Source organism: Pseudomonas sp. S1_G07, assembly GCF_054668565.1.
In genome coordinates this window covers 5,032,052-5,089,138 of sequence record NZ_CP162778.1, presented here as the reverse complement: position 1 = coordinate 5,089,138, position 57,087 = coordinate 5,032,052, and the positions used below count along the sequence as shown (strand labels likewise).

Below are 57,087 nucleotides of genomic sequence, written 5' to 3'. Positions count from 1 at the left end.
TCGACTCTGCCGCCAGCGAATGTGGCGCGGGCATTTTTATCTGGTCGACCGTGCTGGCCTACGATTCGAAAAAACTCGCGAAGGCACCTGCCGGGTGGGCGGACTTCTGGGATGTGAAGACCTATCCGGGCAAACGTGCACTGCGTAAAAGTGCGAAGTTCACCCTGGAAATCGCCTTGCTCGCTGACGGCGTTTCACAAGGTCAGCTCTACACCGTGTTGGCCACGCCCGAAGGCGTCGACCGTGCCTTCAAGAAGCTCGATGAGCTCAAGTCGAATATTCAGTGGTGGGAGGCCGGCGCTCAGCCCATGCAATGGCTGGTGTCCGGTGATGTGGTCATGACATCGGCCTATAACGGACGGGTTACGGCGGCTCAGAAAGAAGGTCACCCGTTCTCGATCGTGTGGAACGGCAGTCTCTACGACATGGACAGCTGGGCAATCGTCAAAGGTTCGAAGAACAAGGCGTTGGCCGAGAAATACATCGCTTTCGCCAACCGCCCCGAGAACCAGAAAGTGTTCGCCGAAACCATCCCCTACGGTCCGACCAACACCTTGGCGATCGCGCAGATCGACCCCAAGGTGCGCGGTGACCTGCCCACCGCGCCTGCCAACTTGAAAGGCGCGCGCGGCGTGGATACCGATTTCTGGATCGAACACGGTGAAGAACTGGAGCAACGCTTCAACGCTTGGGCAGCGCAGTAACCTGTCATCACCGGCTTCACGTAGGTGAAGCCGGTTCCGTCTTATATCTGGAGACCAGCATGTCAGAAGTCAGCCTGACGGCTATCGATCATTCCACCGATAAGAGTGCTTCGCTCAAGCAGCGATTGTTTCGTGCCGAGCGCTCTTACCGCAGGCGATCCATGCTGTTGATCGCGCCGCTGTTGATATTTCTATTGATCAGCTTCGTGTTCCCGATCGGCAACATACTGTGGAAGAGCCTCGACAACCCTGAAGTTGTCAGGGCATTACCCACCACGCTACTGGCGTTGAGAGACTGGGACGGCGAGAGTCGGCCGAATGAGAAGGTCTACGTGGCGCTGGTCAAGGACCTGAAAACCGCCAAGGACGAGGGGCAGATCCCATCGCTGCTCAAACGCCTGGGGTATGAAGATGGGCGCTATCGAACGCTGCTCACAATGGCGTTGCGCAAGTTGCCGGATGACGGCGTCGAGTCCACCAGTCGAGCGCTGATCGCTCAGTCGACACTGTGGGCGGAGCCGAGCACCTGGCGCAGCATTCAACGCGCTGGGCGCACCCTGACAGCCTATTACGTGCTGGCCGCCTTCGATCATCAGGTCGATGCCCAGAGCGGCGATATCGTCGAGCTGCCCAAGGGGCAGGCGCTGTATCTGTCGGTGCTGATGCGCACGTTGTGGATGGCCTTTGTGGTCACACTGCTGTGCGTGCTGTTCGGCTACCCGGTGGCCTACTGGCTGGCCAAGCAACCGAGCAGCCGCGCGAACCTGTTGCTGATCATGGTGTTGTTGCCGTTCTGGACCTCGTTGCTGGTACGCACCGCGGGCTGGATCGTGCTGCTGCAGAACGGCGGGTTGATCAACCATTCGCTGATCGCACTGGGGCTGATCGATCAGCCACTGCAACTGGTGTTTAACAGGGTAGGGGTGTACATCTCCATGACCCACATATTGCTGCCCTTTGTCATTCTGCCGCTGTATGCGGTGATGAAAGGTATTTCTCCCAACTATGTGCGTGCGGCGGTTTCGCTCGGTGCGCATCCTTTCCGGGCGTTCTGGTCGGCGTACGTGCCGCAGACATTTGCCGGCGTCACCGCCGGCGCGCTGTTGGTGTTCATCATGGCGATCGGGTACTACATCACTCCCGCGTTGCTGGGCGGGCCGGGTGATCAGATGCTCAGTTATTTCGTCGCGTTCTACACCAACACCACCATCAACTGGGGGATGGCCGCTGCGCTGGGCAGCCAGTTGCTGATCATCGTCCTGCTGCTGTATTGGGTGTATTCGCGCGTCACCCGTCCAGCCAATCCCGCCCAGCGTGCATGAGGTGTCTGATGAATCATCACTCCACAATGGTCGAGCGTCTCTGGGCGCCGATCTTCAGCGTGTTCAGCGTCGGCATGCTGATCTTCCTGGTGGTGCCGATCCTGGTGATCGTGCCGCTGTCGTTCAATGACGGGTCGTTTCTCAGCTACCCGTTAAGCGGTTTTTCATTGCGCTGGTATCAAGAGTTTCTCGGTTCCCAGGAATGGATGCGGGCACTGCGCAACAGCTTGATCATCGCCCCCGCCGCCACGTTGCTGGCGACTGCGCTGGGGACCCTGGCAGCGGTGGGGCTGGCCCGCGGTGAATTTCGCGGTAAGGGGCTGGTGATGGCGGTACTGATTTCACCCATGATTGCGCCTCTGGTGATCATTGCCGTGTCGATGTATTTCTTTTTCGCCCAGTTGAACCTGCTCAACAGCTACCTGGGCCTGGTGCTGGCGCATGCGGCGTTGGGGGTGCCCTTTGTGGTGATCACCGTGGCGGCGACCTTGCAGGGCTATGACCGCAATTTTTCCCGAGCAGCGGCCAGTCTGGGGGCGACTCCATGGTTCGCGTTTCGCAAGGTGATGCTGCCTTTGATTGCGCCCGGCGTGATCAGCGGTGCCTTGTTTGCGTTTGCCACGTCCTTCGATGAGGTGGTGGTGACCCTGTTTCTGGCCAGCCCCGCGCAGCGCACCTTGCCGATGCAGATGTTTGGCGGCATTCGCGAGAACCTGAATCCGACTATCGCTGCCGCGGCAACCCTGATGATCGGCGCTTCCGCCGTGCTTTTACTGTTGATGGAGTGGTTGCGCCGACGCAATGAAACGCTGCGTGGCGCGAGTCCTGTCTGATCCGTTATTCCGACCCCCTGTGTTGTGATCACTGAGGTAATTGATGAAGGTCCTAGTCTCTATAAAGCGAGTGATCGACTATAACGTCAAGGTTCGCGTCAAGGCGGACAATTCCGGCGTCGACCTTGCTAACGTCAAGATGTCGATGAACCCATTCTGTGAAATCGCCGTGGAAGAGGCTGTGCGCCTGAAAGAACTCTCTATAAAAGAAGGGCGCGTAGCGACTGAAATCGTGGTGGTGTCCATCGGCCCGACCACGGCTCAAGAGCAGTTGCGTACCGCCCTGGCACTGGGCGCCGACCGCGCGATCCTGGTCGAGTCCGCTGAAGAGCTGACCTCCCTGGCCGTGGCCAAGCTGCTCAAGGCTGTTGTCGACAAGGAACAGCCTCAGTTGGTGATCCTCGGCAAACAAGCCATCGACAGCGACAACAACCAGACTGGCCAGATGCTGGCTGCGCTGACCGGTTACGGCCAGGGTACCTTCGCTTCCAAAGTGGAAGTGAGCGGCGACACGGTTGCCGTGACCCGCGAAATCGACGGCGGCGCGCAGACGGTTTCGCTGAAACTGCCGGCCATCGTCACCACTGACCTGCGTTTGAACGAGCCGCGCTATGCGTCGCTGCCAAACATCATGAAAGCCAAGAAGAAGCCTCTCGAAGTGCTGACTCCGGATGCTTTGGGCGTTTCCACCGCCTCCACCAACAAGACCGTCAAAGTCGAAGCGCCGGCTGCACGCAGCGCAGGCATCAAGGTCAAGTCGGTGGCTGAACTGGTCGAGAAACTGAAAAACGAAGCGAAGGTGCTTTGAATTGGAGAGCCTGATCATGACTATCCTCGTAATCGCCGAACACGACAACAAAGTGCTGGCTCCGGCCACGCTGAACACCGTGGCTGCTGCCGCCAAAATCGGTGGTGACATCCACGTACTGGTCGCCGGTCAGGGCGCTGGCGCCGTGGCTGAAGCCGCCGCGAAAATCGCGGGCGTGAGCAAAGTCCTCAACGCTGACAATGCGGCTTACGCGCATCAGCTGCCGGAAAACGTGGCCCCTCTGGTTGCAGAGCTGGGCGCCGGCTACAGCCACATCCTGGCTGCCGCCACCTCCAACGGCAAAAACATCCTGCCACGCGTTGCCGCGCAACTGGACGTTGACCAGATATCCGAGATCATCTCGGTTGAAAGCGCCGACACCTTCAAGCGCCCGATCTATGCCGGTAACGCCATCGCGACCGTACAGTCCAATGCTTCGGTAAAAGTCATCACCGTGCGCGCCACCGGTTTCGACCCGGTTGCCGCCGACGGTGGTTCGGCTGCCGTTGAAGCCGTTTCCGCTGCCCACGACGCCGGCACTTCCAGCTTCGTTAGCGAAGAGCTGGCCAAGTCGGATCGTCCTGAGCTGACCGCTGCCAAGATCGTCGTTTCCGGCGGTCGTGGCATGCAGAACGGCGACAACTTCAAGCATCTGTACGCCCTGGCCGACAAGCTCGGCGCTGCCGTCGGCGCTTCCCGCGCGGCGGTCGACGCAGGTTTCGTACCCAACGACATGCAGGTCGGCCAGACCGGCAAGATCGTCGCGCCACAGCTGTACATCGCCGTCGGTATCTCCGGCGCAATCCAGCACCTGGCCGGTATGAAAGACTCCAAAGTGATCGTTGCGATCAACAAGGACGAAGAAGCACCGATCTTCCAGGTGGCCGATTACGGCCTGGTGGCGGACTTGTTCGAGGCGGTGCCGGCGTTGCTGACCGAGTTAAACTGATCTCATTGAGCTAAAACAAAAAGGCCTGGTTCACACCAGGCCTTTTTTATGACGCTCACTTAGCCATTGACCCACTTGCTGGTGTCGTCCAGTGCCATGCCGAACCGGTCGACAATTGCCCGGACTTGCGCTTCATTGATGATCAGCGGCGGGCAGAAAGCGATGGCATCGCCCATGTTACGGGTGATCATGCCGTGCGCCTGGGCACGACCCGCGAGATAGCGGCCCAGGTTGCCTGGAGCGTCCAGAGGGGCTTTGGTGGCGCGATCCGCGACCAGTTCGACCGCCGCGATCAGGCCGGCTCCACGCACTTCACCGACCAGAGGGTGGTCACTGAAGGTCTGCAACTCGCGACGCAGCAGTTCGCCCATGCTGGCAGCGTGCTCCACCAGGTTTTCTTCGTCGATGATTTTCAGGTTTTCCAAGGCCACCGCTGCCGCCACCGGGTGGCCGCCGCCGGTAAAGCCATGGCCCAGCGCGCCGAAAGACTTGGTCTGGTCAGCAATGCCCTGGTACACCCGCTCATTGAGCAAGATGGCGGAAATAGGCTGGTAGGACGACGACAGTTGCTTGGACAGAATCATGATGTCCGGTTCGATGCCGAAGGTCTGGCTGCCGAACATCTTACCGGTACGCCCGAAGCCACAGATTACCTCGTCCGCGACGATCAGGATGTCGTGCTTGCGGCATACGCGCTGGATTTTTTCCCAGTAGGTACGTGGCGGCACGATCACGCCACCGGCACCCATCAAGGGTTCGCCGACGAAGGCTGCGATGGTGTCCGCGCCTTCTTTCACGATCAGTGCGTCGAGCTCCGCCGCCAGGCGATCGGCAAACTGCTCCTCGCTCTCGTGGGGCAGCGCATGACGGTAGTGGTGCGGGCAGCCGGTGTGCAGAAAGCCCGGCAGCGGTGCGTCGAAACCACGCTGGTTGGCCGGCAGGCCGGTGAGGCTGGCGGCGGCCAATGTAATGCCATGATAACCGCCAATGCGGCTGATGAATTTTTTGCGCGCAGGTTTGCCCTGGGCGTTGTTGAGGTACCAGACCAGCTTGATCACAGTGTCGTTGGCTTCGGAGCCCGAGTTGGTGAAGAACACCTTGCTCATGGGCACCGGCGCCATGTTGATCAGCTTCTCCGCCAGTTCGATGCTGGGGGCGTGCGCCTTGTGACCAAACAGGTGATAGAAGGGCAAGGTCGACATTTGCTTTTCAGCTGCGGCCACCAGCCGCTTATTGCTGAAACCCAGTGCCGCGCTCCACAGGCCGGCCATGGCTTCGATGTAACGCTTGCCGTTTTCGTCGATCACATACACCCCGTCCCCTCGCTCGATCACCAAAGGCCCCTGTTCCTCGTGAGCCCGGGCGTTGGTGTAAGGGTGCAGTTGGTGACGCATGTCTTTATCGGCTAGGGAGGAACGTGTTGTGCTCATGATGATCTCGCTATTGGGTTGGGACTGCCAACTGAAGCATAATGCATGATGCATCATGTTGTGTAGCTGGTTTTTTCTTTATAAAACCGCGATGATGCAATTCGTTGCTGACGGGGAGGTCTTTCCCGCCAACTAGAGCCTCCTTCTATTCGGATCTGAAATGAGCTATCCAATCGGCGAAATAAAACACGCGTATCTCGGCACCAGCGTTTATTCATCGCTACGGGAAGCGTTGGTCACGGGAAAGCTCAAGCCCGATGACAAACTCCGTATCCGTGACCTGGCCATGCAACTGGGCACCAGCGTCACCCCGGTGCGCGATGCGATTCTTCAGTTGGCCAAAGAGCAGGCCCTGGTCATGAAGACGCCCAAGGACATCCGTGTTCCTATCTTGACGAGCCAACAATATTTGGAGATTCGCGCGGTACGCCTGGCGCTTGAGGGGTTGGCCGCAGAGACGGCGGCGACGATGGCCACTGACGAGGATTTGGAGCGTATCGAGGCCAACATCAAGGCGAACGTTGATGCGATTCATCGTGAAGACATGACCGAAGCGCTGAAGCTTAACCAGACATTTCACTTCTTTTTTGCTGACATCGCTCAGATGCCGCTATTGCGCGGCTTTCTGGACAGCTTATGGATGCGTACAGGCCCACTTCTTGCGTTGGCTTACGACCATTTTTCAGAACAAATGGCAATCGAGCATCACTGGGAAGTCCTGGGGGCATTGAGAGATCGTGACGGTGCTGCAGCCAGGCGAGCGATTTGTACCGATATTCTCGATGGCAATAACATGATGCTGGAATTTATCAAGACTCAATAGCGCCGCAGAGGCCGATCGGAGCTTGCAGGGCACCAGGGGAACTGCACGACATTAGCGGCCTGTCTCGCTGGCTGTTCAACGATTGACCACACCGCTTACGAAGCCGCGCGTAAGAATGGATGCCTACGAACGCGTAAATAAAGACCACTGGCGGTTACGCCAGGGCATCGAGCTTTTTACTTTGAAGCCAGTTATCAATGGCAACAACGAGTTCTGACTTGCACTCCACTGGCAGCCAATGCGCGCCTGGCAGGCTCGTTATGGTGAGGTCTGCACAAGCCGCCCGCATCGGGTCGCCCAACCGATTGCCCTTGATGCTGTTCATCTGGTCGTAGTCGCCGTTCACAAACAGTATTGGCAATGACAACCTGCCGCCATTCGGCGCGCGACGAGCATAGGCGATGTTGGCGTCATCGTTCAGATACCAGGCGCAGGGACTGCGAAAGCCTCGCGCCTCGAATGCCTGCACCAGTACGGAGAAGTCCGCCACTGGCCAGAGCGCCGGATCAGGCTGGGTAGGCGGGGCACGATGACGGGCGCCGAACCGTCCCCCTTTGCGTGTCACTTCGGCATTCGACGCGACCTTGCCAATACTCTCCGGGTCTGCTCGTCGATAAATCGAAGCGAGCGATGCCGCTTTGTCCGCGTCCAGATCCGCGACGGCTGATGCGAAGTGCGTATTGTAGTAGCGGTAATAGTCCCATTGACCATCAGGAAACCGGCTGGCCGGATAGATCGTACGGTCGACCAGTGGGACCAGCGTCGATAAAGCGTTCGTGTTGGGGAAATACGGCACGGAGATCAGCACCACGCCGCGACTGCGCTGTGGTTCGTGCGCCGCCAATTCACCGGCCACAACACTGCCCCAGTCGTGGCCAACCCAGATGGCGGGCTTGCCGCCGAGATGGTCATGAAGTTCGGTCATGTCCATCACGATTTTTTCCATCGTGTATTCACGGGTCGATTCTGGAGCGGCAGAACTGCCATAGCCGCGCATATCCGGCGCAACGCAATGCCAGCCTTTGGCGGCGAACGCTTGCATCTGCGCGCGCCAGACCAAGCTAAGCTCCGGCCAGCCGTGCAGGAACATCATCAGTGGCCCGTCGGCTGGCCCGGACTCCACATAATGCGTCGTATGGCGAGGGGTGCTGAAAATGCGCGAGGTCAGCGTGGATGTGGACAAGAGCGCTCCCCATGTTTTGCCGCCGGACATCAGCACAGCGGCTGCGCCCATATGGATAAGTAGAGACCGCCGACTGAGCGATAGCGCTGTCGACGTGGCCTCCAGCGAGCTGGCGATAAGGTCATTGCCCATTTTTAATGCCTTAGTTCGGTGTGATAAGGCATCTTATAGTGAGCGAGTCATCGCCATTAGCCCCATAATCGAGCATGAGGCTTGAAGTAAAACTTAAAGGTCTGACATGCGACAGAAGGACAGTACCGATGGTGTGGCCATGTTCGTGGCCGTTGCAGAGGCCGGCAGCTTTTCCGAGGCTGCGAGGCAGCTGGGCATTTCGCCATCCGCCGTTAGCCAAGCGATCAGCGCACTTGAAGAGCGGATAGGTACGTCGCTTTTCCGCCGCTCTACCCGAAGCCTGAGCCTGACAGACGTTGGGAACGACTATCTGCTTGCGGCGGGCCCCGCTCTGTCGCAGTTGCGGCAAGCCGCGGAGGAGGTCTCGGGGCGGGCAGGGCGACCAACCGGCCCTTTGCGGCTCACGATGCCACGCGCGCCGTTTGAATTGTTCATCGCGCCAGCGTTGAAGGCGTTTCAGAATAGCTACCCCGATATTGAACTCGAAATTGCCGTTGAGGCGCGGCTCATCGACATCGTTAAACAAGGCTATGACGCGGGTTTACGCTACGGCAGTTGCATTGATAAGGATATGGTGGCGGTGCCCATTGCGCCTAGGTCGCAAGCCGTGCTCGTCTCATCCTCTGCTTATCTTCGCGACCAAGTGATACCGAAGCATCCCGACGATCTGCTCGATCACCGCGCGATCATGTGTCGCAGTCAGATCGATGGCTTGATCATCCCCTGGACGTTGGAATCTGCGGGCGAAGTGGTACAAATCGTCCCGCCGACATGCATGGTTGTTCACGATCTGGCATCGCAAATCGAGCTGACGCTGCGGGGACTGGGGATTGTTAGCGCACCTGCCGCGTATGTGTCTGGCCTTCTCGAATCAGGAAGGTTGTCACGGGTGCTTCCCTCATGGTCTTGTCCCCTGGAGGCTGTGTACCTCTACTTCCCAAGTCGTCGCCACCAATCGGCAGCATTGCGGGCGTTCGTAGCTTTTTTAAAGACTGCGGATTTTGGCGATGCTTCCAGATAAAGACGGCCTTTATGTGGAATGGGCAAAAGATTGCTGCGCCGGCACCCTTTCAATCGCATTCATATTGACGTGAGTAGGGCAATTCCTACGGGTTTCGCAAATCCTTAACGCAATATCAGGATTTCCTGATGGCTCTTTGCCATATTGCGAACTAGAGTGATTAAAAGACTTAAAGAAATACTAGCTTCTCCGCTTCGAATGAAGCCGCGGAACACATTCATAAATGTGGAGTTCATCATGAAAGTTTTAATCGCCGATGACTCATCCATGTCCCGTAAGATGGTCTTGCGTGCCCTGCCAGAATCATTGACCGAGGAGGTTCGCCAGGCCTGTAACGGTGCCGAGGTGATGGAGGCCTATCACGCCGGTTTGGTGGACCTGCTTTTTCTCGACCTGACCATGCCGGTCATGGATGGCTTCCAGACGCTCGAGGCGCTCAAGCAGGAAGATGCCAATGTGGTAGTGGTGGTCATCAGCGCAGACATCCAACCTCTGGCCAGGCAACGAGTATTCGATCTGGGCGCTGCAGCATTCGTAGCCAAGCCGATTACGGCTGAAGCTTTGCTCAATGCTTTGCACCTCATAGGAGTGCTCTGATGGAAACCTTGGCCGCGCTCACCGAAGACCAACGTGATGCCCTGCAGGAGCTGATGAATATCGCCATGGGACAAGCGGCCGAGAGACTGGCCCTGCTGACCAACACCATGGTGACGCTTTCGGTTCCCTTTATTCACCCGCTGATCCGGGAACAGAATAACCTGTCGATTCCGGCCCATCTTCGCCAAAGCTTCATGATCGTCACCCGCCAGTCTTTTCTGGGGGAATTACGCGGAGAAGTGTTCGTTGGCTTTGGCTCAATGGGGGCCGATAAGCTCGCCGAACTGCTGGGCTATAACGACGGCGACCCCGCGCAGCAGGAAGAACTGATGCTGGATGTCACCAACATCCTTTCCGGCGCCTGCATCAGCGGTCTGGCCAAGCAGGTGGCGATACAAGTGAGCTATGACGCGCCGTCGATTCTGGTCCACAGAGAAGAGTCCGCGAACGCACTGGATGAGTTGAACCTGAACGAACACCTTGCGATGGTGTTGGAAATCCGTTTCGAGGTTCAGGCTCATCAGTTCTCCTGCGACTTGTTGATCTGCATCACTGAACGTACAGCAGGCGTTGTCGTTCGGGCCATCGATCGTTTGCTGGACGAGCTTTGAAGGGACCTCTCATGACAGACAGCAAGGCCATCTCCCGGGAAACTCTTGAGTCTATGCTCAAGGCTATCAACATGGGTGTGCTGCTGGTCGACCAGGACTGCAAAGTGCTGTTCTCTAATCACTTTATGTCCATCAACAGTGGCCGCAGCGCTGAAGAAATTGTCGGCCATACGCTGTTCGAAGCATTTCCTGAGCTGCCAGAGGTCTGGACCAGGCAGAAGATTAACAGCGTCGCCACCCTGCAAAACTTTGCTTTCACTTCATGGCAGCAACGGCCGCATCTGTTCAATTTCGAAAGCACCCGGCCGATCAGTGGTCTGGTCCGGCACATGTATCAAAACTGCACCTTCTTCCCTGTGCAAGATGCCGATGGCAGCAATCTGGGCGTGGGTCTGGCCATCAGTGATACGACCGACACTGCCGCCCGTCAACTCGAACTGACGCACCTTAACCAGTTGCTGGAAGAAGAAAAGGGCGCTCAGGCGCTGCTTATCGCGAGGCTCGAGGATGCACAGGCGCAGTTGCTGCAGTCCGAGAAGATGGCGGCGATAGGGCAACTTGCTGCGGGCGTGGCCCACGAGATCAATAACCCGATCGGCTTTGTTTGCTCCAACGTCAACAGCTTGCGTCGTTACCTCGTGGACATCTTCGCGCTGCTCGAAGCTCATGAACAGGCGAGCGATGAAAAGCATGCCAATGCACATCCCGAGCTTGCGGTCATGCGCGACAAGATGGATTACACATTCATGCGTCAGGACATCGACGACCTGCTTGCCGAGTCGGCCGACGGTCTTGACCGGGTCACTCGCATTGTCAAAGACCTGCGCGAGTTCTCCCATGTCGACAGTTACGAATGGCAGTTGAGCGATCTGCACAAGGGACTCGACAGTACCCTTAACGTTATCTGGAACGAGATCAAGTTCAAGGCTCAGGTGATCAAGCGCTACGGCGATATTGAGCCCATCGAATGCATGGGCTCACAGATCAATCAGGTTTTTATGAACTTGCTTATCAACGCAAGTCATGCCGTGGGCGTCGACGGAGAAATCATCATCAGCAGTGGGCGGGAAGACGGCGGGGTGTTCGTCGAGATCGCCGACAACGGTCATGGAATACCCCTTGAAATCCAAAGCCGAATATTCGAACCGTTCTTTACAACCAAGCCGGTGGGCATGGGGTCGGGCCTTGGCCTGTCGTTATCCTATAGCATCATCGTCAAGCACCATGGAAGGCTCACCGTCGAAAGCGAGCCGGGTAGGGGCAGTCGCTTCCGTGCGTGGTTACCATTGCGCCAGCCGGTGATACGGGCCCTCTCTACCTCTGCCAGTGAAGGATGCTGATCATGGAAACTATCTCTGATTGCGTAAAACGCCACACTGTCATGCTGGTGGATGATGAAGAAAGCATCCTCAACAGCCTCCGGCGATTGCTGCGCGCAAAACCTTACGACTTGCTTCTGGCCACAAGTGGCGCTCAGGCCCTTAGTCTTTTCGAACAGCACCCTATCGACCTGATCATCTGCGATGCACGCATGCCGTTCATGGACGGACCGACGCTGCTTCGCGAGGTGCACAAGCGCGACCCAGAATGCATGAATATCTTGCTGACCGGTTATGCCGATATGAGCATGATCACTCAAGCGCTCAACGACGGGTACATTTTCCGCTACATCAGCAAACCCTGGAACGATGACGAGCTTCAGCTCAGCCTTGATCAGGCTTTGGACGTGCAGAGAGTACTCCGTGCTCGTGACAAGCCGCAGAGATTGAAATCTTGAATGTCCGCAGAACCTTCAGGTTGAGACCTCACATACAAACGTGCTGAAGAGGCAAATGGGGAAGCTGCCTGCGTGTGGCATTTTTTCATTATTATTTCTGGCACTTTTCAAACCGAATATCACCTTCCGATAAGCGCTCTACGAACTGCCAGCCGAGGGTTCGATAGAAGCCACTCGCACGGCTGGCCTCAGCTGTTTCCAGCCAGATCGTCTGGTGGTGTTGAAACAGGAAAGCCTCTGCTTTATCCATCAGGCTGCGCCCCAATCCGTGCCCCTCGAATTCGGGTAGAACGAAAGCGGCAAACACACAACCGTCCTCGATATCGGCCATCGAAAAACCTACAGGGACACCATCAACCTCAGCGACCCAGGCACAGGGAGCCTCTAGCATTGCCTGTCGTATAGTTTTGGGAGTAATCCCCATTTCCGCCAGTTGGTCACGAGACAAGTGATTTTCGTGAACGCTGGTTCGGATAGCAAAAATGGCTTCGATGTCGGCCAGGTTGGCGAGTCTGATTGTTTTTTCCATGACGTACTCTTTTTATATTCCATTCATCTGATGGACATTATCCTGAGCACGAGATCGCTGGGCCAGCATCCAGTCATGCAGCGTTTTGATGATCGAGCTGTGTGTTCCTGGCGTATTCGCCAACGCTCTTCATCGCTCATGTCCCGCGCTTGGCGTTCCGAAAACGGCCCTCTACCTCACGCATCATTGCGGCTTCTTTCCCAGTCACTATTCGAGTTCCACGAAGCATCGTCATTTTTATACTCTCCAACTTACAGGCAATAAAAAAGGCGCCATTGGCGCCTTGGTTTGGTTCACTGATTGGTCAGAATATCGAACTCTGATTAATCGGTGAGCATAAGCAACCGCGACACCTTGAGTGAGGTCCGTGATAATGATGGCGATTGCTTGGAATAAATTGAGTCTTCAAGGCTTGAAACTCCGCTTCAATGGCTGCGATATAGGCTGGCTTCGTGGGTCAATCCGCGATTGCATTCAACTCTGCCAGAGCCTCATCTGACAGATGCAGGTTGGCCACAGCGATGTTTTCCCGCAAGTGGGCCAATGAGGCGGTCCCCGGGATCAAAAGAATATTGGATGAACGACGGAATAGCCACGCCAGCGCTAACTGCATCGGCGTAACCCCGAGCCGCTGTGCAACGCTCGACAGTGCCGAGGACTGAACCGGGGTGAATCCGCCCAGGGGGAAGAACGGGACATAGGCAATACCCTCTAGAGCCAGCTCGTCGATCATGGCGTTATCCTGTTGATGTGAGATGTTGTACAAGTTCTGTACGCACACTACATCAATGATCTTTCGCGCCTCGGCGACTTGTGTGGGGGTGACGTTGCTAATCCCGATATGGCGTACCAAGCCTTGCTGTTGTAATTGCGCCATGGCAGTCAGTGCGGCTTCGTTTGAGCCTTCGCCCGGCCCCATCGTGTTGTGCATTGCCCGGAAATTGACGACGTCAAGAACGTCCAATCCCAGATTGCGCAGATTGTCATGCACTGCCCGCGTCAGCTCTTCTTTCGAGGCAGCCGCAAGCCAGCCGCCATCGTCGCTGCGGCGGGCGCCAATCTTGGTTACGATTGTCAGATCGTCCTGATAGGGATGCAGGGCCTCGCGGATAATTTGATTGGTGATGTGCGGCCCGTAGAAGTCGCTCGTGTCTATGTGGTTCACACCAGATTCGATTGCCTCACGCAGCACTGCCACTGCGGCGCTCCGATCCTTCGGGGGGCCGAACACGCCAGGGCCTGCCAATTGCATCGCGCCATAGCCCAAGCGCTTGATTTTGCGGTCGCCAAGAATGAACGTACCGCTTTTATCCAAGCCAGCCATATTGGTTATTCTCGCTTTGCCTAAGGAGAACTATGATATGAAGAATCCTTCAGACTTTTGAATTCGCATTTCATGAGCCGTCTCAAGGCGTCATTAAAGCCAAGAAAATCAGCGGTCCAGGCCCGCTCCGCGGCAACCGTTGACGCTCTTCACACGGCAACCCTTCAGGTTTTGACGCAGTACGGTCTTATCCGCTGCACGACGACCCGCGTTGCCGAACGAGCGGGAATGTCCGTGGGCAGCCTCTATCAGTACTATCCAAACCGTGACGCGCTTCTCGCTGCGGTGCTTGAAAACCACCTGCTGAAAGTCGCCGAAACGGTTGAGCACGCTTGCGAGCAATGCCAGGGCAAGCCCGTCTCCGACATGGCATCAGAGCTGGTTTCGGCGTTTCTTGCTGTCAAACTGTGCGATCCAGCCATGTCTAAGGCACTTTATGCGATTGCTGCGGAGCGAGGCGGAACGGAACTGGTCGCTCGTATAAATGCCCGAATGGTGGCAGCCGCTGCTGCCATGTTGGCGACCGCATCGGACGCACATTTCGAAGCCCCTGGATTGATCGCCGCAGTCTCGTTAAATGCACTCTCCGGGCCGGTACGAGCCCTACTCGAAGGCTACGCGCCACCGCTCTTTGAAACCTGTCTGAAGCAACAGGCGACGCGACTTCTCAGGGCTTATCTGGAGACGTATCGGACGCCTGCGTGAGTGCACTCGAATTTGCTGCGCGAAAGGCGCTGCCAGCTTTTAATCGCTAATAGCGGGTGTGGCTGGCTGCCGTTGGCCAAAGGCACTAATCGGGGGAGGCTCCAGTGGCAGCAGGGAAGCGAGTCGGCTGAACAAAGCAATGCTGTGCCTGCCAGGGTGTAGTAGTCACGCGTTATGCCGCTCGCTGACCGGTGCATGCCGGGCCATCAATTCAGCGACCCAATCGATGAACACACGCAGCTTGATGCTGATATGCCGGTTCGGTGGGTAGGCCACGTAGAGCGGCATCGGCTCGAGGCTCCAACTGTCGAACAGCGGCACCAACTCGCCGCGCTCTTCGAAGGCCATGGACATGTATGTCGGCAGCCAGAGCACACCCAGCCCGGCCAGGCCGGCCGCGAGGTAGGCATTGCCATCATCGACTGCCAGCGCGTAGCGACCTTTGATCTGCACATGCTCAAGGCCGTTGCGCATGGAAAAGGGCAGGGCTTTGCCGGTGCGCGCCCACAAAAAACCGACGATACGATGCTGCGAATCTTCCAGCTCCCGTGGATGGGCGGGCATGCCGACGCGTGCCAGGTAGCTCGGTGCTGCAAACGCGCCAAGCGGAAGGTCGCCAACCCGGCGCCCCATCAACGACTGGTCCGCCAGCTCGCCGCCGCGCACCACGCAATCGACGTTCTCATCGATCATATCCACGAGACGGTCGCTGACGCCCATATCGATCTGGATGTCCGGGTATCGCGCGTAAAACTCGGGCAATGCAGGGACCAGAATCATGCTGGCCAGCGGGCTTGGCACATCCACCCGTAACCGGCCCCTGGGCAATGTTGCGGCGCCGGACAGACTGGTCTCGACGTCATCCATGTCGGCCAGCAGCCGCAGCACGCGCTCGTAATACACCGCGCCATCGGCCGTAACGTTGACTTTGCGCGTGGTACGGTTAAGCAACTTAACCTGCAGCCGTGCCTCCAACTGCTGTACCAGCTGCGTCACGGTAGTCTTGCTCATATGCAGGGTCTGGGCCGCTTTGGTGAAGCTGCCGGCTTCCACCACACGCACAAATGCCTGCATTGCATCAAAACGGTCCATGGCTGCTCCAGGTTTCGACCAGATTGTTTGGGTTTTACAAACAGTGATCGCCAAGGTTGCTCGTTTATCGCTCGGGCACAAGCCCCTACAGTCGCTCCATCGTTAGTTCCGGGTCAGCGTCGACCTTTTGATGGAGGCACCTATGACACAGCGTGATGTGGTTTTTCCACCTGGACGCCAGGCGCTTTACGAGCGCAACCGCTATTCGCCGGCAATCAAGTCCAACGGTTTTTTGTTTGTATCAGGGCAGGTTGGCAGCAACGAAGACGGCTCACCCGAGCCCGACCTGGAAGATCAGGTGCGTCTCGCGTTCACCAACCTGAATGCCATCCTCGTCGCTGCCGGCTGCACCTTCGACGATGTGATTGACGTCACCGTGTTTATCGTCGATCCCGAGTCAAGGTTCGAGACGATCTGGAAGGTTGTGCCAGAGTTCTGGGGTGAGGCGCCACACCCGACGCTGACCGGCGTGGGCGTTACGTGGCTGTATGGGTATCAGTTTGAGATCAAGGTGATTGCCAGGGTGCCGGAGGCCAGTGGGAAGTGATCCGATCGGGAAATAAAGAAGCGTCCGCTAGTTGTCCCCTTTGCTATTTGGTGCCAAGGGGGCACTGTCTAATATCATTCCCCTGTAATGGAACGGCAGAATCCGGCCGATTGTGTTGAAAAAGTCAGTTTTCCCAAGACGCTCAAATATTGATGGATGAAAACACCTCTGTTGCACGCTGCTACGTGAAATCCGAGTCCGAACCTTCTGCCAGAAATTCAGATTTCAATCTCAGGCGCGTACTTTTCGGGCGTGGACTTCGCAGCCGACTTTTTCAACAGCATTGGCCGAACACGGTCAGTCATGAGCGGCTGCGTCCGGCCAATACCGGGCAGTCGATTACCGGCAGAGTCGGCAGAAGGACGTTGACTACGCTCGATCTATTCGCCCGGAGTAGCAACCCTGCTTGGCATTATGAACGTGAATGTAACTAATCTCTGGATTGGCAAACATCCGAGTGACGACAGGTTCTATTGCTATTCCATCAGCGACGTCGGCGTCGAGCATCATCCCATCATCAGTGAAAGCGCGAAGTGATAGCAGGCGGATTCGCATAGACTCAGGTACCTGATCGACTGCGTCATAAGCTTGCGTGGCCCACTCTCGTATGAAGATCGCGTGTGAGGCATGGTATGGCGTCTTGGCTGGCTGACAGACATGGTTGAGTAAAAGCACGCTCTGACCTAGCTCCGCATCTTTCATTTCGATACGGTCAGGAAATCCTGGGTTGCTGTCGACGATGTAACGCTTCATCCCAAGAGATGCCAGCTCTTGGTCGGGCAATCCAAACAGGGACTGGAATGGCTCGGGGGAAAGGCCAGTTATACGAAACGCCATGGTCGAACTCCTATTGGTTTGGAGCCCTATCAGACTGGAACTCGTACAGCACTTACTATCCGATTCTTGCTGCTTTTTTCAAGCTGCCGCGACATTCCTGTCAACGGAAGGCCAGCTTTTGGGCCAAGGTTGAGCGAAAAACGCCAACCGCCAAACAACTCCACATAAGCGACTAATCGATTGTGTAAGCGATGAACACCGGTTCACCAATATATCTGCCTTTAGAACGCCAAACTTTCCTACATCCAACTGATTGCATCGTTCGTCGGCCTTCTGCTGAGGCTTTCTCAGTTTTGAGACTGATGTCTCAATCACCCTTGGCAGCGTCTACTATGTCCCGGTGCACCGCTATTATCATTCAAAGTCGCTCTTTGGCATCTGACAGTCAGGACACAGCCAAGTAATATCTACCTCTTCCCAAGGAGTGCCGGGTGGGATGCCGTTGGCAGGATCTCCCTTCAGAGGATCATATTCATATCCGCAAACGGTGCAGGTTTTAAGACGATTTTCCACTATCATGCATGAGCTCCAGTTTAATTTACAAGGTTACTGTTGCAATTAGTCCGATGGCGCCGAGTACAAAACCTATAAGGGCACCTCGTTGTGGTACCTCTTTGAGCATGGCATAAATGACGATTGGCTCCAGTATTAATAATAATGTCAAGGAGGCGACTGTAACTACCCAAATGTTGCCCGTGCCTTGATAACCAAGCCAATAGGCGAAGACCAGACTTATTCCCGCGATGCAAATCCAAACCATAGGTTTGATAAACATGCCTGGGCTTTCTAGGAACTTGCCCGGAAGTTTTGCGGCATATACTTCACTGTAAATGGTTAGGATTTCCCCGAACACCATAAGCGCCAGTGCCAAAGCCATGTAATATTCTTTCTTCACTTTCACCTCTTGTGCAGAATTTGTAGTATTTCTTGAATGATTACGTCCCCAACTTCATCATTGTCTAGTAGGAAGTGAGGGCCGTCGTGATCAAACAAAAAAGTATTTTTATAATCGCCGCCCTCGAAACTTGAAATGGTTTGGAGAACGTTTTCAGCGTCATGTAGTTTCTCGGCATGGTAAGTTTTTAGTATTTTTATAGCGTTTCCAAAGTGTATGGCTTCGTCAGCGATAAGGTTTTTGATCCAGTCCTTAAAGCCGGCGTGACCGAAATCATCATAGAATGTATCTTTTTTATATGTCTTTACAGATACATACTCATCATAAGCAAACATCAGCAATAAATTGAATTCACTCGATAGAATGCTCTCAAGCCCTGTAAAGTCAGCTGTGCGCCCTTGTATTTCGTTAAGCAGCGAAACCTCTGATATTCCAAAGATAAGGCGGTTTAATTCAAAAAAACCGTCGGCATGGTTACGTTCATCGGCATACCAGAAGTCCAGGTATTGTACAAAATAGGGCGAAAAATTTTTGCGGCGCGGGTAAAGAAAGTTGTAAAGGTTGATCGAGTCATACTCTGAAACTAGGTCCGCCATGAAAAAATCTTTAAAAGAGGAGTCGATCCCAGGATTTATCCAACCACTCTTTGCGATATTCTCAAAAATCAGCCGGGCGCTCCAATTCCTTTTTTTAGAAAAGTATGCATCATGCATGGAACCTCAATGTGTTGGCTGTTTAATCACAGAATTTTTTAATAATTGCGGGAATTATCATGGTCTGTATTTCTTCTTTTTTTATAGGGAAGTCAGGCGCGTTATGATCAAGAACGAATGTTCCAGTATAGCTTTCTTTCTCAAAATCTATCTTGAAGATATCATCTAGTATTCCAGGTATTTCGTGCAGTCTCTCAGGAAACATATCCTTCGCCTTTTGCACGAAAGAAAAGAAATGTGTCACTTCATCTTTTTTTGTTTTGCGTATCCAGTTCGACAGTTGCTGAGAGTCAAAGGCGTCGTAAAGTTCTATGCTGCGGTGATAGACGTGAGTAGTGATGATTTCATCATAGGCTAAGGTAGCTAGAAGAATTAATGGGTCGGCCGCTATCGAGTTAATAATACTAAAGTCTGGTTTTCTTAGCTCGGCGCTTAAAAGAACCTCATCAAAAGATATCTTTGTGTAGGAAGAATATATAATTGCGAACCCGTGGGCGTGATCGATTTCGTCTCTGAGCCATGGATTCAAAACGTCGACTAGGCTGTAAAATGCTTCTGGATATTGTCCTTCCAAATACCAGTAAAGTCGTCTGGCGTCATATTCCGTAATTATTGAATCAAAGAATACATCTTTCCACTCCTCTCTTAACGTAGGTGAAAGATCGACGTCGGGGAAGATAAAGCCGGACAATACAGTGGATGCGTCTGGCGTGGAGCGTCTCGAAAAGTCGTTGCTTGGAATCATTTTTTCATCCTTGAATTGAATTATGCGAGAACTTTGAATTTCTCGAAACTCAACGAGTTGTCGGCGTCAGCAGGTCTCCATTCTATTTCTTGTGAAATGATGGGTTGCCAATATTTTTCTGCGATATCATAAATAAACTGCCAGTCTAGTTTTTCTGACTCTAATAACCCCTCTCTTGGGTTAGCCTCGGCCCAGGCCATTCCTGCAATAATGCTCGAAACTACTTGCAGACTAGTAGCGCTGTTATATTTTGCCATTTTTCGCGCTTTGCCTATCGAGAGGTTTGAACCTAGCCAGAATGACTTGAAAGTATCGCTAATTAGGAATATCCCGAGTTCATCTATGCCTGACACTATATTGTCTTTAAGTACTTCTTTAGATCGTACGTTATCCTCATTTCCAGTTTTTAGCAGCTTCATAGAGGCAACTGCTTGATCGCAGGGGTGATACGCGTAGTACACAGTAGGTCTATATTCCGGGCTTATACACTCCCCAACGGTGAGATACTCTGCAATCGATAACGATTCATTGTGGGTGAGTAAGTAACCGTGAAAGTCCAAGTAGTTGGGTGACCAGCTTTTCACAAGTACTTCATGTCCTTGCTCTTTCAGCGATAATGAGTATGCGTTCAGGATGCTGCCATCAGGGAGTTTGCTCTCATGGCTTCCCCAGCCCATTTCTGCTGGCTGTAAACATTCAGTTATTAAACCGTCAACCGACCAAGTACACATAAAATGCCCCTCTGAACGGTCTGTATTAGCTACTTGCGTATCCCGTTCAGAAATTTGAATTACACGTATTCCCAGCGTCTTTGCCAGTAACGCCCAATCTTGTTGGTTTTGAGGGTTGAACTCAATATTGTTTATTGCTGCCATGTTTACCAGGGCTTTTTTCAAGAGCACTGAAATAAAACCAGGGTTCGCACCGTGAGCGATAATGGCGGTAGAGGAGCCGCTTTTTATTTCGGTCCCAAGTTTTTTAATGCTTTCGCGTAAATGAAAGTTGCTTGTCAGAGTGGCGTCATTGTTTTCCACATACTCCCATGGTTCTATACAGGTATCCAGATAAAGCGAATCATGTTGCTGCGCAAGTCTGATGAGCGCTTCACTGGATACTGAAACAGCTAAGTTCAGGAGGAATGTTTTTTCATTTAAATGCGGCGCTAAGGTCGCCTCAAAATTATTTGGCGTTATGGTTTTTCTAGTTATCGACGCATTAAATTTTTCGGCGATTTTTCTTTTATTTAAATCAACGTCTTTTTCAAATATTGTAATCGTGCACTCGTATCGATTCACTAGGAGCGGCATTAATGCTTGAGCAATACTTCCAAACCCTACAATTACTACATGTTCAATAACCTTCATGTGTAACTCCTTTTACTTTTTGTCGGAAATCAAATTACAGGCGAGCGTACCCAGTCGACGAAGTGGGCCCAATACTAGTAGTTGTCATGATTGTACATTGCTTGTTGCAGGCGTAAGGATTGTGCTGGCAAGTCAATGATAATTGGCAGGGGATGTGCATCTTTTTCATTACCAGACTTCCTGTCTAAGAAATTGTAACGTGATCCTTCACGCCTAAAGCGTAATCCAGTCCAAACAGCTTTGACAAGCACAAAACACACTTTTGTCGACGCCGATTTTGCCTGAGTGTTCATGTTCCTCCGGCGCACTGTCAGCGGCTTCACCACTTCCATAGTGCGAGAAATATTTCTAACTATTTGTTTTTTATATGATTAACTAACGACCGGCAGGCTGTTTTGAAGCTGAGTCACCCAGATATAAGCAAGTTATCGTCGGTTGATTTTCCGCTTTGAATCATCATGTTTTTACGACTGGAGCCTGATGTAATTGACACGGTGTCAATATGGCTGACGGATCAAAAAACGCCTGCATCTTTTAGAAGGGCTAAAGTAGTCATCTATTTCCGGTTTAATTCAGTCCCGCCGATTTTTATAGGACTAATTGATCAAAGACTATCAGGTCGTCTGTTCATTTCTATATTCTTTGGCTACCGCGAGTCTCTCGCGGCAATCATTTTCCATCCACAGGTTCGACCGCGCGAACGGTGTTACCAGGTGTGCGGTGTTGTTGATCAGGACACAGAAAACGCACCTGATCTCTGGCTATTACCGTTACGTGATGACCGATGATTATGCAGGGTTACAACGCCTTGGACACACAGGGTGGCCTCAGGCGTTCAGGTTGCTGGTTGCTGGGTGCATGCTCGATACAAATTCGTCGACGTATAAAAACTGTAGCCTAAAGGCAAGGTGGGGCGTGCCGGCATCACGCTGGAACTAATCAACAAGCTCATTTGGCAGTTGCGCATCCATTTTCAAGAGTGCATCTATTGTGAAATGTCACAACTCCGTTCAGTAGTGCTCGCCGTCATCTCCTTATAGTTAGAAAATGTCGTGCGTATTTCACAACAGTATCGACCTAGCGCTTGCTCAAGCCAAAGCTCGTCAGGGCAAGGACGCATTTCCGAAAACTTCACCTGACCAGCACTCTGCAAGGCATTGCTGATGCCGTCTAACGACAAGGGATTATCAAAGTCGAGGAATAAGGGTTTGGGCTCGGTGTCGATCTTGATAAAGGCATAACGTGGCAATCCCTGGGCCACTGCCCAGGCGCGCCATTGCAACGTATGGTCGAGATCGTCAATGGAGGTTTTTACCGGCGGCAGTTGATCGCTTGAGAACAACCAGGAAGCCCGTTTGTAGAGCGCACGCCCCAGCCAGATACGGCGCTGATCGTGTTTGGCTACAGCGCTGCCGGCCAAGGCAAAACCGAGACGATGCAACGGGGTTGGGTAAACGCAGAGCAGATCTTCGCTGAATTGGCCCAGTGCATCGACGACCTGCAAACGCCCCTCGGCGTACGTCACTTTTGCCCGACCGGCGGCAAACTGCTGATGCGCAGCGACGCAGCCTCCGCCGGAAGGCAGTACCAGTTGCCGATATGATGACTGCAGGGGCCAGTCGATATGGGAGCGTTGGTAGCTTTGCGGCGAGTCAGCCAGAATCAAGCGCGGACGCTGAAAAATCGCCTCTACCTCTGCGTTAACCTGCGCATTGAACGGACCGAATGGCGCCGCAACGGGCTGGCTGAGGGTATGCACCGCCGGGTGTACCTCACCCACGATGATGGCGTAATCGCCTCTGTTGATGGCATCCACCGAAGTACTGGAAAGCAGAAAATCCGGCGAGTGATAGTCGCTGCCGAATACCTCGAAGGCATCGACGCTCAGCTCGGTATCAAGCTGGCTTATCAGGTTTTCGATGTCTGCGGCCGAGAGATGCACATCCAGGTTGTACGGACGCCCCTCCAGTGCTTGTACCCAGGCATTTTCCAGGCGCTGATCCAGATCAATGGCAATTTGCGCTTCAATCGCCGGCAAGAGCGGGGCCAGTGAGTTAAGCAGGTCGAGAAAATCCACGGGCGTGTCCACCAGGGCGCTTTGACGCTGCTTCCAGACGTCAATGAAAGCCTGGTTGAGTTGATGCGCAATGGCTTTGATGAGCCATTGGTGGATTCGCATCAGTGGCGCCAAGTCTTCATTTATCTGCCTGAACAAGCCCTGGCCGAGGCTTATATTCATGTTTCTCGAACAGTCTTCGTACACGGGGTAACGACCGACATACATGGCGCCGGTTTCTCGACTGAGGTCCACACCGGCTTCAACGAGCAGTTGGTTCAGCATATCCAGGCAGTCTGTACGGCGCTCAAGGTCGCCGGTGGCATAGTCACGGCGGGCGTTTTCCAGCTTCTCCAGGCGCAATTGCCAGGTTTGGCGAAAGGCTTCAGGTGCTGCGGCATCGTCCAGCCAGCGTTGCATCCGCTCTATTGGCTGGCGTTCGCGCGGCGACATTCGCCAGCCACGCCGCACGATGCGTTTGCTAATCAAGTGTTCCAGCAGGTCGCGCAGGGTGTCGGCCGGGGTGTCGACACAGGCGTTCAACAAGCCCCGGAGCGTCGGCATGCCATCTCCCGGATCGTTGATGTAGGCCAATACCTGCGCGGTTGCCGGGCTCAGGTGCTGCTTTTTGCCAATAGGCATGAATAAGGTGTGTGCTTGCAGGTAGCAACCCGCGTTGAGTTGCAATGGTATGCAGTCAGGATCCGGGCATTGCTGGTTGATTTGTTCGACCAGTCGCTGCACTGCCCAGTTTTCGAAAAACGTACTGCGGTCCTTGATCCATGCATCGCCGTAGGTGACGTGCATGTTCTCCGTCTGTTGCGCATCGAATCGACCCCAGGCCAGCGGGCCAAAAAAGCTTGAGGTGTCGTTTTTGGCGCAGAAACGTTGGGCATAGCTCCAGCCCAATCGCAGTTTCTGTTTCTTGCGCGTATCGTTTTTAGCGTACCGGTCGCGGATCAGTTCTCGGGTGCGCGTCAATGCGGCCGGGTTGGAAATGAACAGAGCCTCGGCGACTGCGTCATCATCCAGAAAGTCGATCAACCCTTGGCGGGTGCGTTCCAGATAAGCCTGGTATTGCTGGTCTGCCTCTGTGCGTGTTGCGGTCTGCTCAAGCAAGCGATTCCAGTCGTGTATGGCAGCGGTCAAGGGGGCGCGCAAGGCTAGCGGCAGGTCGGCGATCTGTAGCGTGAGGCCTTCGTTCAGTTTGCGAATCAGCTTGCGGCAGGCTTGGGGTGAGTGGGTATTGGCCGCTTCAAGCAGTGTGGCCTTGACTTCTTGCAGGGCGCGAAAGCGCTGTTCAAACGCACCGCACGCAGGCAATTCGGAAAACCCACCCAGCGTGGTCAAGTGATGGATAGGGAAGCCGGTTGAGCGCAGCCAGAAGTAGTGTGAACTTTCCATGATTCAGGCCGGCATCCTTATTGCGTTGAGTTGGTACAGCTTGCCAAGCACCGCGAGATCATCGCCGTTTTGTGGCGCTTGCAGTGCCAGATCCGCGAGCAACCGTGGTTGTTCCAGGTCGGCGTAAAGGCTGGCCGCGCGTGGGCTGATGAGCGTGAATTTGTGGCGGGCCTCGAGGTTGGGCAAATACACCAGGATATGCTCACAGGTCTGCTCCAGAGACCCGCGTCCCAGCTGGCTCTTGTCGCGCAGCCAGTGTGAGAGCGCAAAACAACTATGGTGGAGGCGGGCGTGGGCGGTGCGTTGATAACGGCCGGGTACCGGGGCCGCAGCGTCCATCAACCCGGTGTACAGATGAACGCATTCGCGTTCAAGCCCGATCAGGTCACGGATCTCGGGGTAATCGGCCAGCTCCTGGCGTTCCAGTAAAAATCCCAGTACCGCATCGCAGTAGCCATAAACCCTTGGCCCAAAGTCGAACCAGTCCTGTTCACGCAAAAACGTTCGGGACAGTGAGGGTAAATCCAACCCGATGTTGATCAGCGCGCGCAAGGTCAACGGCGCGCCGGTCTCCAGCGCATTGGTAAAGGAATTGACCAGGCGGAACTGGTAGTTTTCGACGAACCACTTCACGCGGTCGAACTGGCCGGCATAGGCTTGCAGAATCGTGCGTTCATCCTCAGGGAAGTGTTGCAGCCATTGCGTTGCTCCTTGCGCCTGGAACAACTGCTGCTGCAAGGTTTCATCACGCAGCAGACGTCGCCAAAGCTTCCAGACCTGCTCAGCATCCATGCGCCAGCTCCCGTGCCGGTTGGGTGTAATGATTCCAGATTTTCTGTGCGCGTCGCACATCGGTGACGATCATGTGTTCGTCATCGGCATCCATTACCCGGGTGAGCGCATGGTGGGCCTGCCCTTGATACTCAAGGATGATCGCCGAAGGTTGAGCCCGTGACATCAGTTCTTCGTAGAGGTCCCAGACAGGCTCGGGCACGCTGGCGTCATGCCAGTCGTGATAAAGCCCCTCATGCCAACTGCCCCCGGCCAGGTGCACCGAGATCACCTTGTCCAGCGGTAAGGTATCCAGGTAGTCGCGCAGGTCGAAATCCTTGAGGTTCAGGTGGTTGGTGTAGATGTTGTGCAGGTCCAGATGCAGAAACGTGCCGGACTGCTGCACCAGCCGCGCGAGGAACTCGGCTTCGCGCATTTCCGCGCCAGGGCATTGCAGGTAATAGGCGGCGTTTTCATGGGCCAGCGGCATCCCGTAGTGCATTTGCAGCGCCTTGGCCCGCTCTGCACAGCGCAGCACTTCGGCATTGGAAAACTGCAGGGGGCTGCTCCAGATATCCAGCCATGAATTGTCGCCATAAAAACAATGATTGGCGACCCAGGGGCTGTTCAACATCTTCGCCAGTGGCACATGGCGCTGCACCGCAGCAGTTTGCTCCAAGGGGCTGAAACCAAAATCGCAACCGTAATTGGAGTGCGCCAGCAACGTGAACTTCTCGGCCAGCCGCTCCATCATCGCTCTGGCCGTCGGCTTGATGATCTGCGGACCATCCATGGGCGCCATGATGTTGTCGAGCAGGATTTCCAGGACATCGACTTCAATGTCCTCGAAAGGAAACCAATCAAGGATCTCAGGGTTGTACTGAATGCCCACGCCAATCGGGTCGGGCTTAGCGAGTTGAGTCATGGGTTGCCCAGTCAGGCGAAAGAGGAGGGCTTCCCCGGCAGCATGCCGAGGAAGGTCTGGAACCGTCAGGCAAAAACCTTGCTCTCGATGACTTCGATGTCATCCAGGTCGAACTCCTCGAACAGCGCCTCTTCTTGAGCTTGGGGCGCGGGAACGGTCGCATTCTCGACGGGGAGTTCGTTATTGACGATCGGGGTGGTTGGAGATTGAGTCATGGCACTTTCCTCAGGGGTGGTTGAACAGGCGGATTACAGTGAAGGCGGTGAAGGACCAGGCGATGACCCATCCCAGGCAGGTCAACACACATGTGCTCCAGTAGAGTCTGCGCAATTGCGGGGAGACCGGCTCCTGCGCGGCGCGGCGCGAGCGCCTCACATAATTGAATGCTCTCTGGCGCAGGCGTGGCTGCTCCAAGCATTCGATAATTGCCAGGTAGGTATCGCCATTGAAAATGGGAAGAAGGGTCGGTATCAGGGAAATGAACGACGCTACGACCATCACCACGAACAGCGAAGAGAAAACGTCTTGGGCATCCCGGTACAACGCCCACAGGGCAATCCCGGCACCGGCGTACATCAGGCTGACCATGGGGCCTGCCAGAATGGTGACGACCCGTTGATTCAGGGGAAGCTGCGACCACTGTTTCTGCACCGGCCGTACCCAGCCGGTGGCCAGTAACAAGTAGATGCCAATCCCGAAATCGTTGACTTTGACGCCGTAGTGTCGACATGCCATGGCATGACCAAGCTCATGCAGGGCAATGGAGGTGACGATGACCGGGAAGTGCCAGATCAACCAACGGTAACTGTGCACATAGGTGGCGGCAGCGTCAGCCATGAACGCGTCAAAGTGCATGCCCAGGTAAAAGAAACTTGCCAGCGCCAACACCAGCAGCGGCACATTGAAGGTCGCACCACAACACCAGGGTGCCCATCGGTAAAGGTGATCAAGCAACGGCTGCGGGTTGGTCTTCACAAGGTTGATCAGCAAGTGTTCTTTCAGCGGGCCATAGGTAATACCCGTGGCCGGGTCGCGCAGGTTGTTTTTATGCCTGGTTTGTTCGCTGCTCAGTAGTTTCAGGTTGAGCAGCTTGCGCTCGAATTGCACCAGTTTCTCCGGACTGACCTTCATTCGATGGCGCGCAAGAGCCGCGGCCATGATGTCCGGGTGGCTGCTATGTCCATCGAATAACAACGCGAGGGAGTACTCGGCCTTGCCCAGTTCAAAACCGAGGTCTGAAGACGGGTCATAGAGATGGTAGCGTTGCGCGACACTATCGGCGGTCGGCGGCGTCACGATCAGATCATTTCTCAAACAGGCATGGGCCGGCGCTGCAAGCTTTCTGGTCGCATAGGCTGAACTGCTCATGGCTGAGCCCACCACGCGTGCAGCCGCGGCCGATAGATGTCCTCCAGCGCTTTGCGGCCTTGGGCCTTGACGTCTGCCAGGCGTTCGTCGGTGCGTTGATCACTGGCGCGCCCCAGCACAAAGACAGCCCCAGGGCGGGTTGGGCCGCAGACGGGCTCATGGGTTGTGCGGATCGGTTCCCAGCCATGCTTGCACATCAGGTATTCGATGCTGCTGGCGCTGAGGTAACGTCGATGGTTATGGGTCAGGAAGCCCTGCTCGAGGCCATAGCCCAGGGCACGGCCCTCAACCAACAACAACCCATCGTCTGCACTGGCCTGTCGGCACAGTTGCAGGACCTGATTGACGTCGTGGACATGTTCCAGTGAGCCATTGATGATGATCAGGTTGTAATCGCCACTGGGGCTCATGTGCTCAGCGCCCACCAGATCGATGGCGAGACCGATCCTCTTGCCGTATTCCACATAAGCACGGTCTGGATCATTGCCTCGGACCGACCAACCCTGTTTGGCAAACGGGATCATCAGCCCGCCTGCGGAACAACCGACGTCGAGCATTTTGCCGGTGACGGGAAGTGACTCTTTGAGGTACCGATACAGGTGCTCTCCGCGGCGTACTTGGTCAAGAAAAAACGCACGCTCCGGTTCTGAATTGCCGAACAGGCTCAGGCGGTAAAACTTGTCGTAGTAAGCGTTATAGAAAGCTTCCTCAAAGCGGTATTGCTGAAAAATATGCCCGCATTCCTGGCAACCCAGTACAGGCAGGTCGACCGCCTGCTCGCCCGGTCCCCGAACGTTGTGTAATAGCACCCAATGTTGTTTGGAGTCGCACAGTTCGCAGTCCATCTTGTGTGCGCGAAAAGTGTCGGGCATTTGCAGGCGTTGTAAGTATTGTTGTTCTATAGGTGTGCTCACGATGACATCCTTGTCACTTGATGCAGAAAAAACCTTCAAAGCAGATGTGCTTGAATATCGTGGTTATATCCTTGAAGCCTGCACGGCTTAACAAGTCGATATTGCCGGCAGTGGAGAAGGGTTCAAGTACACCTTTGAGGCTTCTGGTTTTCGCCAGTATTTCATCGGCGCTATAGCCCTGGTCGCGTTTATAGTCCACGTACAGGCTGCTGAGAATGTCCTGAAAGCGCGCATCCGGACCGCGTACTTTTTCGAACATGATGAACGCGCCGCCCCAATTCAATGATTCGTAGATTCGATCAAACAGAGCCTGGCGAATACGCGGGTGTACGAACTGCACGGTGTAATAAGCAACCATCAAATCGCTTTTTTGATAATCGAAGGTCAGTATGTCATCAGTTACAAAGCTGACATTGGGCTGCGGTGCCGCGCTCAACAGTGTGTTCGCCTGGCAGGTCATCGCATCTTCCACATCGATGCCTACCCACTTCGTTGAAACACCGTGACGAAGTGCCAGTTGACGCGTCAGGGTGCCGGTAGAACTGCCCAGTTCGTAACAGGTACTGTCGCTCTTCACAAAGAAGTCGCTGAGTGACAGCACGATTTCATGCCCATCCTTATATCGAGGCACAGACTTCGATACATGTGAATCAAAGTGCTGCGGCGTGGTGCCGCCAAAACTCCAGGCGGCATTGCGCGACTCGACACCGTCACCGACGGTTTCATAGGGAAGACCAGCCGAATTCATCAAGGTAGACATGTTCATTCACATCCATGCTGGAGAACGTTGAGGTGCGTCACTGTGCCGAGCGCGATGTGTGCCGCGCTCGACAAGTAAGCGTTTGTTTTTATTTTCCCTGCTGACCGCGACAGTTCTTATTGCCAGGACGCAAGGTTGTTTACCGGCTCCGTTTTTGAGGTGCGGAGGTATTTAGTCAGCGTTGAGTCTAACGACGGCAGTTACGCCGTCGCGGCGAGCATTGTTCGTCGCCATACAAGACGCGCCAACGTGATTGACCAGTTGCACAAAGCGACAACCAGGATGATATAGAGCAACGTCGACATGCCATGGTTGACGATTACCTTACCCGCCAACAATGGGAACCCGAACACGCCGACAAAGTATGAAAGACTGAATAAAACCAATGATTGCGCAGTCTGGCCGGCTGGGGCTTCATTGGCGGCCAATCCGTTTATGACGGAGTAAGTCAGCCCATAGCCTACCCCGAGTACAATGGCGGCCAGCAAATACGCCGCCGACGAGTGTACGAAGAAGGTGAACATCAATACCGAAACCACCATCAGCGCGCTCAACAGGCTGGACATCAGGTAGGGATCGCGCTTGACGATATAGCCCGCGACCAGCAAGCGGCAGGAGATCGCCGCGCTCATGAAGCCCAGGAAGAACAACGAGTAATCGAGGTGATTGAGCGCGGCATAGGAAGTCTGAAAACTTGAGAGCCCGCCGAAGATCGCGCCGCCGAGGCCGACCATGATGATGGCAAATACCGCCTTGGAACTCAGCACTGCCTGCGCTGCCCGAGCGCTGATCTTGCAAACCGTCACCGGCCCAAGTCGCGTTTGTTGCTGCTTGATTTTCGGCCCGAGCAGGAAAAACACCAACCCCCCCGCCAGGCTGGCGATGGCGGCCACGACAAACGCCGACTCCACGGAATGGCCCAGCGCTTCGGCGGCACGCCCGACCAGCGGCCCCGTGCCTATGCCGCTCATCATGCTGCCCGACAGCAAGGCAAAATACTTCACGCGCCGGGCAGGTTCTATGATCATCGCGACAATGATCGGTCCAAGGGTGTAGAACACGCCCCATCCAAAACCCAAGATCAAGCCGCTGGCCAACAGCGCCACTCCGAAAGCAGGCACGGTTGCGAAGCCCAGGCAAGCCGCAGCCAATAACACTGCACCCGCTGCGATGGCTCTGGGTGCGCCGATCAGGTCGGTCAAGTGGCCTGAAAATATGACTGCCAGGAACGTGCTGAGCATTGCAACCGAGATAACCGTACCGGCGTCGGACTCGCTGCCGCCACTCTCTCTTAGCTTCATTGCCAATAGGAACGTAGTGCCGTACGACAGGGATAGTAAATAGCTGCCCAGGCAAAACAGGCCGAACAGCCCGTTGCCAGTAGCGTGGCTCGCGGACGTTTGTGAAGACATGAGCTTCTTTCCTTGTGGAATCGAATGTGTGATGAGTCAGTAGGGGAACTAATCGGCGGCGCGTTTTAAGGCGGCGGTCACCCGTTCGATGTCTTCCTCTTGGGTCATCCAATTACTGATGGATAAACGCAACGCATATTCGCCGTTGTATGTCGTAGGGGTGATATACAGTTCGCCGCTGCTGTTGAGATTGCTCAGCACCTGTCGATTGAGTTCAGCCAGCGTGTTGGGAGAGCAACCGTCTTTGAAATAACGAAAGACCAGGAGATTCAATCTGACTTCACATAAAAGTTGAAAGCAGGGGCTTTCATCAACCCATGACGCGATACGCTGGGCATAACCGCAATGGCGTTCGATCAATTCCCTGTATCCGGCCTTGCCATAGGCCATCAATGTCATCCACAACGGCAGCGCCCTGTAGCGTCGAGACTGTTCAACACCACGGTTCATGAAAGCCGGTAATTGCCCTTCCATGGGAACGTAAGGAGCATCAGCTGAAAAGGCTCGCTCATGAAGCGCCACATGGCGGGTAAAAGCGATGCCGCAGTCATATGGAACGTTAAGCCATTTATGCGCATCGGCAGTTATAGAGTCTGCAAGCTCCAAGCCATCTACCAGATGCGCATACTGGCTTGAGCACCTCGCGAAGGCACCGAACGCGGCATCGACATGCAACCATGCCCTGTATTTTTTGCATAACGTTGCCAGTGAAACCAGATCATCAAAATCGCCACTGTTAACGGTGCCTGCACTGGCAACCACGATGCGACATGACGATGGGCAAGTGCCAAGCGACCGCTCCAGCGCCTGTAGATCAAATACTTCGCGATCAGGCAGGCAATCGACATTGATAAAGTTACGCTGACCTATACCGAGAAGCCCCAGATCCTTGACAATGCTTGAGTGGGGCGAGGCGCAGAAAACCATTACGGGAGGGGCGGCCTGAAGGCCATCCTGGGCGATGCTGACGTTGTTCTGTTCGCCACACCATTCGCGGGCGGTGGCCAGGCCAACAAGATTCGCTGCGGTGGCGCCTGTTGTCAGTACGCCGTGGAAAGCGCCTGATGGGAGCCTGAGCAAGTCGGCCAGGAAGCTCAGCGTCTGGGCTTCGATGAACGCCGCTACGGAATGGCGTTCAGTCGCAACGTTCTGGTCCAGCACGGAAACCAGCCAATCACCTGCCAACGCTGCGGGCGTGGTGCCGCCAGTGACAAAACCAAAATATCGCGGGCCTGTACTACGTGTGTGGGATGCGCCGTAGTTTTCCCAATACGTTGCCAGGGCGGCCAAACCGCCAATCCCCTGCTCAGGCATCGCGGATTGAATCGCGCGTTTGTGGGGCTGAGTATTCACCACATCTGCGTTGCGAGCGTCTGCTAGAAACTCCTGGGAAATACGACAGACCTCAGCCATCAGCTCAGGCACAGCAGACTCATCACGCGATAAACCCTGCATCCCAGCACTCCTTTGCTAAAATAAGCGATCCCTTCGGATCGTCAACATGTCCATACGTCGTTATGTAACGCTGACATCTATAGCAGATTTATTAACGAACGCAAATTAGCCGTCACGGTATCGGGAGGCGGAAAAAAATCGACCTCTGGAAGGGGGCATCCAAAAAAGATAAACCTAACCCTATGAATTATATTAATAATAAAAAGCTGTATGGATGTCCGTTTGCTGATTAACGAACGAAGTCCGAGGCAGCGCCATGGGGGCGAAAGTTTGTGAGATTTTTAGGCCGGCCATTGAGATGTCGAACGGATCACACTCTCCGCTTGGATTGTATAGGCTGCACGCACTGCTCATGGAGCAATCAAGTGGGCCAGGCGCTTGATACCCAGTCGAAAGCCTGCTGTTTATGCCTTACATCATGTTCACTTATCCGCATCAGGCCATGCTCATGGTCACTATATGCGTTGTCGATGTTCGTAAAAATCTTTCCAATTCATTGAAATCGGAAGGCTGTCGGGCGGTGAGCGGTGAAGATTTTCTCGCCTCTGAATTTCTCGATTTTCGCTGCCTGCGTGTTGCTGGATATCCGCATGCAGGGGATGTCGGGCAATGCGGTCCAGCAGGTCCTGAAAAGCTCGGGGCGAGGGATCCCCGTCATTTTGATTTCGAACCGTCCCACGTCTTTTTCGTTGTTACTGTCAAAAATGTAAATGAGGGTGCCCCCCAGGGACATTATTGATTGTCCTGCTTGACCAGCTCGACTCTGCGGTTTTTCGCTTTGCCCGCTTCGGTGGCATTGTCGGCAACCGGGTCGGCATCGCCAAAGCCGGCCGCAGATAACCTGGCCCCATCAATGCCCTTGGCGATGATGGCGTCGGCGACGGCCTTGGCGCGGCCGTTTGACAGGGCCTTATTGTGCGTGGGGTCACCGGTGTGATCGGTGTAGCCATTGATGGCCAATTTCAACGATGTATTTTGCTTGAGTAACAGCAACACTTGTTCGATTTGTGGTTGTGAGTCAGGAAGTAGGCGGGTCTGGTCGGTAGCAAAGTTGACATGCAATGCCACCTTACCGGTTTTATCTATCTGTGCTTTCAGTTCACTGGCTGGTAACAATCTGGCAGTTATTTGGAGCGGTTTGGTTTCGGCAATGAGCAGGCCGGCGCCAAAAGGATAGCTGCACAAATGAATCCAGATTTCGCGGTCAGCGCGATGGATAACAAACACCTGCGCGGCGTTGTTCCAAATGTCGCCCAGGCCACTGTTATATTTGAGTGCGAAGTCCCGAGGCCAATCTTTGATTTTCTGACCAGCGTCTTGCGCAATCTTGCCGTCGAAGATCTTTTTGCCACCCAAGGAGGACACTACTGATTCGATGTTGCGCTGCAACTCCAGGTCGGAGAATGCCTTACCCTGCGCGGCGTCGATATGTGCCGACCAGACCTTGCCCTCTACCACTTCCAGGCGATCGCCGGTCCAGAAAGGGACCTGGTCGAAGTCGGAAACATCGGGGGTGGTTGCGATGACATAACCATTGGGAAGCACGATGTAGGGAAAATCTCCCAGTTGCGCATCCGACACAGGCAGGCTGGCGGCATCGAATACTGGGTTGTCTGCTGCTTGCACGGGGGGCGAGGCTTGAATACTCAACCCCAGAGTAATAGCTAAAGTCAGGGTAGCCGCTGCTGTCTTTTTCAATGAAGTCATCGTTTTTCCGCAATTTCCCAGGCACCCCATATGTCGGGTTGACCCGATAAATGACATTGCCGTCATTGGCGCCTTATAACACCGGCGCTCTCACGATAACGCAATAGCACAGCTGTCCTATTGCCTCGCGCTTTACCATTGGATCACAGTTGCTTCGCTGTTTAATCCACCCTGATCGAACTTGAACAAGGATCTGTTTTTTGAAAAGTCTCGTCACCAGAAGAATGATCTTGACCTCTTTAATTCTTGCAGGCTCTACCTGGACCGCAACGGTGGTTGGCGCTACGGCTTCCTCGGGGGCGTGCATCAATGAAGCAGATTTTCAGGCCGGCACCGTGGTGGATTATGAGAGTCGCGACAACCTGTCGTCGCTCACCAGTCGCAGTAAAACCGAAACGCTGGGCCGTAAAGACTTTGCCGGTGCCAATCCGGTGGCGTCATTACACACCACGTTCATGAACAATTCACCGGTGTATCTCACGACTACCTTTGCGCAAATCAAGGACGGTCAGTTGATTCGCTACGGTGACCAGCACGGCGCCGGCGCTTCATTGACCACCACCCTTTATAATCCGCCTCCCTCGACACCCCTGGATTTGCAACCGGGACAGACAGTCACCGTCAGTTACAAGAACCAGGTCGCCAGTGCCGGCGCTTCGCTTGATTTCGAGGTGACAGAAAAACTGACATACAACGGCCGAGAGACGATCAAGACGCCACTCGGGACCTTCGAGACCTGTCGGTTCACCAATGAAATTTCCACGGGGTCAACGTCTGGCAAACAGCCGAAAAAGCCGGTCAAGGTTCAGAACTGGTTTGCTGCCGAGGGGCCATACCGTGGGCAGTCAATCAAGTCAGTCAGCCCCTCCGGCACGGAGGGGCAGGAGCGGGTCGTTGAAGTGATCAAGATGCGCTATGAGACTGGAGCCAACTAGGCATCTTTGTCCTGAGTGGACGCGTCAGGATAACGGCCGGACTAACGCGGCGGGGCTACAGTTCTATTGATGAGAAATGGGAGATTTTCTATCAATTTTTAGTGCGTAGTACAGGTGTACTAGTTCAGGTGTTCTATATCATAAGTGGTATGACTCGGACATGATCGGTGCTTGTTTTCTTTGATCTGAACGGGTTGTGCTTCCTGATATGAGTTGCCGAATTGTCGTGGCAGACGAGCACCCGCTTTACCGAGAGGGGATGATAGGGATACTGGAATGTTTAATACCTCAGGCTAAGATAAAACAGGCAGGGAATTTGGAGGAGGTCGGATTTTTTTAGACCGCTGGCAGCCTGTCGATATGCTCTTTATCGAAATGCGTTTACCGGGGCTATGTTCCGTGAAAGAGCTCGTAAAACTGTGTAAGGACAGCGGCTCTACTGCAGTAATCGTTGTTTCTGCAATCGATGATGGCGTGGTAGTTTCGCGGGTTATGGAGGCCGGCGCTGATGGTTTTATTGGTAAAAATATTTCAGCCGAAGAGGTACGCAACGCTATCATCGATATTCGTAATGGCCAAGTAGTTGTCAAATACGAGCCTAGCGAATCACCATCATTCGAAGGTGGTGACACTGCGAGTAAACTTACTTTGAGGCAGCGGGAAGTCTGGCGCTTAATAGCGCAAGGCAAAACCAACAAGGAAATTGCCGCTGAACTGGAAATCTCTCCCTATACGGTGCGTGTTCATGTGTCTTCGCTGATACGTGTGTTGAACGTGCCTAATAGAGCGGTCGCCGCTGCACGCTTCGCTGGGCGTTACACCTGCTAGTCCAGTGATTGATCTATGGGTAACGCTCACTGAGTTCAGTTGACTTGAGCTGCTCCAAAACACGCCCGTAGCGCCGGCGGGCGCGCGGGTTCGGCTGGGCCTTTCCTGATAGTCAATAATTGGGCTTTGACATGCAGCCAATGCCAACAAAGGGGGGCATCGCTGGATGCCGCACCCCTTGAGATTGATAAGCGAACCGCTCGGCATGCGTTGTCGTGTTCCTGCATTAAACGACACCGCCGTCTTATCAGAAGGGGCGTGTTAGTAAAGCCTGTAGTACTCCACCACTTCATTCACGAAGTAAATAATCAGCCTTGACCCTTTATTCTGATTTTTGATTGTTTTGGTGTTGGTCGCACTGCTGACGTCATCCGCTACGCCTTGGGCTTTGGAGACTTGTGCTGAGGCGTCGTACATTTTCAGGCTGGTCTCGGTCGAGACATATTTGTGGGCCAGGGCCATGTATTTATCGAGACCCTCTTCGCTCTTGCTGTAGGTCCAGCTTGATTCGTTGCTCTTACTGCTTGAATCAAGGTGCTCCTCGGCTGGCGTGCCAAACAATTGCGTCACCTGGGTCTTGGTGGTCTTACCCGGAATAATGGTTTTTTTCAGGTAAACGACATCGTATTTTTGCGCCCCCGGGTTCAAGGAACTCATCAAGTCTCCAGTGTTTGCACAGCCTCCCAAAACGCCGGTCAGCAAGCAAAGAGTGAATCCGATTCTCAGTGTTTTTCCATATTTTACGCACATAAGACTTACCTTGAGTTATGTTCAGGACTGTTCAATTTCGACCGGATGCACGGAAAAATTGATCAGCGTAGTGCAACTAATCGCCCCGTTGGATTTCATCACGAATAAACAAGCGGCGACACTTCACCCCGAAAACTGGAATGGAGTCCGGGATGCGCCCTGGCTCGCTGTTCTTAAGAATTTTTCAAGCTTGCACAGCTTAGGTGGGTGTGTCAGGCGACGCTATAGTACAGATGTGCTATAGGTGGCCAATATCGACTTGTCTAGCATGGCGCGACAGATATTGTCGGGTTGAATTAGTGTATTAAGTTACTCTCACGGTTGGTTTGATCGCGCATTATCGAAGGTGGATGAATGGAGTTGAAAATATGAAGTTATGGATCCTCGTTTACCCGTTGTTAAGGTTGATCCAGACCGCGCATAAAGCGTCTGTATCACCCTGGTAATTGCGCCAGTTCGTGACTCATGTATCGAGTTTGCCCGCCCACCCGCTGGCGCCGGGGAAGTTGCTGAATTGGGCCGCTGCCGCCGCACGGGTAGGCACCCCCAGGGATTTAAGCAGCGTGGAAACATGGATGCGTACCGTGAACGGAGAGATGCCCAATTGCCTGGCTATCTCCTTATTGGTTTTGCCAGCTGCAATCAGGCCGAGCACTTGCCGTTGGCGGGCAGTGAGCGAGGAGAGGGTAGGGTCCAGGAGCGGGTTTTCAAGGTTGTATTTGACCACCACTTCGCCTTCACGAATTGCCATGATGGCTTCGGCAATGCCTGTCGGGTCTACATTCTTGCCGATAAATCCATCAGCGCCTTGCGCGATGACCTGGGAAATAATGTCCAGGTCGTCGACCATCGACACCACAATGATCGAGGTCCGTTTGAACTCGTTGCGCAGTTGGCCGATGACGTGCATGGACGTGATACCGGGGAAGCGCAGATCCAGAATCAACGAATCGACTTCTGCGCCGGATCGCGCCAGCGCCAGTACTTCATCCAGATTGCCCGCCTGTTCTATCAGAGCCGTCGGCATGAGTCGCTCAATGGTTCTCAGCATACCTTCGCGAAACAGAGGGTGGTCATCTGCCACTATGATTCTGTGCGTCATGCTCAAGGTCCATCTCACCTCCGGGTCGGCGAATCGTAACCCAAATAGTAACGCGGTGTTTCAAATTTGAAGCAGCTTTTCATGCTGGAGAATCGCAATGAACATGACGGAAAAGAACAGCGAACTGGATCAGGCCACGTTGCGGTTGACGGTCAGCACCTGTGCTTCGCTCTATATCTTTGTGGTGGCTTTTCTTCCTTCCAGCGACTTCGACACTTACGTGCCGATCATGTGGTACATGGCGTTTTTTATCAGCGTAGCAGTGCCTCTGCGCATGGCGATCAAACGCTGGCCAGGGCACTTTTTCTGGCGCCGATTGTTCGCCATGGCCCATGACTATAGTGGCATCGCTTTTGCCATGATCGTTGGCGGGGAGGGTGCGTTGCCGGTTTACGCCGCCTTGCTCTGGGTCACGCTGGGTAATGGCATGCGCTTCGGTTCGCGCTACCTGGCCGCCGCGACCCTGATCGCGCTGAGCATGCTGGTGATGATCTTCGTTATGACGCCTTTCTGGCGTGATCAGCCCTATATGTTCCTCATGCTGATCGTGACCACCATCGTGGTACCGGCCTACGCCCATATTCTGCTCAAACGTACGCGTATCGCATCGGAAGAAGCGATCGCCGCCAACCAGGAAAAGTCACGCTTTCTGGCCCAGGCCAGCCATGACCTGCGCCAGCCCATCCACTCTATCGGCCTGTTTACCGCGTGTTTGCGCGACGCGAACCTGGGCAGCGAAGAACTGCGACTGGTGGACAACATTGACCGCTCGCTGCATACCGTCTCCCAGTTGTTCCGTTCGATTCTGGATATCTACACCCTCGACAACGGCAAGCTGGAACCGCAATCGGAGCCGGTGAACCTGGGCGCGCTGCTGCAGGATGTGGTCAAACAAAATACTGAGGCAGCGCGCTGGGCCGGCGTTGAGCTGCGTCTGCGTCCTTGCCGGCATTGGGTTAACGTCAATGCCGGGCTGTTGAGCACCATGGTGCAGAACCTGGTCTCCAATACGCTCAAATACGCCTCCGGCCAGCCGGTATTGATCGGTGTGCGCCCCAGAGGCGAGGGCTTGGCCATTGTTATTTACGACAAAGGACGCGGGATTTCCGCCGAGCATTTGCCGGATGTATTCAAAGAGTTCTATCGAGTGCGCCACGCACGCGACAAGGATGTTGAGGGCCTGGGGTTGGGCTTGTCTATCGTCAAACGTATCAGCCAACTGATCAATCTGGATATTCAGTTGGACTCCCGACTCGGGCAGGGCACCCGCGCTGCTATTGAGGGGCTGGAACGCATCATGCCACGCACCGAGGCGCAACGGCCGGCTGCCACGCAAAGCCGCCTGCAGGGCCTGCGGGTGTGCCTGGTGGAAGACGATTCCAATGTGCTGATGGCGACCTCGGCCTTGCTGGAAAAATGGGGATGTGAGGTCGAGAGCCACAGCGATGGACTGAACGTAATGACCGAATGCGACATCATCATTGCCGACTTCGACCTGGGGCCGAAAATTTCAGGTGCCGAGTGTATTGCGGCGATTCGCGAACAGCGTGGCTGGGAAGTTCCGGCAATGATCATGACCGGCCATGAAATCGAGCGTATCCGCAGCCTGTTGACCCACATGAACATCTCGATCCTGTCCAAACCCGTGCGTCCGCCTGAATTGCGAGCGACCTTGCTCGAATTGACCAAGCATTTTGCCCGGGAGATGGGGTAGCTGGGGGGATGTTCGTGCCCAGATATATCTGGGCACGACGGCATATCGGTGCACTCATGTCATGAGTGTGACCGGCCTATCGTTTCGCGATAACACGGGGTTGCTCAGGCACCTGCTAATGGGCCTCAGCTTCAGGCAAAGCTACGAAACTCGGATCGATTCAGGCGCGTCCCACAAAATACCCCCACGCCAGTCATTTGATTGAACAGTCGCCACCTCAAGGCGCCTAACCCAGACAGGCCACTTGACGGCAAAGCCCGTTCAACTGGCGTTTACCTGGCTGCGGCTGGCGATGCCCCACAACGCATGCGCCGTCGCAGGCGTGCAAAGGGGGTTTCAATGACTGAGGACTTCGCAGGATTTTTCACGACGTACACGCTGTTAGGCATTTCGCTGGCGAACTGGGCCGTTGCCTGTTGCGCGGCGGCGCTGAGCTACTTGTTGGCAAGGACCGCGATCCGTTTCGTTTTTCGCAGAGTCCAGGCCAGGGCCAGCGCTGGCAATCGGCACCTGAGTGTCATGGCCAGTGAAGTGTTGTCGGCCACCAGCACCACCTTGCTGTTGTTGGCATCGATACTGGTCGGGGTCGGTTTGCTGGATTTGCCGGAGCGCTGGCTCGGCCGGGTCAGCAGCCTGTGGTTTGTGGTGGCGGCGTTGCAGATCGGCCTGTGGGCCAACCGTGCGTTGGCGCTTGGGCTGCATCGCTATTTCTCTCGGCACAGCGCCGCCGGGGCGTTTCAGGCCAGTGCCCTGGCCACCCTGAGTCTGTGGGGCGTCAAGGTGCTGTTGTGGGCGGTGATTGTGCTCGCCATGTTGTCGAACCTGGGTGTCAACATCACCGCGTTTGTCGCCAGCCTGGGCGTGGGCGGTATCGCTGTGGCGCTCGCGGTGCAGAACATTCTGGGCGATGTGTTCGCCTCGCTATCCATTGCCGTTGATAAGCCATTTGAAGTGGGCGATTTCATCGTGGTGGGTTCGCTCGCCGGTACGGTTGAACACGTGGGGCTCAAGACCACGCGCATCCGCAGCCTGGGTGGCGAACAGATCGTGATGGCGAACGCCGATATGATCGGCAGCACCATTCAGAACTACAAACGGCTGCAGGAGCGTCGGATTGTGTTCGAATTTCGCCTGACCTATGACTGTTCGACCGAACAGATCCGGCAAGTCACGCGACGGGTGGAAGCCATCATCCGCAAGGAAGAGTTGGCCAGGTTTGATCGGTGCCATTTCAGGAGCTTTGGTGAAAGCGCGCTCGAATTCGAAACGGTCTATATCGTCCTGGACGCCAGCTATAACGTTTATATGGATGTTCAGCAAAGGATCAACTTGAACATCATGGAAGCGGTCGCCGAGCTTGACGCCGCGTTTGCCTTCCCGTCGCGTACCGTGCACGTCGCGTCATTGCCCGATGCCGTAATGCCGCCTTCGAGCACGCAGCATTCATCGCGTGCCGAGCATGCCTGATAGCGCTGTCGACATGGCTGGGTCGGCCGCTTTGCTCAAGCGGCCAACCCGGCGACGCAGTGCCTGCGTTTACTGCCTGTAGTCCATGTAGGCATTCTGCAAGGCAATGTGGTCCGCCACGTATTTTGCGTCGTGCCACACCCCATAGATAAACGACGACGCACGGTTCACCAGGTTGGGCAGGCCCAAAAAGTAGATGCCGCTTTGCGCCGAGATCCCGAGCTTGTGGAATGGCTCGCCGTGCTCATCGAACGCATCCACCTACACCAGCAACGCCTGGAGCTTTTGTTCGCCAATGTGCCGGTCGCGGCTCTCGCGGTCGGCGTACAACTGGCCGAGCACGCGCTGCCGTTGTTCTGGGCTGAGCGGCGGGTTCTGCGGTGCGTTTTGCAGGCAGCGACGCAGTTGCTCGGACACGATCCGCCAGCGTGTCGACAAGGGGTCGATGAGTGAGGGCGTCGCGCTCCAATAGTCGGCCAGGCGCTGCTGGAACGTGCCCACCAGCAATGGTCCGAGCAGATTGATCAATTGCTCCAGATCATCCACGGTCGGGTGCGTGGTGACAGGCCTCGGTACGGGGCGACCGCTACGCAGCACCTGATGGTAACCGGGTGTGTAGTTGACGGCCTCACCGCGCATGACCCGGCTGATCAAGGCGTCTGCCAGCGACTGGGTATGAGGGGGGACGCCCAGGGTCAAGCTGGCGGCACGCAGCGCCTGGCCGTTGAAACGTTCAGCCCATGCGTGATCGATCAGCGTGTTGGCCACGTCCTCAAGGCGCGGGCGGTCGGCGAAGGTGCGTTGCAAAAGCGCGCGCGATGCCGCGACTTGATCCTGTGGCGCAGGGCGGTTGTCCATGGTCGAGGTTCCCGGTCAAAGAACCTCACGTTAGGCCGGCGCTCGTGTCGCCTGGCGGTAAAAGGGTAGGGGGGGCGCCCGATCAATCACCGCACCAGGCAAGGCTGCTTATTGTCATAGCGCCACCCTGGTATCAGATACTGCATCGCCACGCTGTCATCCCGCGCGCCGAGGCCCATGCCTTTGTACAGTTCGTGGGCCTTGGCCACCGCATCCATGTCGATGTCCACGCCCAGGCCGGGCTTGGCCGGCACCTTCACGTAGCCCCCTTCGATGGTCAGCGGCGCCTTGGTCAGGCGCTGGCCGTCCTGCCAGATCCAGTGGGTGTCGATGGCGGTGATTTCGCCCGGCGCGGCGGCGGCCACCTGGGTGAACATCGCCAGGGAAATATCGAAGTGGTTGTTGGAGTGCGAGCCCCAGGTCAGGCCCCACTCATGGCACATCTGCGCCACGCGCACCGAGCCTTGCATGGTCCAGAAGTGCGGGTCGGCCAGCGGGATGTCCACCGATTGCAGCTGGATCGCGTGGCCCATTTCGCGCCAGTCGGTGGCGATCATGTTGGTGGCGGTCTTGAGGCCGGTGGCACGGCGGAACTCGGCCATGACTTCGCGGCCCGAGTAACCGTTTTCGGCACCGCAGGGGTCTTCGGCGTAGGCGAGTACTTGGTGCTGGTCGCGGCACAAACGGATGGCTTCCTTGAGTGACCAGGCGCCGTTCGGGTCGAGGGTGATGCGCGCATCGGGGAAGCGTTCGGCCAGAGCGGTGACCGCTTCGATTTCCGCGTCGCCGCTCAGTACGCCGCCCTTGAGCTTGAAATCGTTGAAGCCGTACTTGGCTTTGGCGGCTTCAGCCAGGCGCACCACGGCTTCGGGAGTCAGGGCTGTTTCATGGCGCAGGCGGAACCAATCATCGTCCGCGTCCGCTTCGTTGCGATACGCCAGGTCGGTGGCGTTGCGGTCGCCGACATAGAACAGGTAACCGAGCATTTTCACCGCATCGCGTTGCTGGCCTTCACCGAGCAAAGCGGCCACCGGGACTTCGAGGAATTGACCCAGCAAGTCGAGCAGGGCTGCTTCCATGGCGGTGACGGCATGGATGGTGATGCGCAGGTCAAAGGTTTGCAGGCCTCGGCCAGCCGAGTCCCGCGAGGCAAAGGTGCTGCGCATCTGGTTGAGGACGCGCTGGTAGTGGCCGATCGGTTGGCCGATCACCAGGCTGCGTGCGTCTTCCAGGGTTTCGCGGATGCGTTCGCCGCCGGGCACCTCACCGACACCGGTGTTGCCGGAGCTGTCCTTGAGGATGACGATATTGCGCGTGAAGTAAGGCCCGTGGGCGCCGCTGAGGTTGAGCAGCATGCTGTCGTGGCCGGCGACGGGGATGACCTGGAAGTGCGTGACGACTGGGGTATTCATGGCAAGTTTCCTGAAAGGCTCAAAGAGGTTTGCTGACGGCGGCGCCGGCTGGCGCAGGGCTTGGCGAATTCAATACGGCAGAGGGCGCGGTCTTGGCGAAGAACACCAGGATCGCCGCCAGCACCGAGGTGCCGGCCAGGCCGTAGAGGCCGCCCTGGATCGAACCGGTGGTCTGTTCCAGGAAGCCGAAGGTGGTCGGTGCCACGAAGCCGCCGAGGTTGCCGATGGAGTTGATCAGTGCGATCACCGCTGCGGCGATGCGCACATCCAGGTAACCCTGGGGGATCGGCCAGAACAGCGAAGATGCCGACTTGAAGCCGATGGCCGCAAAGCAGATCGCCACGAAAGCAAAGATCGGCCCGCCGGTGGTGGACATGAACATGCCCGCCGCAGCAATCAACAGCGCGGCTGCAACCCAGGCCTGCTGGAACTTGAACTTGCCCGATAGCGCAGCGAAGGCATACATGGCAATGATCGAGATCAGCCAGGGGATCGAGTTGAAGAAACCGACCTGCACATCGCTCAGGTCACCCATCTTCTTGATGATGCTCGGCAGCCAGAACGTCGCCGCGTAGATCGTCAGTTGGATGCAGAAGTACAGGGCACAGAACAACAGGATCTGGCGGTCTTTGAGCAGCTTGCCGAGGGTCGGCTTGACGCTGGTCAGCGCCTCGCGCTGGCGTTGTTCCTCGTCGATGGCGCCGACCAGGGCATCCTGCTCTTCGCGGGTCATCCAACGGGCGTCGTGGGGCTTGGAGTCGAGCCAGAACCACACAAAGAAGCCGATCACCACCGAGGCCAGGCCTTCGATAGCGAACATCCATTGCCAGCCGTGCAAACCAAAGCCTTCGACCTGCAACAGCACCCCCGACAGCGGGCCGGAGATCAACGAAGCCACCGCCGAACCGCTGAGGAAAATCGCAATGGCTTTACCGCGTTCCACACCCGGCAGCCAGCGTGTGAAGTAGTAGATCACCCCCAGGGAAGAAGCCGGCTTCGGCCACGCCCAGCAGAAAACGCAGGATGTAGAAGTGGGTTTCGTTCTGGATGAACGCCATCAGCGTGGCGACGATGCCCCAGGTGAACATGATGCGGGTCAGCCAGATACGCGCGCCGACCTTTTGCAGCAGCATGTTGGAGGGCACTTCGAACAGGGCATAGCCAATGAAGAACAGCCCGGCGCCAAAGCCATAGGCCGCCGCGCCGATGCCCAGGTCATGTTCCATGTGCGTGCGCACAAAGCCGATATTGACCCGGTCGATGTAGTTGAGGATGAACATGATCACGAACAGTGGGAGCACATGGCGCTTCACTTTGCGCACGGCGCGCGCGAGGACGGGATCACTGTTTGAAGCGGCAGATGCATGGCGTGACGTGTTCACCATTCGAAACTCCCCCCTGATTATTTTTATGCGGGTGTGTGTGTTTTGTTGATAGACATCATACAAGTGCTTTTCTGGAGTCCGCAATCCGCTGCTTGGTGTTTTTATGTTTATAACGCTGGAGTGGTTGTGTTGTTTTTGGTTATTTCTCAGTATTCATTGAGTTTTATGCAGGTTTTTGCGCGATTTATGCGCGTGAACATCTAGCATGGAGAGCGGTGGCAAGCGGCGGTTAAAGACTGTTTTAAGATTGGTTGTCATACAAGGTGGCGGTTTTTTCAATCAGCCCTGCGATGCCCTTGAGCAGGGTGTTAAGCTCCCACCAGCCCCGCCCCTCGGACCTTAGCAATGCCCATTGAAAGCCCACCCCCCGTGCGTAGACGCTCTTACAACCTGGCCCAGGGCGTGGTCGACGCCCTGACCCAGCGCATCCTGCTCGGGCAGTTGAAACCCGGCGAAAAACTGCCGTCGGAATCCACCATTGTGCAAGAGCATGGGGTGAGCCGTACGGTGGTGCGCGAGGCGCTGTCCAAGTTGCAGGCGTCGGGGCTGGTGGAGACACGTCACGGCATCGGCACCTTTGTGCTGGAGCAAAGCGCCCAGCAGGGCTTGCGTCTGCATGTGGACACGGTCGCCAGCGTGCGCAACATGCTGGAACTGCGCCTGGGCCTGGAGGTGCAAGCGGTGGCATTGGCCGCGCTGCGCCGCAGCGACGCGCAACTGGCCCATATGCGCCAGGCGCTGGACGACTACCAGGCCTCCCTGGCCAACAACGACAGTTGCGTGGAAGAGGACAAACGCTTTCACCAGTTGATCGCCGAAGCCACCGGCAACAGCTTCTTCAGCGAGATCATGCTGCACCTGGGCAATGCGATGATCCCGCGTGCTCAAGTGAAGAGTGACGAACGCGGGGGCGCCGATTTTGCCAGGCTCGGGCAGTTGGCGAACCTGGAGCATGAGGCGATTTTCAACGCCATCAAGCGCCAGGACCCGGACGCGGCAAGAGCCGCCATGGTGTTGCATCTGACCAACAGCCGGGATCGGTTTTCCGGGCAATGATAAGGATCACAGCTTGAACGAACATACCTTGTCCATGCGCCTGGAGCGTGTGGCCGCGCATGTGCCGAACGGCGCGCGCCTGGCCGATATCGGTTCGGACCACGCCTACCTGCCGGTGGCGCTGCTGCGCCGTGGCTTGATCGAGGCGGCGGTGGCGGGGGAGGTGGCGCCCACGCCGTTCCAGGCGGCCGAGCGCACCGTGCGTGACAACGGCCTGGCATCGCGGATCAGCGTGCGCCTGGCCGATGGCTTGGCGGCGATCGAGCCCGGCGACCGCATCACCGCCGTCAGCCTCTGTGGCATGGGCGGCGAGACCCTGCGCGACATCCTCGACGCCGGCAAGGCCCACCTGAACGGCGTTGAGCGCCTGATCCTGCAACCCAACGGCGGCGAGCAGCCACTGCGCTTCTGGCTGATGAGCCACGGCTACCGCATCGTCAGCGAAGAACTGCTGTACGAAAACCGTTTCTACTATGAAATCATCGTCGCCGAGCGCGCCGACTCAGTGACCTACAGTGCCGAAGAACTGTACTTCGGCCCGCTGCAAATGCAGGTCCGCAGCCCGGTGTTTCTGGCCAAGTGGCAGCGTGTGTTGCGCCTCAAGCGCAAGACCCTGGCCGGCTTTGAGCAGGCACAGCAGGCGGTGCCTGAGGCGAAGGTGCAGGCAATTACCCGGCAGATCCAGTGGATCACTCAATTACTGGCGTGATCGCTACCGATCCCATGGGGGGAGCTCGGCAGCTCGCTGGCGATATTTTTCTCAATCAAGGCTCCCTCCCTTCAAGTTCTCCCGGTGCGCGGCCGATACGATGCCTATGATTGAGGGCGTTTTGCAAAGCGCCTCGGGCGGTCGTCTCCGACGGTTACAGCGGCCGTCGCTACTGAGTGCTTTTGCCCCATTTTCGCGCACGCCGAGTGCCTTGTCGGTGCACGGCATGCCCTGTTTCAAGGCCGAGCTTGAACGGCCCATATCTTGCTAGTGCCAAGCTAATCAATGACATGGCTTTTTGCCGTTAGTCATTTCAAGGTTTGGCCCGCCATTTAATCGCGTGGGTTGTTTTTTGGAGCGGTCGGACATGCACAGTTTGTTATCACCCGGTATCCGCCTGCTCGGACGTTTCGGATTTGCACGTAAATTCCAGCTTCTGTTCTTTCTGTTCATGCTGCCCCTGGTCGGTAGCCTATGGGTGATCGGCCAGGATTACCGCGAAAAATTAAGCGTGATTGCCAGCGAGCAGTCCGGTGTACGCCAGTTGTTGGCGCTCGATACGCTCGACGCTCAACTGATCGCGCAGCGCAACCTGGCGGCGCGCTGGAAGGCCGTTGACTTGCTGCGTGAGCCCACCGCTGCTGCCAAGGCCGCGATGGCGACGCTGGACGCCAATGTCCCGCCGATCCAGCAAAGCCTGCAAACCCTGGGCGACACGCTCAAGGCGCAAAAGGCCGGCGCGGACATTCAGGCGCGCTTCGAGACCTTGCAAGCGTCGGTCAAAGGCTTGGACAGCCAGTCCCAGCGCACGGTGGGCTGGTGGCCGGACGGTTACGACCGTTTCACCTCGGCGCTCAGTGCCGTGCAGGCATTGCGTGAGCAGATTGCCCTGGATACCGGGCTGATCCTCGATCCGTGGCTGGAAACCTACATGCTGATGCAGATCTCCACGCAGCAGACGCCCGACCTGATCGAACGCATCGGCCGCATGGCCAGCATCGGCCAGTCATCCATCGCCTCAGGGCAGTTCACCCTGCAAAGCCGCCTGCAGATGCGCGACCTGCGTAGCCGCATCAGTGATGCGCGGGACCAGTTGATCAAGGCGGCGGCTTCGCTCAAAGCCAAGCAATACCCGGGCATTCAACCCTGGGTCGCACAGTACGACAACAGCCTGCAAGTGCTGGATAACGAACTCAAGGTGCTCGACGACGGTGTCTTTGGCGGCACCATCAAGCTCGATGCGGCGGTCTTCGATCGCAGTGTCGACGCCATGCTTGGCGGCCTGGGCGCGCTGCGCAACCAGTCGTTGACCTCCCTGGACACGCGCCTGACCTACTACCACGAGCGTTCACTCGAGCAATTCATTCCGATGGCGGCGACGTTCGGCGTGCTGGCCCTGGCGGCGCTGTACCTGCTCATGTGCCTGCAAGCCTCCATTCGCCGCAGTGCCAGCGGCATCACCACCCTGGCCGAGTCCCTGCGTGACGGTAACCTGTGCGTGGAAGTGGCGGTGCAAGGGCGTGACGAACTCGCCGTGATCAGCACCGCGCTGAACGTCGCGGTGGTGCAATTGCGCACCAGTTTGCTCGGCGTCAATCACGAGACCCAGCAGCTCGGCTCGGCGGTGCTGACCCTCAATTCGCAATCGGGCAACACCCTCAGCGAAGTCGAAGACCAGCAGCACCAGATCAGCCAGATCGCCGCCGCCGCCACTCAACTGGCCGCCACGTCCATGGGCGTCGCTCGCAGTTGCGAACAAGCCTCGGGCAGCGCCCAGCAGACTCGACGCATCGCCGAAGAGAGCAGCCGCGACAGCCAGCGCACCACCACCAGTATCCAGCAGCTCAACCAACGCCTGACCGACACCGCCAACGCCCTGGAACAAGTCAGCCAGCAAGGCCAGCAGATTCAATCGGTGGTCGACACCATTCGCGGCATCGCCGAACAGACCAACCTGCTGGCGCTCAACGCCGCCATCGAAGCCGCCCGCGCAGGCGAGCAGGGCCGGGGCTTTGCCGTGGTGGCCGATGAAGTGCGCAGCCTGTCGCAACGTACCCAGGCTTCCACAGCGCAGATCGCCGGTACCGTCGACAGCCTGCGCGCAACCGTCAGCCAGGCGGTCACCTTGATGGGCGCTGCGTGCGAGCAAGCGTTGACCGATGCCGAGTCCGTCACCGGCCTGGGCACGCGCTTGGGCGAGATCGCCGGCGCGGTGCAGAACGTCACTGACACCCTGGCGCAAATCGCCACGGCGGTGGAGGAACAAGCGGCGACGGCCGACGAAGTCAGCGGCAATATCCAGCAAGTCGACCAGGCCGCCGGGCGCCTGCTGGACGGCGCGCGCGCGGTCAACCGGGCGGCGGATACCCTGAGCAAGGGCAGCCAGGCGTTGAGTGACAACACCGCACGGTTCCGTTTGGAGTGAAGGGCAAAAGCCCTGGATAGTTACGGGATCCAGGCAACTTTCAAGGCTGCAACCTGTTCTTGTGGCGAGCGGGCCTCTGTGGCGAGCCCGCTCGCCACAGACATGCGGTCGACTGAAATGGCCATGCAAGGCTCAAGAATTCAGCGTGAAATTTCAGCCCTTTAAAATCAGTAAGTTATTTTAATTTTGATAAGGCCGGACTTGCCCGCCATCACAGGCAAGCCAACCCACAGGGGATCTGCGTTTAACTGATTGGCATCAGGGCTTGGCGGCGCTGTTGCTTCTTGCTGATTCAGGAACCTTCGGCCTCCACGGGGCTCACTTGTTAGGTCGCCCTGTGTCACGCCGAAAGGAATCCGCATGCTTTCAGCCTCGCCCGCCATTGCCCGGTACGCCCCCGTCGAACGCGAACTCAGCCTGCGTGCTGTCATCACCGGGAGCGTGCTTGGCATCCTGCTCACGCCTTCCAACGTGTACGCCGGCCTGAAGATCGGCTGGTCGTTCAACATGTCGATCATTGCCCTGCTGGTGGGGTATGCGATCTGGCAGGGCCTGGCCAGGCGGTCATCCGAGCAGTTGCCGTGGACGCTGCATGAAAGCAATATCAACCAGACGGTCGCGTCGGCCGCCGCCTCGATTATCTCCGGCGGGTTGGTCGCGCCGATCCCGGCCTACACCCTGCTGACCGGCAACCAGCTGGACGCGTTGCCGATGATCGCCTGGGTGTTCTCGGTGAGCTTCCTGGGCATCTGGATTGCCTGGTACCTGCGGCCTTCCTTGCTCAATGACCAGGCGCTGAAATTTCCCGAAGGCATGGCCACCCTGGAAACCCTGCTGCACATCTACAACCATGGCCGCGAAGCCGCGACGCGCTTGAAGGTGTTGCTCGGCGCGGCGTTGCTGTCCGGGCTGGTGAAGTGGGTGGACACCTTTATGTGGGCCTTCCCACGCTGGTCGCCAAACGCCCAGTGGGAACGCCTGACCTTTACAGCCGACCCTTCGCTGTTGCTGCTGGGGTTTGGCGGCATCATCGGCATTCGCGTGGGCCTGACCCTGCTGCTCGGTGCCTTGTTGGCCTGGGGTGGGCTGGGCCCGTGGCTGCTGGCGCAGAACCTGGTGACATTGCCGGCGGGCAGCAGCGGCCCGCAATTCGCCGCATTGGTGGAATGGCTGCTGTGGCCGGGCGTGAGCCTGATGGTGTGCTCGACCTTGGCCTCGCTGGCGATTCGTTTATGGGCCTTGTACTCCTCGACCAAGTCCGTTGGCGAGCAGGCGTGGAGCGTGCCCAAGCCTGGGCCGGCTGCCGGTTTCTTGCTGTCGATCGCACTGGTGGTGAGCCTGCAGGCGCTGTTGTTCGGTATCAACCTGTGGATGGCCTTACTGACCATCCCCCTGGCGATCTGCCTGGCGGCCGTGGCCGCGCGCGTGGTGGGCGCCACCGGCATTCCACCGATTGGCGCCATCGGGCAGTTGTCCCAACTGAGCTTTGGCATCGTCGCGCCGGGGCAAGTGCCGATCAACCTGATGAGCGCCAACACCGCCGGCGGTTCGGCCGGGCAGTGCACCGACTTGATGAACGACTTCAAGGTCGGCAAGGCGATTGGCGCCACGCCGCACAAGCAAGTGATCGCGCAGATCCTGGGGATTTTCATTGGCAGCATCGTCGGCGTGTTCGCCTACCTGGCGCTGATTCCGGACCCGCAATCGATGCTGCTCAGCGAAGAATGGCCGGCGCCGGCGGTCGCTACCTGGAAAGCCGTGGCGCAAACCCTTACCCATGGGCTGGATTCATTGTCGGTGAGCATTCGCTGGGCGATTGCCATCGCCGGTGCAGCGGGTGTGCTGCTGGGTGTGCTCGACAGCCTGTTGCCGGCCCGCCGCGCCCGCTACCTGCCCAGCGCTGCCGCCTTGGGGTTGGCGTTTGTACTGCCGGCGTCGGTGTCGTTGATGATGGCGTTGGGTGCGATGTTGACCTGGTGTGTGAGCTGCCGTTGGCCGAGCCTGACCGAGCGCTTTGCGATCACCGCAGCGGCGGGCTTGATTGCCGGGGAGAGCATCACCGGGGTGGGGGCCTCGTTGTGGCAGATGTTCAGGCCTTAGCGCAGCTCCCACCTTTGATCGCGCGTCAGTTACTGGGCAAACGCATACTCGCCACCCTGTTCCAGTGCCTGGCGGTACGCCGGCCGTGCCTGAAAGCGCTGCACCCACGCCGCCAGGTGCGGGTAGGCCTGCAACTTGCCCTGGGCCTTGGCGATTTCGCCGATAAAGCTCATCTGGATATCCGCGCCACTCAACTCCTCGCCCAGCAGGTACGGGGTGTGCGCCAGCGCGTCGTTGAGGTAACCGAGGTAATTGGCCACTTCCGATTCGATACGCGGATGCAGCGGCGCACCGGCATCGCCCAGGCGCCCGACATAGAGGTTGAGCATCAGCGGCAGCATGGCCGAGCCTTCGGCGAAGTGCAGCCATTGCACGTACTGGTCGTAGGCGGCGGTGGCCGGGTCGGGTTGCAGGCGACCGTCGCCGTGGTGGCGGATCAGGTAGTCGACAATGGCGCCGGACTCGATCACCACGTTGGCGCCGTCTTCAATCACCGGAGACTTGCCTAGTGCGTTGATCGCCTTGAGCTCCGGTGGCGCGAGGTTGGTCTTCGGGTCGCGCTGGTAGCGCTTGATCTCGTAGGGCAGGCCAAGCTCTTCGAGCAGCCACAGAATGCGCTGCGAACGTGAGTTGTTGAGGTGGTGGACAGTGATCATGTGAACTCCGCGGGGCATGAGGTGTGCAGGAACAGACTACCAGGCTGGCGCAGAGTGCCCTGCGTCGGCGAAGGCCTCATGAATAAAGGCCTCCAGGCCGTGACTGAATTTCAGATCCATGGCGTGCCTCCTTTCAAACCGGCATTCATGGTAGCGGAGGCGCGCGCCGGGTGCTTACAACTGTTAACGAATTTAACCGAGCATTCGGGATAGGCTTTGCATGGCCAAGCCCACACCCCATGAACGGAACCTCTCGCCCATGAAACGAGCCACCCTTGTTGTCGCGCTGCTGGCATTTACCGCCCTGCAATCGTGCTGGGCGCAGGCCATCACGCCGATCACCCACGTGGCCATCTACCGCGGGCCGGCGGGCTGTGACGACTGTTCAGAAAACGTTAAAACAGCGCTGCAGCGTCTGGACCCCACTTACCAGATCGACTTCGTCGGTGCCGACGAGCCGATCGATATCACCCCGCAGACCCTTGCCCGTTATGACCTGTACGTTCAGCCGGGGGGCGGCCAGGACATCCCCGCGGCCCTCGACAGCCTCGGCGAGGCACGGGCCCAGGCGATCCGCGACTATGTCGCCGGCGGTGGTCGCTACCTGGGTTTGTGCATGGGGGCCTACCTGGCGGACGCCAGCAACCTCGGCCTGATCCCACAGGACCTCGACACCGAAGCGGGCCGCCCTGGGTTTGAAGTACCCGGCATCGCCGACGCGGCGGTGCGGGTGACATGGGCGGGCAAGGCCGACAGCGTTTTCTACCAGGACGGCCCGTATTTCCCGGCAGCGACCCCAGCCACCCCCTACACCACGCTTGCGACCTACCAGAACGGCGATGTGGCGGCGGCGCGGTATACCTATGAAAAGGGCGTCGTGGTGCTGAGCGGGCCCCATCCGGAAGCCGGGCAGGCGTGGTTCGAGCAGGCCGACATCCCGCTCGACAAGATGCCGCGCGGGGAGCTTTTCGGCGCGCTGATTCGCAGCGTGCAAGCGTCGGGCGAGTAAGGGCGCCGCAGCCTTCAGATCCACAGATCATTCACGGCAGTACGCTCGCCGCCTTCGTGGCCGGTGTTCAAGATGCCGCGAGGTTCGATCATCATCAGTTTGGCTTCGCCTTCGGCGGCGGTCCGGTGTTCGACGCCTCGCGGTACGACATACAGCTCGCCCGGGGCCACGTACACCGGACCGTCTGGAAGGTCGATACGCAGCGTGCCTTCAAGCACCAGAAAGGCTTCATCGGTTTCCGGGTGGGCGTGCCAAATGAACTCGCCCTCGATGCGCACCACCTTGAATTGGTAGTCGTTCATCTCGGCGACCACTCGCGGGCTCCACTGTTGATCGATGAGCGCGGCTTTTTGGGTGAGGTTGATCGGGTGCTGAGTCATGCTGGATCCTTCGGCGGGTGAGAGGTCCAAGGCTACCCCCGTAACAGGCCTGCGGGCTTGTACGATCCTGCAAGCAGTGGCTGGTTGACTCAAGCTTGCCCCGAATCAAACGGGTTGTTGATGGGTTTTCTGGTGGTTACACAAAAGCCAGTGTAAGTGTTGCTGCTTCAGCGTCCATGGGGGCTGCGCTGGATCGCCCGGAACGCCGCAGAGCCTATGTGGGAGTTGTCGAGCTTCAGCGAGGCTGCGAAGGCGGCGACACAGTCAATATTTACTGCTCGCCGGCAGGGTGCTCTTAAACGTGCCTTGAGCAAACGCGGCTAGGCGCGTTCATGCCGCTATAGTCGAACCTATTGCCGACCGTACTTCCAAGAGCCTTTCCCTGTGCCTGACATCTCGACCCACCGCGCTTACACAAAACGCTTCAACGCCGTCCTCGCCTACATTGACGAGAATCTTGAAGGTGACCTGTCGGTGAAGACGTTGAGCCATGTGGCGAGCTTTTCAGCGTTTCACTTCCATCGACAATTCACCGCGTTCGTCGGCGTGCCTGTTTCACGTTATGTGCAACTGATGCGACTACGACGCGCGGCGCATCGCCTGGCTGCCGTTGCTGACCACTCGGTAATGGAGGCCGCACTCGGTGCCGGCTTCGAAAGCCCCGAGGCGTTTTGCAGGGCGTTCAGGCGGGCGTTCGGCATGACGCCGAGTGCATTCAGGAAAGGGCCGAACTGGCAGGTCTGGAATGCGGTGTTCGCAATCCCTCACTTTTCCAGGACGATCATCATGCAAATACGAATTGTGGAATTCCCTGAAGTCAGGGTCGCGGCGCTTGAACACTGCGGGCCTGCCGGGCTCGTCAATGAGAGCGTGCGTAAGTTCATCGCGTGGCGCAAGCAGAGCGGGCAGTCGCCGGTGGCTTCGAGTCGCAGTTTTGGCATTCCCTACGGCAACCCCGATACGACACCCGCGCAAGCATTCCGCTTCGCCATCTGTGGCGAGATTCACGAAGCCGTGGCGCCTAATGAGTTCGGCGTGCGCGAGATGGTCATGCCTGGCGGTCGCTGCGTCGTGGTGCGACACACGGGGTCACCGGATCACATCGGCGAAACGATCTATCCGATCTACCGCGATTGGCTGCCCGCCAGTGGTGAGGAACTTCGTGACCAGCCGCTGTTCTTCAATTACCTGAGCGTCTATCCCGAAACACCGCAGGATCAATGGCAGACAGATGTGTACATTCCGCTGCAATAGCGGAGCAAGCAGCTTTCGACCTGAGCGGTCACCCGGCGAGTTATGGAAAAAAGGACGGATTTATTTGATTAAAATAGATCCGTACCTGAGGGAACCCCACAAATCTTGCGACGACGTGGCGGCGGCACGTTATCCCTATCAAAAGGGTGTCGTGGTGCTGAGCGGGCCCATCCGGAAGCAGGGCAGACGTAGTTCGAGCAGGTCGATATCCCGTTGAGCAAGATGCCGCACGAGGAGCTTTTCGGCGCGCGGATACGCAATGTGCAAGCGCCGAGCGCACAAGAGACGCCCTAGCGTTGCTGGAAGCCGTCAGGCCCTCCGGTGGGAGGTGAGTGCCCGGCTCTTAACCTACCGTTCCGACCAAAGGAACCTGTTTTTTCAAAAAACTGTGAATTCTTACAGTAGGCAATCTGTTTTTTTCGGCGGAAGCTGATTTTTCAAGCTATCTAAATGGAGGAACTTTAAATGGCAACTCAACTGTATATCCATTTTGAAAAATATATCGGCAAGGTTATTCTGCTGGCGAATGACAGCTATCTATACGGAGGCGAGTTAAAGGATGTTAAGGAGGGTGAGCTTTTTATTGATTGTTCTAATAATGTTGTTTCGCCAGAAATGGACTTTATAATTGGGAAGATAGGACTTCCTAAAGAATTGGTGAGCTGTTATTGGCTGTTTGTGGACGAGGCGTCTGTGTTGATAGACAATCTGCTGGGTTATTACTTTCTTTATTTGACCGATAAATCAGTGGTCGAGGGAGTAGTGACAGAGATTATTGATACTAAATTTAGTACTGTCAAATCCGAAGTAAAAGAAGGTGGAAGCTATTACAAAGTCGATACGTCCAAGCATGTTAAAATCTCAAATGTTAATTTGGTTTCAAAATTGTCTTTTACAGGGGCGGTTGAAGGTGCGCCTGTGTCAGAGATAAAGAGTGCACCCCTATGGCTAGGGGCGTATATTGAGAACCATCCGGAAATTTATAAGGTGGACTACAACAGCTAAACGTCTTAACGCTGTTTGGTTTATGGGGGGGACAAAAAGGGAACGGATTTATTTGATTAAAAATAAATCCGTTTCTTTTGTCATACTTGCCGCCTTCAATGTTGATTGTCCGGTCTTGAACCGGGGCGTGGTTGAACTGTCGACGTTGGAAACGACTTGGCTGTTAATATTGAATCTCGCAGCAGAGTAATTCATTCGACTAAAGGGAGGTGATTGAAATTACTCTGATGAACCATCCAGGATGGTTATGCTTGCAGAGGTGTGAAGAAGTGAAAAGGGAACTAAGCATTGTGGGTATTGCAAAATCGGGTATAGGTAAAACAGTCATGGTTTTCTGGGTGCTGTGGCTATACGTTTATCAAGTCTGGTGTTTGCACAAGACGAAATGTTTGTGTGTGTTCAGCTTACATACCCAGGTAGGCGATAGAGGTTATCTTGTGTCGGTAAGTGCGTCGTCCCGTTTAGATGCTGAAAAAAAACCGCACTCTATATCTATAAGTTCTATGGTCGCCAACGGCGCCAATCGTTTGGCTGCTGCTGATCTCGGCCCTCCTTCATGCGCTTTGAATCCTAGCGATGCTATTCGAAATATTGATTCGAATATTGAAAATTAGAAGGAGAAAGTAGAGCAATGTGGGCTGTTTAGTCCTGAAATAGGTTTACACCTGTTTCACCCCAGCGCCCGATGCATCGCATCGGGCATTTTGTATTTCAACGACAGGTGCGGACGCTCGCGGTTATAGATCGATACCGACTCGCTCACCCTCTTCTTCACCTGCGTTAAATCCTGTAGTTGCTGGAGCAAAAGCTTCGTTTTCAATATCCCCGCTCTGCCAAGGCATTATTCAAGCGTCTTGGGCAAACCGACTTTTTCAACAGAATCGGCCGAAAGCGAACACTTAGACCTGCCCTCCACAAGCAACTCCACTTGAATCACTCAAGCAACGACGAACACCTTTTGCGCTAGGTTTACCGGTTGTGCCAAGTGCTGTGACGTAGTCATGGTCCATCCTCTGGTAGGAAAGAGGGCCAGACTATCGAGGCGATGACGCGCCTGGATTGTAGGATCCTGCACGTTGGCCGTCTAAAGCTTGGCCCGTCGTCGTCGATAACCTGTATGAACCCGCCAATCATGGATCGATTAAATGGCTCTTTCCGTCAGCACTGCCTATCTCCCGCCGGCCAACATCAGCCTTACACCTTCCGACCAGAAGCTCGTGGCCCAGCCACTGACAGACGCTGCGAAAGAAGCGCTGGCCAATGCCGCCCCGGCGGCCGTCTACCATCCCAGTGGCTCGGCGAGCACCACGTTGGAACCGCTGGAGGCGGTCGACACCTGGGTCGGTCGGACCCAGTCGCGAGACTTCCCTCGACTCGTCGACATTTCCACCGGCGCGTTCAATACGCTGAAGGCATCCTTCAAGGCATTCGAGTCGGCGTTGTCGGCCACCGCTCCCGACCTGGCCGGTAAACAATACGGCTTCACCGTCGAGGCCGATGGCCGCCTGAAAGTGCTGGATTCGGCCAGCCAGCTCAGCAGCTCGGATACCCAACGGCTGACGGATTTGCTCAATCAATCCCTTGGCCTGAAAACCGCAGCCGTTGCCTACCGCAACGCCGCCATCGACACGGTGGACGCCGATTCGGTCTGGTCGGGCCTGGGGTATTACAGCCTGACTAACGAAAACTTCGCCAAGACCCTTGATCTGGCGCCTCTATTCAGGGATTTCGACCCGTCGGATTTCAAGGGGGCCAAGGACCGGCTTTTTATCACTCAACTGCATTACAAAGGCGAGCTTGCGACGCAAGAGACGGAAGCGGCGATGTATGAGCGGCGTGCAGCGCAGCGGTTCAGCGCGCAGGCCTGATCCACTTTGCGTTGTAAGAGATGAAGGCGCGCAGGCGGCAGCAGGATGCCAATCCCTGTGTGGCCGCTACGACGGCGCAAGGCGGGTGTTTGCAGGTAATCCGAATCGCCGCGCCGTTGCAGGTGGGGGCTGCGCAGTTACTGGATTGGGGCTGCTGCATTATTAAGTCTGCCTGAACCTATGCACGTTATTCTCTCTGACCAGCCATTTTCAGGATGCGCGCCATGCCGACCTTCACCGATCAACCCTCTGCTGTCGTCATGGTCGCAGCTTCCAATGACGACGTGGAGCGTCTGGTCGCCATCAGAATTGAAGCCATGCGCGAGAGTCTCGAGCGTGTTGGACGATTTGACCCCAAGCGCGCACGTGACCGATTTATCGCCGGGTTCGACGCCCAGAGCACACGCCGCATAGAAGTGTCTGGCGAGGTAGTCGGGTTTGTCGTGATCAAAGACCATCAG

The 57,087-nt window shown here is 56.2% G+C and carries 52 protein-coding genes and 5 pseudogenes (2 of these 57 only partly in view); 27 read left to right on the top strand and 30 right to left on the bottom strand.

Translation table 11 applies throughout. The features are described 5' to 3' along the window. The 5 genes in view from AB4O05_RS23180 to AB4O05_RS23160 are tightly spaced (at most 59 nt apart) and all read left to right on the top strand, a layout consistent with a single transcriptional unit that may run on beyond the window. Positions 1-704: the 3' portion of an ABC transporter substrate-binding protein gene (locus AB4O05_RS23180; protein WP_460135114.1), read on the top strand. Its footprint begins 325 nt before the window's first position; 704 of the gene's 1,029 nt are visible here — the last part of the coding sequence; the start codon falls outside the window, past its left edge; it ends in the stop codon at positions 702-704. A gap of 59 nt (positions 705-763) precedes the next feature. Then, positions 764-2,026, top strand: coding sequence for an ABC transporter permease (locus AB4O05_RS23175; RefSeq protein ID WP_460135115.1), 1,263 nt, complete (start codon positions 764-766; stop codon positions 2,024-2,026). A gap of 26 nt (positions 2,027-2,052) precedes the next feature. After that, positions 2,053-2,859: an ABC transporter permease gene (locus AB4O05_RS23170; protein ID WP_460137507.1), complete on the top strand. Its 807-nt coding sequence runs from the start codon at positions 2,053-2,055 to the stop codon at positions 2,857-2,859. 43 nt (positions 2,860-2,902) lie between these two features. Continuing rightward, positions 2,903-3,667, top strand: coding sequence for an electron transfer flavoprotein subunit beta/FixA family protein (locus AB4O05_RS23165; protein WP_460135116.1), 765 nt, complete (start codon positions 2,903-2,905; stop codon positions 3,665-3,667). Between the two features lie 16 nt (positions 3,668-3,683). Then, positions 3,684-4,616, top strand: a complete 933-nt coding sequence (locus tag AB4O05_RS23160; RefSeq protein ID WP_460135117.1) for an electron transfer flavoprotein subunit alpha/FixB family protein — start codon at positions 3,684-3,686, stop codon at positions 4,614-4,616. A 59-nt stretch (positions 4,617-4,675) separates the two neighbouring features. Here AB4O05_RS23160 and AB4O05_RS23155 read toward each other — a convergent pair whose 3' ends face one another. Beyond that, positions 4,676-6,046, bottom strand: coding sequence for an aspartate aminotransferase family protein (locus AB4O05_RS23155; protein WP_460135118.1), 1,371 nt, complete (start codon positions 6,044-6,046; stop codon positions 4,676-4,678). A 160-nt stretch (positions 6,047-6,206) separates the two neighbouring features. Here AB4O05_RS23155 and AB4O05_RS23150 point away from each other — a divergent pair, with 160 nt between their 5' ends. Next, entirely contained in the window at positions 6,207-6,869 is a 663-nt protein-coding gene (locus tag AB4O05_RS23150; RefSeq protein WP_460135119.1) for a GntR family transcriptional regulator, read from the top strand. 154 nt (positions 6,870-7,023) lie between these two features. On the opposite strand, the gene AB4O05_RS23145 is transcribed toward AB4O05_RS23150, so the two are convergent. Beyond that, on the bottom strand, positions 7,024-8,052 hold the full coding sequence (locus tag AB4O05_RS23145; protein WP_460137508.1) for an alpha/beta hydrolase: 1,029 nt from the start codon (positions 8,050-8,052) through the stop codon (positions 7,024-7,026). A gap of 271 nt (positions 8,053-8,323) precedes the next feature. Here AB4O05_RS23145 and AB4O05_RS23140 point away from each other — a divergent pair, with 271 nt between their 5' ends. The 5 genes and pseudogenes from AB4O05_RS23140 to AB4O05_RS23120 all read left to right on the top strand — a co-directional run. Next, complete coding sequence (locus AB4O05_RS23140) at positions 8,324-9,205, top strand: LysR family transcriptional regulator (protein WP_460135120.1); 882 nt, start codon at positions 8,324-8,326, stop codon at positions 9,203-9,205. 237 nt (positions 9,206-9,442) lie between these two features. Then, on the top strand, positions 9,443-9,802 hold the full coding sequence (locus AB4O05_RS23135) for a response regulator (RefSeq protein WP_460135121.1): 360 nt from the start codon (positions 9,443-9,445) through the stop codon (positions 9,800-9,802). Further along, entirely contained in the window at positions 9,802-10,413 is a 612-nt protein-coding gene (locus AB4O05_RS23130; protein WP_460135122.1) for a chemotaxis protein CheC, read from the top strand. The genes AB4O05_RS23135 and AB4O05_RS23130 overlap by 1 nt, the downstream gene beginning before the upstream one ends. 11 nt (positions 10,414-10,424) lie before the next feature. Continuing rightward, a complete protein-coding gene (locus AB4O05_RS23125) occupies positions 10,425-11,753 on the top strand; it encodes an ATP-binding protein (protein WP_460135123.1) in 1,329 nt (442 codons plus the stop codon). A 2-nt stretch (positions 11,754-11,755) separates the two neighbouring features. After that, a pseudogene (locus AB4O05_RS23120) lies at positions 11,756-12,181 on the top strand (response regulator); the annotation flags it as partial. Between the two features lie 100 nt (positions 12,182-12,281). Here the strand turns inward: AB4O05_RS23120 and AB4O05_RS23115 are convergent. Both AB4O05_RS23115 and AB4O05_RS23110 read right to left on the bottom strand, forming a co-directional pair. Further along, positions 12,282-12,719: an N-acetyltransferase family protein gene (locus tag AB4O05_RS23115; protein WP_460135124.1), complete on the bottom strand. Its 438-nt coding sequence runs from the start codon at positions 12,717-12,719 to the stop codon at positions 12,282-12,284. Between the two features lie 457 nt (positions 12,720-13,176). Beyond that, positions 13,177-14,043, bottom strand: a complete 867-nt coding sequence (locus AB4O05_RS23110) for an aldo/keto reductase family oxidoreductase (protein ID WP_460135125.1) — start codon at positions 14,041-14,043, stop codon at positions 13,177-13,179. A 72-nt stretch (positions 14,044-14,115) separates the two neighbouring features. Between AB4O05_RS23110 and AB4O05_RS23105 the strand changes: the two genes are divergently transcribed. Further along, positions 14,116-14,748 carry a TetR family transcriptional regulator gene (locus tag AB4O05_RS23105; protein ID WP_460135126.1) on the top strand — a complete coding sequence of 211 codons (633 nt, stop codon included), beginning with the start codon at positions 14,116-14,118 and terminating at the stop codon, positions 14,746-14,748. Between the two features lie 165 nt (positions 14,749-14,913). On the opposite strand, the gene AB4O05_RS23100 is transcribed toward AB4O05_RS23105, so the two are convergent. Next, positions 14,914-15,840, bottom strand: coding sequence for a LysR family transcriptional regulator (locus AB4O05_RS23100; RefSeq protein WP_460135127.1), 927 nt, complete (start codon positions 15,838-15,840; stop codon positions 14,914-14,916). Between the two features lie 142 nt (positions 15,841-15,982). Between AB4O05_RS23100 and AB4O05_RS23095 the strand changes: the two genes are divergently transcribed. Next, entirely contained in the window at positions 15,983-16,387 is a 405-nt protein-coding gene (locus AB4O05_RS23095; RefSeq protein ID WP_460135128.1) for a RidA family protein, read from the top strand. A 369-nt stretch (positions 16,388-16,756) separates the two neighbouring features. Here the strand turns inward: AB4O05_RS23095 and AB4O05_RS23090 are convergent, their stop codons facing one another. The 15 genes from AB4O05_RS23090 to AB4O05_RS23020 form a co-directional block, all read right to left on the bottom strand. Continuing rightward, on the bottom strand, positions 16,757-17,224 hold the full coding sequence (locus tag AB4O05_RS23090) for a DUF1203 domain-containing protein (protein ID WP_460135129.1): 468 nt from the start codon (positions 17,222-17,224) through the stop codon (positions 16,757-16,759). Between the two features lie 354 nt (positions 17,225-17,578). Then, a complete protein-coding gene (locus tag AB4O05_RS23085) occupies positions 17,579-17,743 on the bottom strand; it encodes a rubredoxin (protein WP_460135130.1) in 165 nt (54 codons plus the stop codon). 19 nt (positions 17,744-17,762) lie between these two features. Then, positions 17,763-18,101: a hypothetical protein gene (locus tag AB4O05_RS23080; protein WP_460137509.1), complete on the bottom strand. Its 339-nt coding sequence runs from the start codon at positions 18,099-18,101 to the stop codon at positions 17,763-17,765. Between the two features lie 20 nt (positions 18,102-18,121). Then, complete coding sequence (locus AB4O05_RS23075) at positions 18,122-18,832, bottom strand: hypothetical protein (protein WP_460164806.1); 711 nt, start codon at positions 18,830-18,832, stop codon at positions 18,122-18,124. A gap of 22 nt (positions 18,833-18,854) precedes the next feature. Beyond that, on the bottom strand, positions 18,855-19,577 hold the full coding sequence (locus AB4O05_RS23070; RefSeq protein WP_460135132.1) for a hypothetical protein: 723 nt from the start codon (positions 19,575-19,577) through the stop codon (positions 18,855-18,857). Positions 19,578-19,597: 20 nt separating this feature from the next. After that, positions 19,598-20,941, bottom strand: coding sequence for a saccharopine dehydrogenase NADP-binding domain-containing protein (locus AB4O05_RS23065; RefSeq protein WP_460135133.1), 1,344 nt, complete (start codon positions 20,939-20,941; stop codon positions 19,598-19,600). Between the two features lie 985 nt (positions 20,942-21,926). After that, entirely contained in the window at positions 21,927-24,116 is a 2,190-nt protein-coding gene (locus AB4O05_RS23060) for a lantibiotic dehydratase (protein ID WP_460135134.1), read from the bottom strand. Positions 24,117-24,404: 288 nt separating this feature from the next. After that, on the bottom strand, positions 24,405-25,193 hold the full coding sequence (locus AB4O05_RS23055) for a hypothetical protein (protein WP_460135135.1): 789 nt from the start codon (positions 25,191-25,193) through the stop codon (positions 24,405-24,407). Further along, positions 25,183-26,097 carry an MbnB/TglH/ChrH family RiPP precursor modification enzyme gene (locus AB4O05_RS23050; RefSeq protein WP_460135136.1) on the bottom strand — a complete coding sequence of 305 codons (915 nt, stop codon included), beginning with the start codon at positions 26,095-26,097 and terminating at the stop codon, positions 25,183-25,185. Before AB4O05_RS23050 ends, AB4O05_RS23055 begins: the two co-directional genes overlap by 11 nt. Before the next feature lie 65 nt (positions 26,098-26,162). Then, on the bottom strand, positions 26,163-26,312 hold the full coding sequence (gene tglA / locus AB4O05_RS23045; protein ID WP_460135137.1) for a 3-thiaglutamate biosynthesis pearlin carrier peptide TglA: 150 nt from the start codon (positions 26,310-26,312) through the stop codon (positions 26,163-26,165). Positions 26,313-26,322: 10 nt separating this feature from the next. Further along, positions 26,323-27,465: a M50 family metallopeptidase gene (locus AB4O05_RS23040; protein ID WP_460135138.1), complete on the bottom strand. Its 1,143-nt coding sequence runs from the start codon at positions 27,463-27,465 to the stop codon at positions 26,323-26,325. Further along, complete coding sequence (locus AB4O05_RS23035) at positions 27,462-28,379, bottom strand: class I SAM-dependent methyltransferase (RefSeq protein WP_460135139.1); 918 nt, start codon at positions 28,377-28,379, stop codon at positions 27,462-27,464. Before AB4O05_RS23035 ends, AB4O05_RS23040 begins: the two co-directional genes overlap by 4 nt. Before the next feature lie 13 nt (positions 28,380-28,392). Then, positions 28,393-29,139: a methyltransferase domain-containing protein gene (locus AB4O05_RS23030; RefSeq protein WP_460135140.1), complete on the bottom strand. Its 747-nt coding sequence runs from the start codon at positions 29,137-29,139 to the stop codon at positions 28,393-28,395. A 200-nt stretch (positions 29,140-29,339) separates the two neighbouring features. Next, entirely contained in the window at positions 29,340-30,551 is a 1,212-nt protein-coding gene (locus AB4O05_RS23025; RefSeq protein WP_460135141.1) for an MFS transporter, read from the bottom strand. A gap of 48 nt (positions 30,552-30,599) precedes the next feature. Beyond that, a complete protein-coding gene (locus tag AB4O05_RS23020; RefSeq protein WP_460135142.1) occupies positions 30,600-32,006 on the bottom strand; it encodes a pyridoxal phosphate-dependent decarboxylase family protein in 1,407 nt (468 codons plus the stop codon). A 406-nt stretch (positions 32,007-32,412) separates the two neighbouring features. Here AB4O05_RS23020 and AB4O05_RS23015 point away from each other — a divergent pair, with 406 nt between their 5' ends. Beyond that, positions 32,413-32,745 (top strand): hypothetical protein, encoded by a 333-nt coding sequence (locus AB4O05_RS23015; protein WP_460135143.1) that lies wholly within the window; start codon positions 32,413-32,415, stop codon positions 32,743-32,745. On the opposite strand, the gene AB4O05_RS23010 is transcribed toward AB4O05_RS23015, so the two are convergent. After that, a complete protein-coding gene (locus tag AB4O05_RS23010; RefSeq protein ID WP_460135144.1) occupies positions 32,739-33,713 on the bottom strand; it encodes an OmpA family protein in 975 nt (324 codons plus the stop codon). The genes AB4O05_RS23015 and AB4O05_RS23010 overlap by 7 nt on opposite strands. A gap of 224 nt (positions 33,714-33,937) precedes the next feature. Between AB4O05_RS23010 and AB4O05_RS23005 the strand changes: the two genes are divergently transcribed. Both AB4O05_RS23005 and AB4O05_RS23000 read left to right on the top strand, forming a co-directional pair. Next, a complete protein-coding gene (locus tag AB4O05_RS23005) occupies positions 33,938-34,648 on the top strand; it encodes a hypothetical protein (protein WP_460137510.1) in 711 nt (236 codons plus the stop codon). A gap of 208 nt (positions 34,649-34,856) precedes the next feature. Then, positions 34,857-35,476: pseudogene (locus AB4O05_RS23000) on the top strand (LuxR C-terminal-related transcriptional regulator). A gap of 261 nt (positions 35,477-35,737) precedes the next feature. Here the strand turns inward: AB4O05_RS23000 and AB4O05_RS22995 are convergent. After that, the gene (locus AB4O05_RS22995) at positions 35,738-36,133 is read right to left on the bottom strand and encodes a hypothetical protein (protein WP_460135145.1); all 396 of its coding nucleotides are present in this window, start codon (positions 36,131-36,133) and stop codon (positions 35,738-35,740) included. 556 nt (positions 36,134-36,689) lie between these two features. Then, positions 36,690-37,328: a LuxR C-terminal-related transcriptional regulator gene (locus AB4O05_RS22990; RefSeq protein ID WP_460164805.1), complete on the bottom strand. Its 639-nt coding sequence runs from the start codon at positions 37,326-37,328 to the stop codon at positions 36,690-36,692. A 97-nt stretch (positions 37,329-37,425) separates the two neighbouring features. On the opposite strand from AB4O05_RS22990, the gene AB4O05_RS22985 reads away from it, so the two are divergent. Together AB4O05_RS22985 and AB4O05_RS22980 are read left to right on the top strand one after the other, a co-directional pair. After that, on the top strand, positions 37,426-39,042 hold the full coding sequence (locus tag AB4O05_RS22985) for an ATP-binding response regulator (RefSeq protein ID WP_460135146.1): 1,617 nt from the start codon (positions 37,426-37,428) through the stop codon (positions 39,040-39,042). A 339-nt stretch (positions 39,043-39,381) separates the two neighbouring features. Further along, positions 39,382-40,509, top strand: coding sequence for a mechanosensitive ion channel family protein (locus AB4O05_RS22980; RefSeq protein ID WP_460135147.1), 1,128 nt, complete (start codon positions 39,382-39,384; stop codon positions 40,507-40,509). A gap of 69 nt (positions 40,510-40,578) precedes the next feature. Here AB4O05_RS22980 and AB4O05_RS22975 read toward each other — a convergent pair. The 4 genes and pseudogenes from AB4O05_RS22975 to AB4O05_RS22960 form a co-directional block, all read right to left on the bottom strand. Continuing rightward, positions 40,579-40,770: pseudogene (locus AB4O05_RS22975) on the bottom strand (FAD-dependent oxidoreductase); the annotation flags it as partial. Continuing rightward, positions 40,771-41,367, bottom strand: coding sequence for a hypothetical protein (locus AB4O05_RS22970; protein ID WP_460135148.1), 597 nt, complete (start codon positions 41,365-41,367; stop codon positions 40,771-40,773). 86 nt (positions 41,368-41,453) lie between these two features. Beyond that, positions 41,454-42,779: a glucarate dehydratase gene (gene gudD, locus AB4O05_RS22965; RefSeq protein WP_460135149.1), complete on the bottom strand. Its 1,326-nt coding sequence runs from the start codon at positions 42,777-42,779 to the stop codon at positions 41,454-41,456. 19 nt (positions 42,780-42,798) lie between these two features. Beyond that, positions 42,799-44,161: pseudogene (locus AB4O05_RS22960) on the bottom strand (MFS transporter). Between the two features lie 348 nt (positions 44,162-44,509). On the opposite strand from AB4O05_RS22960, the gene AB4O05_RS22955 reads away from it, so the two are divergent. From AB4O05_RS22955 to AB4O05_RS22940, 4 genes are all read left to right on the top strand, one after another. Then, on the top strand, positions 44,510-45,220 hold the full coding sequence (locus tag AB4O05_RS22955; RefSeq protein WP_460164804.1) for a FadR/GntR family transcriptional regulator: 711 nt from the start codon (positions 44,510-44,512) through the stop codon (positions 45,218-45,220). Between the two features lie 13 nt (positions 45,221-45,233). Continuing rightward, the gene (locus AB4O05_RS22950; protein ID WP_460135150.1) at positions 45,234-45,929 is read left to right on the top strand and encodes a tRNA (adenine(22)-N(1))-methyltransferase; all 696 of its coding nucleotides are present in this window, start codon (positions 45,234-45,236) and stop codon (positions 45,927-45,929) included. Between the two features lie 367 nt (positions 45,930-46,296). Beyond that, on the top strand, positions 46,297-48,354 hold the full coding sequence (locus tag AB4O05_RS22945) for a methyl-accepting chemotaxis protein (RefSeq protein WP_460164803.1): 2,058 nt from the start codon (positions 46,297-46,299) through the stop codon (positions 48,352-48,354). A gap of 360 nt (positions 48,355-48,714) precedes the next feature. Beyond that, positions 48,715-50,454, top strand: a complete 1,740-nt coding sequence (locus tag AB4O05_RS22940; RefSeq protein ID WP_460135151.1) for an OPT family oligopeptide transporter — start codon at positions 48,715-48,717, stop codon at positions 50,452-50,454. Between the two features lie 29 nt (positions 50,455-50,483). Here AB4O05_RS22940 and AB4O05_RS22935 read toward each other — a convergent pair whose 3' ends face one another. Further along, entirely contained in the window at positions 50,484-51,110 is a 627-nt protein-coding gene (locus AB4O05_RS22935) for a glutathione S-transferase family protein (RefSeq protein ID WP_460135152.1), read from the bottom strand. Positions 51,111-51,369: 259 nt separating this feature from the next. Between AB4O05_RS22935 and AB4O05_RS22930 the strand changes: the two genes are divergently transcribed. Beyond that, positions 51,370-52,119: a BPL-N domain-containing protein gene (locus AB4O05_RS22930; protein WP_460135153.1), complete on the top strand. Its 750-nt coding sequence runs from the start codon at positions 51,370-51,372 to the stop codon at positions 52,117-52,119. 14 nt (positions 52,120-52,133) lie between these two features. Here AB4O05_RS22930 and AB4O05_RS22925 read toward each other — a convergent pair whose 3' ends face one another. Next, entirely contained in the window at positions 52,134-52,499 is a 366-nt protein-coding gene (locus AB4O05_RS22925) for a cupin domain-containing protein (RefSeq protein WP_460135154.1), read from the bottom strand. Between the two features lie 384 nt (positions 52,500-52,883). On the opposite strand from AB4O05_RS22925, the gene AB4O05_RS22920 reads away from it, so the two are divergent. Together AB4O05_RS22920 and AB4O05_RS22915 are read left to right on the top strand one after the other, a co-directional pair. Continuing rightward, the gene (locus AB4O05_RS22920; RefSeq protein WP_460135155.1) at positions 52,884-53,753 is read left to right on the top strand and encodes an AraC family transcriptional regulator; all 870 of its coding nucleotides are present in this window, start codon (positions 52,884-52,886) and stop codon (positions 53,751-53,753) included. Between the two features lie 465 nt (positions 53,754-54,218). Beyond that, entirely contained in the window at positions 54,219-54,758 is a 540-nt protein-coding gene (locus tag AB4O05_RS22915; protein WP_460135156.1) for a hypothetical protein, read from the top strand. A 670-nt stretch (positions 54,759-55,428) separates the two neighbouring features. Here AB4O05_RS22915 and AB4O05_RS22910 read toward each other — a convergent pair. Next, positions 55,429-55,584, bottom strand: a pseudogene (locus AB4O05_RS22910) (integrase core domain-containing protein); the annotation flags it as partial. Positions 55,585-55,903: 319 nt separating this feature from the next. Between AB4O05_RS22910 and AB4O05_RS22905 the strand changes: the two are divergent. Continuing rightward, positions 55,904-56,626 carry a hypothetical protein gene (locus tag AB4O05_RS22905; RefSeq protein WP_460135157.1) on the top strand — a complete coding sequence of 241 codons (723 nt, stop codon included), beginning with the start codon at positions 55,904-55,906 and terminating at the stop codon, positions 56,624-56,626. Positions 56,627-56,886: 260 nt separating this feature from the next. Continuing rightward, a protein-coding gene (locus AB4O05_RS22900) for a GNAT family N-acetyltransferase (protein ID WP_460137514.1) crosses the window boundary here: on the top strand, positions 56,887-57,087 show its 5' portion. It continues 243 nt past the right edge of the window; 201 of the gene's 444 nt are visible here — the first part of the coding sequence; it begins with the start codon at positions 56,887-56,889; its stop codon lies off the right edge, out of view.

Excerpts from the sequence above, each read along its gene's own strand:
- AB4O05_RS22985 (WP_460135146.1), top strand. The coding sequence starts at position 37,426 with ATGAACATGACGGAAAAGAACAGCGAACTGGATCAGGCCACGTTGCGG.
- AB4O05_RS23065 (WP_460135133.1), bottom strand. The coding sequence starts at position 20,941 with ATGAAGGTTATTGAACATGTAGTAATTGTAGGGTTTGGAAGTATTGCT.
- AB4O05_RS23135 (WP_460135121.1), top strand. The coding sequence starts at position 9,443 with ATGAAAGTTTTAATCGCCGATGACTCATCCATGTCCCGTAAGATGGTC.
- AB4O05_RS23165 (WP_460135116.1), top strand. The coding sequence starts at position 2,903 with ATGAAGGTCCTAGTCTCTATAAAGCGAGTGATCGACTATAACGTCAAG.
- AB4O05_RS22905 (WP_460135157.1), top strand. The coding sequence starts at position 55,904 with ATGGCTCTTTCCGTCAGCACTGCCTATCTCCCGCCGGCCAACATCAGC.
- gudD (WP_460135149.1), bottom strand. The coding sequence starts at position 42,779 with ATGAATACCCCAGTCGTCACGCACTTCCAGGTCATCCCCGTCGCCGGC.
- AB4O05_RS23005 (WP_460137510.1), top strand. The coding sequence starts at position 33,938 with ATGATCTTGACCTCTTTAATTCTTGCAGGCTCTACCTGGACCGCAACG.
- AB4O05_RS23170 (WP_460137507.1), top strand. The coding sequence starts at position 2,053 with ATGGTCGAGCGTCTCTGGGCGCCGATCTTCAGCGTGTTCAGCGTCGGC.
- AB4O05_RS22935 (WP_460135152.1), bottom strand. The coding sequence starts at position 51,110 with ATGATCACTGTCCACCACCTCAACAACTCACGTTCGCAGCGCATTCTG.
- AB4O05_RS23075 (WP_460164806.1), bottom strand. The coding sequence starts at position 18,832 with ATGCATGATGCATACTTTTCTAAAAAAAGGAATTGGAGCGCCCGGCTG.
- AB4O05_RS23100 (WP_460135127.1), bottom strand. The coding sequence starts at position 15,840 with ATGGACCGTTTTGATGCAATGCAGGCATTTGTGCGTGTGGTGGAAGCC.
- AB4O05_RS23090 (WP_460135129.1), bottom strand. The coding sequence starts at position 17,224 with ATGGCGTTTCGTATAACTGGCCTTTCCCCCGAGCCATTCCAGTCCCTG.
- AB4O05_RS23055 (WP_460135135.1), bottom strand. The coding sequence starts at position 25,193 with ATGGATGCTGAGCAGGTCTGGAAGCTTTGGCGACGTCTGCTGCGTGAT.
- AB4O05_RS23020 (WP_460135142.1), bottom strand. The coding sequence starts at position 32,006 with ATGCAGGGTTTATCGCGTGATGAGTCTGCTGTGCCTGAGCTGATGGCT.
- AB4O05_RS23010 (WP_460135144.1), bottom strand. The coding sequence starts at position 33,713 with ATGACTTCATTGAAAAAGACAGCAGCGGCTACCCTGACTTTAGCTATT.
- AB4O05_RS23040 (WP_460135138.1), bottom strand. The coding sequence starts at position 27,465 with ATGAGCAGTTCAGCCTATGCGACCAGAAAGCTTGCAGCGCCGGCCCAT.
- AB4O05_RS23110 (WP_460135125.1), bottom strand. The coding sequence starts at position 14,043 with ATGGCTGGCTTGGATAAAAGCGGTACGTTCATTCTTGGCGACCGCAAA.
- AB4O05_RS22925 (WP_460135154.1), bottom strand. The coding sequence starts at position 52,499 with ATGACTCAGCACCCGATCAACCTCACCCAAAAAGCCGCGCTCATCGAT.
- AB4O05_RS22930 (WP_460135153.1), top strand. The coding sequence starts at position 51,370 with ATGAAACGAGCCACCCTTGTTGTCGCGCTGCTGGCATTTACCGCCCTG.
- AB4O05_RS22955 (WP_460164804.1), top strand. The coding sequence starts at position 44,510 with ATGCCCATTGAAAGCCCACCCCCCGTGCGTAGACGCTCTTACAACCTG.
- AB4O05_RS22915 (WP_460135156.1), top strand. The coding sequence starts at position 54,219 with ATGGCAACTCAACTGTATATCCATTTTGAAAAATATATCGGCAAGGTT.
- AB4O05_RS23070 (WP_460135132.1), bottom strand. The coding sequence starts at position 19,577 with ATGATTCCAAGCAACGACTTTTCGAGACGCTCCACGCCAGACGCATCC.
- AB4O05_RS22945 (WP_460164803.1), top strand. The coding sequence starts at position 46,297 with ATGCACAGTTTGTTATCACCCGGTATCCGCCTGCTCGGACGTTTCGGA.
- AB4O05_RS23030 (WP_460135140.1), bottom strand. The coding sequence starts at position 29,139 with ATGTCTACCTTGATGAATTCGGCTGGTCTTCCCTATGAAACCGTCGGT.
- AB4O05_RS23085 (WP_460135130.1), bottom strand. The coding sequence starts at position 17,743 with ATGATAGTGGAAAATCGTCTTAAAACCTGCACCGTTTGCGGATATGAA.
- AB4O05_RS23050 (WP_460135136.1), bottom strand. The coding sequence starts at position 26,097 with ATGACTCAACTCGCTAAGCCCGACCCGATTGGCGTGGGCATTCAGTAC.
- AB4O05_RS23125 (WP_460135123.1), top strand. The coding sequence starts at position 10,425 with ATGACAGACAGCAAGGCCATCTCCCGGGAAACTCTTGAGTCTATGCTC.
- AB4O05_RS23140 (WP_460135120.1), top strand. The coding sequence starts at position 8,324 with ATGTTCGTGGCCGTTGCAGAGGCCGGCAGCTTTTCCGAGGCTGCGAGG.
- AB4O05_RS22980 (WP_460135147.1), top strand. The coding sequence starts at position 39,382 with ATGACTGAGGACTTCGCAGGATTTTTCACGACGTACACGCTGTTAGGC.
- AB4O05_RS23095 (WP_460135128.1), top strand. The coding sequence starts at position 15,983 with ATGACACAGCGTGATGTGGTTTTTCCACCTGGACGCCAGGCGCTTTAC.
- AB4O05_RS23080 (WP_460137509.1), bottom strand. The coding sequence starts at position 18,101 with ATGGCTTTGGCACTGGCGCTTATGGTGTTCGGGGAAATCCTAACCATT.
- AB4O05_RS23150 (WP_460135119.1), top strand. The coding sequence starts at position 6,207 with ATGAGCTATCCAATCGGCGAAATAAAACACGCGTATCTCGGCACCAGC.
- AB4O05_RS23025 (WP_460135141.1), bottom strand. The coding sequence starts at position 30,551 with ATGTCTTCACAAACGTCCGCGAGCCACGCTACTGGCAACGGGCTGTTC.
- AB4O05_RS23175 (WP_460135115.1), top strand. The coding sequence starts at position 764 with ATGTCAGAAGTCAGCCTGACGGCTATCGATCATTCCACCGATAAGAGT.
- AB4O05_RS23130 (WP_460135122.1), top strand. The coding sequence starts at position 9,802 with ATGGAAACCTTGGCCGCGCTCACCGAAGACCAACGTGATGCCCTGCAG.
- tglA (WP_460135137.1), bottom strand. The coding sequence starts at position 26,312 with ATGACTCAATCTCCAACCACCCCGATCGTCAATAACGAACTCCCCGTC.
- AB4O05_RS23015 (WP_460135143.1), top strand. The coding sequence starts at position 32,413 with ATGCCTTACATCATGTTCACTTATCCGCATCAGGCCATGCTCATGGTC.
- AB4O05_RS23160 (WP_460135117.1), top strand. The coding sequence starts at position 3,684 with ATGACTATCCTCGTAATCGCCGAACACGACAACAAAGTGCTGGCTCCG.
- AB4O05_RS22990 (WP_460164805.1), bottom strand. The coding sequence starts at position 37,328 with ATGACGCACAGAATCATAGTGGCAGATGACCACCCTCTGTTTCGCGAA.
- AB4O05_RS22995 (WP_460135145.1), bottom strand. The coding sequence starts at position 36,133 with ATGAGTTCCTTGAACCCGGGGGCGCAAAAATACGATGTCGTTTACCTG.
- AB4O05_RS23155 (WP_460135118.1), bottom strand. The coding sequence starts at position 6,046 with ATGAGCACAACACGTTCCTCCCTAGCCGATAAAGACATGCGTCACCAA.
- AB4O05_RS22970 (WP_460135148.1), bottom strand. The coding sequence starts at position 41,367 with ATGGACAACCGCCCTGCGCCACAGGATCAAGTCGCGGCATCGCGCGCG.
- AB4O05_RS22940 (WP_460135151.1), top strand. The coding sequence starts at position 48,715 with ATGCTTTCAGCCTCGCCCGCCATTGCCCGGTACGCCCCCGTCGAACGC.
- AB4O05_RS23115 (WP_460135124.1), bottom strand. The coding sequence starts at position 12,719 with ATGGAAAAAACAATCAGACTCGCCAACCTGGCCGACATCGAAGCCATT.
- AB4O05_RS23105 (WP_460135126.1), top strand. The coding sequence starts at position 14,116 with ATGAGCCGTCTCAAGGCGTCATTAAAGCCAAGAAAATCAGCGGTCCAG.